General features: G+C 46.7%; 48 protein-coding genes and 2 rRNA genes (1 of these 50 running past the window's edge). 31 read left to right on the forward strand and 19 right to left on the reverse strand.

The window, feature by feature from the left end; translation table 11 throughout:
* The first annotated feature begins 309 nt into the window (after positions 1 to 309).
* The 5 genes from NI461_RS00005 (at position 310) to NI461_RS00025 (ending at position 8352) form a co-directional block, all read left to right on the forward strand.
* A 23S ribosomal RNA gene (locus NI461_RS00005) occupies positions 310 to 3202 on the forward strand.
* A 189-nt stretch (positions 3203 to 3391) separates the two neighbouring features.
* Positions 3392 to 3506, forward strand: a 5S ribosomal RNA gene (gene rrf, locus NI461_RS00010).
* A gap of 142 nt (positions 3507 to 3648) precedes the next feature.
* Positions 3649 to 4851, forward strand: coding sequence for an MFS transporter (locus NI461_RS00015; RefSeq protein ID WP_253156036.1), 1203 nt, complete (start codon positions 3649 to 3651; stop codon positions 4849 to 4851).
* Positions 4852 to 5014: 163 nt separating this feature from the next.
* Complete coding sequence (locus NI461_RS00020) at positions 5015 to 7405, forward strand: YgiQ family radical SAM protein (protein ID WP_151206607.1); 2391 nt, start codon at positions 5015 to 5017, stop codon at positions 7403 to 7405.
* 398 nt (positions 7406 to 7803) lie between these two features.
* A complete protein-coding gene (locus tag NI461_RS00025; protein ID WP_151205042.1) occupies positions 7804 to 8352 on the forward strand; it encodes a DUF2726 domain-containing protein in 549 nt (182 codons plus the stop codon).
* Positions 8353 to 8431: 79 nt separating this feature from the next.
* Here the strand turns inward: NI461_RS00025 and NI461_RS00030 are convergent, their stop codons facing one another.
* The 4 genes from NI461_RS00030 to mdtD form a co-directional block, all read right to left on the reverse strand.
* Entirely contained in the window at positions 8432 to 8785 is a 354-nt protein-coding gene (locus NI461_RS00030; protein ID WP_151205040.1) for a RidA family protein, read from the reverse strand.
* A gap of 510 nt (positions 8786 to 9295) precedes the next feature.
* A complete protein-coding gene (gene dinB / locus NI461_RS00035; protein WP_151206608.1) occupies positions 9296 to 10351 on the reverse strand; it encodes a DNA polymerase IV in 1056 nt (351 codons plus the stop codon).
* A 181-nt stretch (positions 10352 to 10532) separates the two neighbouring features.
* Positions 10533 to 11318 carry a glycoside hydrolase family 25 protein gene (locus NI461_RS00040; protein ID WP_253156038.1) on the reverse strand — a complete coding sequence of 262 codons (786 nt, stop codon included), beginning with the start codon at positions 11316 to 11318 and terminating at the stop codon, positions 10533 to 10535.
* Positions 11319 to 11368: 50 nt separating this feature from the next.
* Positions 11369 to 12760, reverse strand: a complete 1392-nt coding sequence (mdtD, locus tag NI461_RS00045) for a multidrug transporter subunit MdtD (RefSeq protein WP_151206609.1) — start codon at positions 12758 to 12760, stop codon at positions 11369 to 11371.
* A gap of 492 nt (positions 12761 to 13252) precedes the next feature.
* Between mdtD and NI461_RS00050 the strand changes: the two genes are divergently transcribed.
* On the forward strand, positions 13253 to 14218 hold the full coding sequence (locus NI461_RS00050; RefSeq protein WP_151205036.1) for a hypothetical protein: 966 nt from the start codon (positions 13253 to 13255) through the stop codon (positions 14216 to 14218).
* A gap of 71 nt (positions 14219 to 14289) precedes the next feature.
* Here NI461_RS00050 and NI461_RS00055 read toward each other — a convergent pair whose 3' ends face one another.
* Positions 14290 to 14910, reverse strand: a complete 621-nt coding sequence (locus NI461_RS00055) for a TIGR00730 family Rossman fold protein (RefSeq protein WP_151205035.1) — start codon at positions 14908 to 14910, stop codon at positions 14290 to 14292.
* 309 nt (positions 14911 to 15219) lie between these two features.
* Here NI461_RS00055 and NI461_RS00060 point away from each other — a divergent pair, with 309 nt between their 5' ends.
* The 6 genes from NI461_RS00060 (at position 15220) to NI461_RS00085 (ending at position 23709) form a co-directional block, all read left to right on the forward strand.
* On the forward strand, positions 15220 to 16797 hold the full coding sequence (locus NI461_RS00060; protein ID WP_151206610.1) for a TerC family protein: 1578 nt from the start codon (positions 15220 to 15222) through the stop codon (positions 16795 to 16797).
* 74 nt (positions 16798 to 16871) lie between these two features.
* Positions 16872 to 17339, forward strand: coding sequence for a YchJ family protein (locus tag NI461_RS00065; RefSeq protein ID WP_151206611.1), 468 nt, complete (start codon positions 16872 to 16874; stop codon positions 17337 to 17339).
* A gap of 61 nt (positions 17340 to 17400) precedes the next feature.
* Positions 17401 to 18045: a trimeric intracellular cation channel family protein gene (locus NI461_RS00070; RefSeq protein WP_151205032.1), complete on the forward strand. Its 645-nt coding sequence runs from the start codon at positions 17401 to 17403 to the stop codon at positions 18043 to 18045.
* A gap of 131 nt (positions 18046 to 18176) precedes the next feature.
* Positions 18177 to 19496 carry an MFS transporter gene (locus tag NI461_RS00075; RefSeq protein WP_151206612.1) on the forward strand — a complete coding sequence of 440 codons (1320 nt, stop codon included), beginning with the start codon at positions 18177 to 18179 and terminating at the stop codon, positions 19494 to 19496.
* Between the two features lie 166 nt (positions 19497 to 19662).
* Positions 19663 to 21882, forward strand: a complete 2220-nt coding sequence (gene parC / locus NI461_RS00080) for a DNA topoisomerase IV subunit A (protein ID WP_253156040.1) — start codon at positions 19663 to 19665, stop codon at positions 21880 to 21882.
* Between the two features lie 150 nt (positions 21883 to 22032).
* On the forward strand, positions 22033 to 23709 hold the full coding sequence (locus NI461_RS00085) for an AMP-binding protein (RefSeq protein ID WP_151204153.1): 1677 nt from the start codon (positions 22033 to 22035) through the stop codon (positions 23707 to 23709).
* Between the two features lie 60 nt (positions 23710 to 23769).
* Here the strand turns inward: NI461_RS00085 and NI461_RS00090 are convergent, their stop codons facing one another.
* Positions 23770 to 24150: a hypothetical protein gene (locus NI461_RS00090; RefSeq protein WP_151204154.1), complete on the reverse strand. Its 381-nt coding sequence runs from the start codon at positions 24148 to 24150 to the stop codon at positions 23770 to 23772.
* A 99-nt stretch (positions 24151 to 24249) separates the two neighbouring features.
* Here NI461_RS00090 and NI461_RS00095 point away from each other — a divergent pair, with 99 nt between their 5' ends.
* The gene (locus NI461_RS00095; protein ID WP_151206614.1) at positions 24250 to 24648 is read left to right on the forward strand and encodes an MAPEG family protein; all 399 of its coding nucleotides are present in this window, start codon (positions 24250 to 24252) and stop codon (positions 24646 to 24648) included.
* A gap of 120 nt (positions 24649 to 24768) precedes the next feature.
* The gene (gene ppa, locus NI461_RS00100; protein ID WP_151204156.1) at positions 24769 to 25305 is read left to right on the forward strand and encodes an inorganic diphosphatase; all 537 of its coding nucleotides are present in this window, start codon (positions 24769 to 24771) and stop codon (positions 25303 to 25305) included.
* A 97-nt stretch (positions 25306 to 25402) separates the two neighbouring features.
* Here ppa and NI461_RS00105 read toward each other — a convergent pair whose 3' ends face one another.
* Positions 25403 to 26761 (reverse strand): OprD family outer membrane porin, encoded by a 1359-nt coding sequence (locus NI461_RS00105; protein ID WP_151206615.1) that lies wholly within the window; start codon positions 26759 to 26761, stop codon positions 25403 to 25405.
* Between the two features lie 578 nt (positions 26762 to 27339).
* Between NI461_RS00105 and NI461_RS00110 the strand changes: the two genes are divergently transcribed.
* Positions 27340 to 28068 carry a TorF family putative porin gene (locus tag NI461_RS00110; protein WP_151206616.1) on the forward strand — a complete coding sequence of 243 codons (729 nt, stop codon included), beginning with the start codon at positions 27340 to 27342 and terminating at the stop codon, positions 28066 to 28068.
* A 52-nt stretch (positions 28069 to 28120) separates the two neighbouring features.
* Here the strand turns inward: NI461_RS00110 and NI461_RS00115 are convergent, their stop codons facing one another.
* Positions 28121 to 29611 carry a YifB family Mg chelatase-like AAA ATPase gene (locus tag NI461_RS00115; RefSeq protein ID WP_151206617.1) on the reverse strand — a complete coding sequence of 497 codons (1491 nt, stop codon included), beginning with the start codon at positions 29609 to 29611 and terminating at the stop codon, positions 28121 to 28123.
* 65 nt (positions 29612 to 29676) lie between these two features.
* The gene (locus NI461_RS00120) at positions 29677 to 29904 is read right to left on the reverse strand and encodes an accessory factor UbiK family protein (protein WP_151206618.1); all 228 of its coding nucleotides are present in this window, start codon (positions 29902 to 29904) and stop codon (positions 29677 to 29679) included.
* A gap of 398 nt (positions 29905 to 30302) precedes the next feature.
* On the opposite strand from NI461_RS00120, the gene glnK reads away from it, so the two are divergent.
* From glnK to NI461_RS00155, 7 genes are all read left to right on the forward strand, one after another.
* The gene (gene glnK / locus NI461_RS00125) at positions 30303 to 30641 is read left to right on the forward strand and encodes a P-II family nitrogen regulator (protein ID WP_151204174.1); all 339 of its coding nucleotides are present in this window, start codon (positions 30303 to 30305) and stop codon (positions 30639 to 30641) included.
* Positions 30642 to 30700: 59 nt separating this feature from the next.
* A complete protein-coding gene (locus NI461_RS00130) occupies positions 30701 to 32095 on the forward strand; it encodes an ammonium transporter (RefSeq protein WP_151206619.1) in 1395 nt (464 codons plus the stop codon).
* A gap of 140 nt (positions 32096 to 32235) precedes the next feature.
* Positions 32236 to 32706: a transcriptional regulator NrdR gene (nrdR, locus tag NI461_RS00135; protein ID WP_151206620.1), complete on the forward strand. Its 471-nt coding sequence runs from the start codon at positions 32236 to 32238 to the stop codon at positions 32704 to 32706.
* Positions 32703 to 33791, forward strand: coding sequence for a bifunctional diaminohydroxyphosphoribosylaminopyrimidine deaminase/5-amino-6-(5-phosphoribosylamino)uracil reductase RibD (gene ribD, locus NI461_RS00140; RefSeq protein ID WP_151206621.1), 1089 nt, complete (start codon positions 32703 to 32705; stop codon positions 33789 to 33791). The genes nrdR and ribD overlap by 4 nt, the downstream gene beginning before the upstream one ends.
* Entirely contained in the window at positions 33788 to 35080 is a 1293-nt protein-coding gene (locus tag NI461_RS00145) for a DNA adenine methylase (RefSeq protein WP_151205585.1), read from the forward strand. The genes ribD and NI461_RS00145 overlap by 4 nt, the downstream gene beginning before the upstream one ends.
* 22 nt (positions 35081 to 35102) lie before the next feature.
* Positions 35103 to 35762 carry a riboflavin synthase gene (locus tag NI461_RS00150; protein ID WP_151206622.1) on the forward strand — a complete coding sequence of 220 codons (660 nt, stop codon included), beginning with the start codon at positions 35103 to 35105 and terminating at the stop codon, positions 35760 to 35762.
* Between the two features lie 109 nt (positions 35763 to 35871).
* On the forward strand, positions 35872 to 36423 hold the full coding sequence (locus tag NI461_RS00155; RefSeq protein WP_151206623.1) for a VTT domain-containing protein: 552 nt from the start codon (positions 35872 to 35874) through the stop codon (positions 36421 to 36423).
* 244 nt (positions 36424 to 36667) lie between these two features.
* On the opposite strand, the gene NI461_RS00160 is transcribed toward NI461_RS00155, so the two are convergent.
* The 3 genes from NI461_RS00160 to NI461_RS00170 are packed head-to-tail and all read right to left on the reverse strand — an operon-like array spanning position 36668 to position 39157.
* The gene (locus NI461_RS00160; RefSeq protein WP_151206624.1) at positions 36668 to 37282 is read right to left on the reverse strand and encodes a hypothetical protein; all 615 of its coding nucleotides are present in this window, start codon (positions 37280 to 37282) and stop codon (positions 36668 to 36670) included.
* A 26-nt stretch (positions 37283 to 37308) separates the two neighbouring features.
* Complete coding sequence (locus tag NI461_RS00165) at positions 37309 to 37716, reverse strand: DNA polymerase III subunit chi (protein WP_151206625.1); 408 nt, start codon at positions 37714 to 37716, stop codon at positions 37309 to 37311.
* Positions 37709 to 39157, reverse strand: a complete 1449-nt coding sequence (locus NI461_RS00170) for a leucyl aminopeptidase (RefSeq protein WP_151206626.1) — start codon at positions 39155 to 39157, stop codon at positions 37709 to 37711. The genes NI461_RS00165 and NI461_RS00170 overlap by 8 nt, the downstream gene beginning before the upstream one ends.
* A gap of 156 nt (positions 39158 to 39313) precedes the next feature.
* On the opposite strand from NI461_RS00170, the gene lptF reads away from it, so the two are divergent.
* From lptF to NI461_RS00190, 4 genes are all read left to right on the forward strand, one after another.
* Complete coding sequence (gene lptF / locus NI461_RS00175; RefSeq protein ID WP_253156041.1) at positions 39314 to 40414, forward strand: LPS export ABC transporter permease LptF; 1101 nt, start codon at positions 39314 to 39316, stop codon at positions 40412 to 40414.
* A 2-nt stretch (positions 40415 to 40416) separates the two neighbouring features.
* Entirely contained in the window at positions 40417 to 41487 is a 1071-nt protein-coding gene (gene lptG, locus NI461_RS00180; protein ID WP_151204057.1) for an LPS export ABC transporter permease LptG, read from the forward strand.
* A 123-nt stretch (positions 41488 to 41610) separates the two neighbouring features.
* The gene (gene gpmI / locus NI461_RS00185) at positions 41611 to 43158 is read left to right on the forward strand and encodes a 2,3-bisphosphoglycerate-independent phosphoglycerate mutase (RefSeq protein WP_151206628.1); all 1548 of its coding nucleotides are present in this window, start codon (positions 41611 to 41613) and stop codon (positions 43156 to 43158) included.
* Between the two features lie 26 nt (positions 43159 to 43184).
* Entirely contained in the window at positions 43185 to 44360 is a 1176-nt protein-coding gene (locus tag NI461_RS00190; RefSeq protein ID WP_151204055.1) for a S41 family peptidase, read from the forward strand.
* Here NI461_RS00190 and NI461_RS00195 read toward each other — a convergent pair whose 3' ends face one another.
* From NI461_RS00195 to NI461_RS00205, 3 genes are read right to left on the reverse strand one after another with little or no spacing between them, the layout of a single operon-like run.
* A complete protein-coding gene (locus tag NI461_RS00195) occupies positions 44361 to 45776 on the reverse strand; it encodes a sigma-54 dependent transcriptional regulator (RefSeq protein ID WP_262934050.1) in 1416 nt (471 codons plus the stop codon).
* Between the two features lie 21 nt (positions 45777 to 45797).
* Positions 45798 to 47360, reverse strand: a complete 1563-nt coding sequence (locus NI461_RS00200; RefSeq protein ID WP_174660383.1) for an ATP-binding protein — start codon at positions 47358 to 47360, stop codon at positions 45798 to 45800.
* Between the two features lie 18 nt (positions 47361 to 47378).
* Positions 47379 to 48014, reverse strand: a complete 636-nt coding sequence (locus NI461_RS00205; RefSeq protein ID WP_151204052.1) for a response regulator — start codon at positions 48012 to 48014, stop codon at positions 47379 to 47381.
* A 220-nt stretch (positions 48015 to 48234) separates the two neighbouring features.
* On the opposite strand from NI461_RS00205, the gene NI461_RS00210 reads away from it, so the two are divergent.
* Positions 48235 to 49284, forward strand: coding sequence for a serine hydrolase (locus tag NI461_RS00210; RefSeq protein ID WP_151204051.1), 1050 nt, complete (start codon positions 48235 to 48237; stop codon positions 49282 to 49284).
* 109 nt (positions 49285 to 49393) lie between these two features.
* Here the strand turns inward: NI461_RS00210 and thrC are convergent, their stop codons facing one another.
* The 4 genes from thrC to xerD all read right to left on the reverse strand — a co-directional run bounded on the left by thrC (position 49394) and on the right by xerD (position 53850).
* Positions 49394 to 50533, reverse strand: coding sequence for a threonine synthase (thrC, locus tag NI461_RS00215; RefSeq protein ID WP_151204050.1), 1140 nt, complete (start codon positions 50531 to 50533; stop codon positions 49394 to 49396).
* 57 nt (positions 50534 to 50590) lie between these two features.
* Positions 50591 to 51895 (reverse strand): homoserine dehydrogenase, encoded by a 1305-nt coding sequence (locus NI461_RS00220; protein WP_151204049.1) that lies wholly within the window; start codon positions 51893 to 51895, stop codon positions 50591 to 50593.
* 124 nt (positions 51896 to 52019) lie between these two features.
* On the reverse strand, positions 52020 to 52832 hold the full coding sequence (locus tag NI461_RS00225) for a DsbC family protein (protein ID WP_253156042.1): 813 nt from the start codon (positions 52830 to 52832) through the stop codon (positions 52020 to 52022).
* Positions 52833 to 52932: 100 nt separating this feature from the next.
* Positions 52933 to 53850 carry a site-specific tyrosine recombinase XerD gene (xerD, locus tag NI461_RS00230; RefSeq protein ID WP_253156043.1) on the reverse strand — a complete coding sequence of 306 codons (918 nt, stop codon included), beginning with the start codon at positions 53848 to 53850 and terminating at the stop codon, positions 52933 to 52935.
* 174 nt (positions 53851 to 54024) lie between these two features.
* Between xerD and NI461_RS00235 the strand changes: the two genes are divergently transcribed.
* The 4 genes from NI461_RS00235 to murD all read left to right on the forward strand — a co-directional run.
* Positions 54025 to 54285 (forward strand): FeoA family protein, encoded by a 261-nt coding sequence (locus NI461_RS00235; RefSeq protein ID WP_151204046.1) that lies wholly within the window; start codon positions 54025 to 54027, stop codon positions 54283 to 54285.
* Complete coding sequence (locus NI461_RS00240) at positions 54282 to 56138, forward strand: ferrous iron transporter B (protein WP_253156044.1); 1857 nt, start codon at positions 54282 to 54284, stop codon at positions 56136 to 56138. Before NI461_RS00235 ends, NI461_RS00240 begins: the two co-directional genes overlap by 4 nt.
* Before the next feature lie 57 nt (positions 56139 to 56195).
* On the forward strand, positions 56196 to 56444 hold the full coding sequence (locus NI461_RS00245; RefSeq protein WP_174660378.1) for a DUF6587 family protein: 249 nt from the start codon (positions 56196 to 56198) through the stop codon (positions 56442 to 56444).
* A gap of 162 nt (positions 56445 to 56606) precedes the next feature.
* On the forward strand, positions 56607 to 57671 hold the 5' portion of the coding sequence (gene murD / locus NI461_RS00250) for a UDP-N-acetylmuramoyl-L-alanine--D-glutamate ligase (RefSeq protein ID WP_253156052.1). Its footprint extends 288 nt past the window's final position; only the first 1065 of its 1353 coding nucleotides appear in the window; the start codon lies at positions 56607 to 56609; its stop codon lies off the right edge, out of view.

Consider the following 57671-nt stretch of genomic DNA (forward strand, 5'->3'; position numbering starts at 1 on the left):
TCTGTGATTTATCACAGTTTCTAGACCTGACGAAGGCTAGAAAAATCATTAACAGCATATATTTGAGTTGAAATAATTTGTTCATACTCATAGATAGAACGGAAGTTAACAGTAATTTATTACCTGTTAATGACTGTACTTGAAATGAGAACTAGCGAAATTAACTGAATCAAGCGTTTTGGTATATGAATCTAATTGAAGCTGTACAGTGCTTAAGTGCACAAACGCCAACTGTGTGATTGACTGAGAAATTGGTTAATCATGTTGCTCATCCTACTTGTAGGGATGGACGACTGTTTGGGGTTGTATAGTCAAGTAATTAAGTGCATGTGGTGGATGCCTTGGCAGTCAGAGGCGATGAAAGACGTGATAGCCTGCGAAAAGCTCCGGGGAGGCGGCAAATATCCTGTGATCCGGAGATGTCTGAATGGGGAAACCCACTTACCATAAGGTAGGTATCAATAACTGAATACATAGGTTATTGAAGCGAACGCGGGGAAGTGAAACATCTCAGTACCCGTAGGAAAAGAAATCAATTGAGATTCCCTCAGTAGCGGCGAGCGAAAGGGGAAGAGCCCATTAAGTTATCTAAGTTTTAGTGGAATGCTCTGGGAAGTGCAACCATAGTGGGTGATAGTCCTGTACACGAAAGGGCTTAGATAATGATGTCGAGTAGGGCGAGGCACGTGAAACCTTGTCTGAATATGGGGGGACCATCCTCCAAGGCTAAATACTCCTGACTGACCGATAGTGAACCAGTACCGTGAGGGAAAGGCGAAAAGAACCCCTGTGAGGGGAGTGAAATAGATCCTGAAACCGCATGCATACAAGCAGTGGGAGCCGACTTGTTCGGTGACTGCGTACCTTTTGTATAATGGGTCAGCGACTTATATTCAGTAGCAAGGTTAACCGAATAGGGGAGCCGTAGAGAAATCGAGTCTTAATAGGGCGTTTTAGTTGCTGGGTATAGACCCGAAACCGGGTGATCTATCCATGAGCAGGTTGAAGGTTGGGTAACACTAACTGGAGGACCGAACCCACCGTCGTTGAAAAGCCGGGGGATGACTTGTGGATAGGGGTGAAAGGCTAATCAAACTCGGTGATAGCTGGTTCTCCCCGAAAGCTATTTAGGTAGCGCCTCGGACGAATACCATTGGGGGTAGAGCACTGTTTCGGCTAGGGGGTCATCCCGACTTACCAAACCGATGCAAACTCCGAATACCAATGAGTACTATCCGGGAGACAGACTGCGGGTGCTAACGTCCGTAGTCAAGAGGAAAACAATCCAGACCGCCAGCTAAGGTCCCTAAATCTATATTAAGTGGGAAACGATGTGGGAAGGCATAGACAGCTAGGAGGTTGGCTTAGAAGCAGCCACCCTTTAAAGAAAGCGTAATAGCTCACTAGTCGAGTCGGCCTGCGCGGAAGATGTAACGGGGCTAAAATATAGTACCGAAGCTGCGGATTTACGCTTATGCGTAAGTGGTAGGGGAGCGTTCTGTAAGCCGATGAAGGTGGATTGAGAAGTCTGCTGGAGGTATCAGAAGTGCGAATGCTGACGTGAGTAACGATAAAACGGGTGAAAAACCCGTTCGCTGAAAGACCAAGGGTTCCAGTCCAACGTTAATCGGGGCTGGGTGAGTCGACCCCTAAGGCGAGGCCGAGAGGCGTAGTCGATGGGAAATTGGTTAATATTCCAATACTTCTGTGTAATGCGATGAGAGGACGGAGTAAGTTAAGTCAGCCTGGCGTTGGTTGTCCAGGTGAAAGGTTGTAGGCATGCATCTTAGGCAAATCCGGGGTGCTCTATGCTGAGAACTGATAGCAAGCCAGTTTACTGGTGAAGTGGCTGATACTATGCTTCCAGGAAAAGTCTCTAAGCTTCAGTTACACAGGAATCGTACCCGAAACCGACACAGGTGGTCAGGTCGAGTAGACCAAAGCGCTTGAGAGAACTCTGCTGAAGGAACTAGGCAAAATGGTACCGTAACTTCGGGAGAAGGTACGCTGCCGGTGGTGATAGGACTTGCTCCTTGAGCTGCTGGCAGCCTCAGAAACCAGGCCGCTGCAACTGTTTATTAAAAACATAGCACTCTGCAAACACGAAAGTGGACGTATAGGGTGTGATGCCTGCCCGGTGCTGGAAGGTTAATTGATGGGGTTAGCGTAAGCGAAGCTCTTGATCGAAGCCCCAGTAAACGGCGGCCGTAACTATAACGGTCCTAAGGTAGCGAAATTCCTTGTCGGGTAAGTTCCGACCTGCACGAATGGCATAATGATGGCGGCGCTGTCTCCAGCAGAGGCTCAGTGAAATCGAATTCGCCGTGAAGATGCGGTGTACCCGCGGCTAGACGGAAAGACCCCGTGAACCTTTACTGCAGCTTGACATTGAACTTTGATCTTACCTGTGTAGGATAGGTGGGAGGCTTTGAAGTGGCGACGCCAGTTGCCATGGAGCCATCCTTGAAATACCACCCTGGTAATATTGAGGTTCTAACTCTGTCCCGTGATCCGGGACGAGGACCATGTCTGGTGGGTAGTTTGACTGGGGCGGTCTCCTCCTAAAGAGTAACGGAGGAGTACGAAGGTGCGCTCAGCGTGGTCGGAAATCACGCGTAGAGTATAAAGGCAAAAGCGCGCTTAACTGCGAGACCAACAAGTCGAGCAGGTACGAAAGTAGGTCTTAGTGATCCGGTGGTTCTGTATGGAAGGGCCATCGCTCAACGGATAAAAGGTACTCTGGGGATAACAGGCTGATACCGCCCAAGAGTTCATATCGACGGCGGTGTTTGGCACCTCGATGTCGGCTCATCTCATCCTGGGGCTGAAGCAGGTCCCAAGGGTATGGCTGTTCGCCATTTAAAGAGGTACGCGAGCTGGGTTTAGAACGTCGTGAGACAGTTCGGTCCCTATCTACCGTGGGCGTTGGAAATTTGAGAGGATCTGCTCCTAGTACGAGAGGACCAGAGTGGACGAACCTCTGGTGTACCGGTTGTCACGCCAGTGGCATCGCCGGGTAGCTATGTTCGGAAGGGATAACCGCTGAAAGCATCTAAGCGGGAAGCCTACCTCAAGATAAGATTTCCCCGAGACTTTATGTCTCCTAAAGAGCCGTTGAAGACTACGACGTTGATAGGCTGGATGTGGAAGTGTAGCGATACATGAAGCTGACCAGTACTAATTGCTCGTGAGGCTTGACTATACAACACCCAAACAGTTGTTGTATAAAGCGCAATTGATTCGATATTCAGCAAAACAGCTTGATTCAGAAGCTCGTTAGTACGACAATATTCAACTCAGATATCCCTGTTAATGTATTCTATTTGGTACCAAGTAAGGCAAACACTGCAAAGCAGTCAGATAAGACCCGAACAAGTCCATAAACAGTTGTGCTGGCGACCATAGCAAGAGTGAACCACCTGATCCCTTCCTGAACTCAGAAGTGAAACCTCTTTGCGCTGATGGTAGTGTGGGGTTACCCATGTGAGAGTAAGTCATCGCCAGCTCATTATTCAAAAATCCCCCTGCTAAAAAGCAGGGGGATTTCTTTTTTATAAAATGAAAAAAATAAGAAGGAAAATATCAACAATCTTCATCGTCATGATTACAGCGAGGATGACGTATACTAGACTCATCGACGGAGCGGATATGTCCCTAAATTCATCTTCAAGCCATATCGAATACGGCTCAACTACCTTTAAAGCTGTCTTATTTTCTTTATTTCTGGCTGGTTTTGCTATATTTTCATCCTTATATGCGATCCAGCCGATGATGCCGATACTGGCAGACTATTTTCAGGCTTCTCCTGCGCAGAGCAGTTTTCCCCTGTCATTTTCAACCATTGCACTGGCCATCGGTCTATTATTCACTGGCTTCATCTCAGACCGTTTTGGCCGTAAACCAGTAATGGTCTGGTCGTTATTTTCTGTTTCACTATTACTGCTACTTAGTGCTGTGTTACCGATCTGGCCGGTATTTTTAAGTACACGTATCATGATTGGACTAGCAGTCAGTGGTGTTGCAGCAGTGGCAATGACCTATATTGGTGAAGAAATTGCTGAAAAAGATATTGGCTTTGCCATGGGCCTTTATATTTCTGGAACTGCAATTGGCGGAATGAGTGGTCGCATGATTGCCGGAGTACTGGTAGATTTTATTTCATGGCAGTCGGCCATTCTGATCATTGGTGTGCTTAATCTGCTGATTGCTTTTATTTTCCTTGGTCTGTTGCCGAATTCCCGCCACTTCAAAGCGTATCCGATACAGTTGCGCCGGTTTAAAACGGCTTTTCAGTATAGCTGGCGTGATCCGAAACTCAGTATCTTGTTTCTACAGGGTTTTATTTTGATGGGCTGCTTTGTTTCCATCTTTAATTATCTCAGCTATCGTTTGCTAGAAAGCCCATTTCACCTGTCTCAAGCCTGGATTGGATTGATATCCATCACTTATCTGACCGGTATTTACAGTTCACCGAAGGCATCTTCTTGGAGTCGGAAATTTGGTCGTTTACAGGTTTTGCTGGGAATGATAATAGTGATGTTGCTCGGCCTGGTGCTAATGCTATGGAATAGCGTGATGGCAGTATTTATGGGGCTGCTGATTTTTACTTTTGCATTTTTTGCTGCACATTCAACAGCCAGTAGCTGGGTCTCGGTTCTCTCCCTGCAATATCGTGCCGTAGGCTCATCTTTATATCTGTTTTGTTATTATCTGGGTTCAAGTTTTTTGGGCAGCTCTAGTGGATGGGTGTGGGAGCAGTTTGGCTGGAATGGTTTGAGTATTTTTGTTGGCTTATTTTTGTTGCTCGGACTAGGACTGACTCTTCGTTTAAAAGAATTTTCAACCAAGTAGCCGATTTAAGCTCATCGCGATGACCTATTCCTGCAAATATAATAGGATCGCCTTTTGTATAAATTATAATCAAGCAACCCGAAATGAATTCATGCTAAAATAGTCGGCTTTCATCTTTGATCTATTTTCTGATCTTCCATCTGCCAGCCGAGAATTGCTAGCCATGTCTACTGCTTATACCGCTCAGACCGCGCCTAAAGCGTTGTTTGATTACGACAAATATTGGGCGTCATGTTTTGAACCCGCGCCTTTTTTGCCGATGTCACGCGAGGAAATGGACCAACTCGGTTGGGACAGTTGTGACTTTATTTTTGTCTGCGGTGATGCGTATATTGATCATCCGTCATTTGTGACCGGGATTATTGGACGGGTACTGGAAGCACAAGGTTTTCGCGTGGGGATTATTGCCCAGCCGGATTGGACCAATGTAGAAGCCTTCCGTGTACTGGGCAAGCCAAATATTGCCTGGGGGGTGTCTGCCGGTAATATGGACTCGATGATCAACCGTTATACGGCGGATCGTAAAATCCGTTCGGATGATGCCTATTCTCCAGATAACCAGCCGAATAAACGCCCGGACCGTGCTGCAACCGTCTATTGTCAGCGTTGTCGTGAAGCTTTCCCAGATGTGCCAGTATTGTTAGGTGGGATTGAAGGTTCGCTGCGTCGTATCGCGCATTACGATTACTGGTCAGATAAAGTCCGTCGTTCAATTTTGATGGACTCTAAAGCAGACTTACTGATGTATGGTAACGGTGAACGTTCGATTATTGAGATCATGCATCGTCTGGCCAAAGGTGAAAAAATTCATCAGATTACGGATGTTCGTGGTACTGCATTTATTATCAATAAACATAACCGTGCGGCAAAAGCCCAATTTGTAGAAATCGCATCGAATGATGTCGATACCATTGGTCGTGTCGACCCGATCATCAACCCATATGTGATGAGCGAAGATATTGATGGCTGTGAAATTGAAAAAGAAAAAGGCAACAGCTTAACTCAATATCAGAATTTCCAGAAAGAAGTGGTAGCCAACCCGATTGTGCGTGAAGGGGATCAGCTTGATCCAGATACGCAAATTGTGCAGCTACAACCGGCATCTAAAGCGATTAAACACAAATTACCGCCACGTGAATTAGCAGTGATTCGTTTGCCTTCTTTTGAAGAAGTGGCCAATGACCCGGTGCTGTATGCACATGCCAACCGTATTCTGCATTTGGAAACCAATCCAGGGAACGCGCGTGCGCTGGTACAAAAACATGGCGAGCGTGATGTGTGGATCAATCCACCACCGATTCCACTGACCACCGAAGAGATGGATTATGTGTTTGACCTGCCTTATGCACGTCTGCCACATCCATGTTATGGAGAGGCACGCTTCCCGGCTTTTGATATGATCAAGTTTTCGGTCAATATCATGCGTGGCTGTTTTGGTGGCTGTACTTTCTGTTCAATTACCGAGCATGAAGGTCGTATTATTCAGAACCGTTCTGAAGAATCAATTTTGCGTGAAGTGGAGAAGATTCGTGATACGGCGCCGGGCTTTACTGGCATTATTTCGGACTTGGGTGGCCCAACCGCCAACATGTACCGTTTGGCCTGTAAAGATCCTGAGATTGAGAAGAATTGTCGTAAGCCGTCATGTGTATTCCCGGGCGTGTGTCAAAACCTGCATACTGACCATGCACCATTAACGCAGCTGTACCGTAAAGCACGTGCCTTGCCGGGCATTAAAAAGATTCTGATCGGTTCTGGTCTGCGTTATGACCTTGCGGTACTGAATCCGGAATATGTCAGAGAGCTGGTCACGCATCATGTCGGTGGGTATCTGAAGATTGCACCAGAGCATACCGAGAAAGGTCCATTATCCAAGATGATGAAACCGGGCATCGGCACCTATGACCGTTTTAAACAGATGTTTGAGCGCTTCAGTAAAGAAGCAGGTAAGGAGCAGTATCTGATTCCTTATTTCATCGCGGCGCATCCCGGTACAACCGATTATGACATGATGAACCTGGCAATTTGGTTGAAAAAGAACGGTTTCCGTGCTGATCAGGTACAGACCTTCTATCCATCACCGATGGCCACAGCCACCACGATGTATTACACCGGTAAAAACCCACTGGCAAAAGTGGCTCGTTATACCGAAGATATCGACGTGGTGAAAGGGGAAAAGCGTCGTCGCCTGCATAAAGCTTTCTTGCGTTATCATGATCCAAACAACTGGCCTTTACTGCGTGATGCACTGAAAGAAATGGGACGGGCCGACCTGATCGGGAATTCAAAACAGCATCTGATTCCAGCCTACCAGCCACAAAATGCGGAAGGACAATATCAGTCAGCACGCAAGAAAAACTCGACGGTTGCAGGGGATTCACAAAAACGGAGCAATTCGAATGGTCATCGCAACCAGAATTCTAACGCGCGTCCAAAGAAAGGCCAGCTATTGACCCAGCATACCGGCCTGCCACCACGTGAAACCGGTGATTCCAAAAAACCTTTCGGAACTGCAAAACCGAAAGCCAACCCTAAGTCAAAATCGCGTACTTAAACCATCTCTATAAAAAAGACACTTCGGTGTCTTTTTTTATTCAATAGGTCAATGATAGAGTTTTTGAGTACTTACTGTAAGAAAAGCGCTTTTATATATTGATCCGGGTGCTAGAAAAAATGCTATAGAAATAACACTTTGTCGGAATTGTCTGACAATGGGATGAATGAGTATTGTACAGTCGGGTATAAGTGCTTTAAAGTTCACAATCAGTGATTTACACCTGTCCGGACAGGAGGTCTGAGCAGTGGTGTACTGGATTATATTTCCCCTTGAATTTGATAACAGTTGTATGTTTATTGCATTCGTATGTGTTTAAGACTGCTCAACATAAAATCTGGGGTATATATTGAACAACAATAAAACAAGAAAGATTATAAAAATGCAGGGACAGAGTCATGACTACCTACCTTATGATTGGGAGTTTCTTGCTCTTGTGTGTCGTACTCGCGGCATGGAAGAGTGTAAGGGACAGACCTCAACCCCAAGATAGTGCTCTCAAACAGCGAGCTATCTTTAATTTAAACGAGCAATTGACCTTGACCCGGCTCAAAGAAGTTTTGCCGGAATATACGATATTGGCTCATGTATCTTATGATTCGCTTTTGACCACCAAATTTAACCGTACACGGCATAAATACCGTAATCTGATTGCAGATTTTGTGATTCTGGATCAGCAATATCAGGTGATGGCCGTAGTGGCTCTGGATGATCCATTGCTGCTCAAACGTCCGCAGAATTCGCATTTTCAGGATGCCTTGCTGAATATGGCCGGTTATCGGGTGATTCGCTATGAAGATGTGCCTGAATATTATCAGCTGCGGCATGACTTCCTGAAAGAGCAGGAGCAGGCTGAAAAAAATCCGAAATATACTGCCATCAATGATATAAAAAAATATCATCTCTATTCAGATTTGGAACGACGCAAGATAAAGGCCGTGGGTTAGCATGAATAGCGCCAGAAATAGAAAAAGCATGCAGGGTGCATGCTTTTTTGAGGCCATCCAGATTTAACTGTTCTATATTTTAGGGTTTAACAGCCACCACCGTCAGCTCCACCAACACTTGTGGATCATACAGCTTGGCTTCTACGCAGGTACGAGGCAAGGCCTGAATATCTGCAACCCAGGCATCCCAGACTTCATTAAAGGCTGCATAATCTTGTTCAATATCTTTAAGGTAAATAGTCACGGACATGATTTGGCTTTTATCAGTACCCGCCTCTGCCAGGAACTGGTCAATGAGATCTAGAGTCTGCTGGGTTTGACCTCGAATATCTAAACTCAGGTCTGTGGCCAATTGACCAGCCAGATGAACCAGATTGCCGGCAATGGCAATCTCAGAAAAGCGTTGGGAGACATGCAAACGTTGAACAGACATGAGTGAATCCTGTGTTTTGGGTATCAAGGCTGCTACCAGACGGGTGAGTAGACAACCTGCCGTTAGATAGATCGCTACATCATGCCATGAACCGTCTGCCCAAATCACTAAGGATGCGCAATAAATAGGATAAAACCGCCGCCAGTATTGTGGAAAAACGGGTCTTGAAACATGTGGGTGGTCAACAGTGCTGTAGGCAAGAAAATCCTAGCAGTCGGCTACAGACCAATGAAATTGGAGAGTGCTGCTTTACACGCAGGTTGTTCTTGAACAATAGAGGGGGAGGATTTATCGAGGCATTCCATACGCTATATCAGAGTTGCCCTGTAATCTTCGGATTTGATCGTCACGCTAATCACAGGACATTATGCTGAAAGTAAAGGTGATTTTCAGCATCTCGGCATATACATGGATAATGCATTGCGCAGATAGATTACTCTAAAAAAACAAAATGTGAAAATAAAGTTGCGGTATTTTTAAACCAGTGTCTAAAACTTGTACAAAACCGGCTTAAAGCAGGCTGAGTTGGCTCTCCATTTCATGGGCGGCAAGCTGATAGACACCGAGTCCGATCAGCCGGAACTGGAGCTGGGGATCAAGATGCATCTCTTGCAGCAATAAAGTTAAGGCCTGCTCCAGTTCTTGCGGACTACGCAGCAGCTGCCTGAAGCTCTTGCTGTGTTGCATGATCTGAAAGTTCTTCATTTTTAATTTAACAGTGACGCCACGAGCAGTGAGCCGCTTTTTGTCCAGACTATACCAGAGCTGGGCAATTAAGGGCTGCCAATAAGGCTGGCATTCGGATAAATACAGATCCTCATCAAAAGTTATTTCTTTGGAAATTTGTTGACGTTCCCGTTCTGCTTCTACCGGCCGCTCATCAATCCCTTGGGCATATAAAAACAGGCGTTGTCCATATTTACCAAAATGCTGAATTAGCACCGTCTCTTCAACCTGCTGCAAATCGCCCAGAGTATTCAGATGTAAGTTTTTCAGCTTTTCCTGAGTGACCTTGCCGACCCCCGGAATTTTCTTGAGTGGAAGATCCCAAATAAAACGTTGTACTTGTGAGGGTTTAATCACACAAATGCCATTGGGTTTGTGCCAGTCGGAGGCAATTTTGGCTAGAAACTTATTGGGCGCCACACCAGCAGACGCAGTCAGTCCTATGTTTTGAAAAATATCTGCCCGAATACGCATGGCAACTTCAGTTGCACTCGGTATCTGTTGCAGGTTTTCGGTCACATCCAGATAGGCTTCATCTAGAGAGAGGGGTTCAATAATTTTGCTGTAGGACTGTAAAATCTGATGAATTTCTGCAGATACCTGACGATATTTGGCAAAATCTGGCTCAATCACAATCGCCTGAGGACAAAGCTTACGGGCCTGAGTCATGGACATGGCAGAGCGCAGGCCAAACTCCCGGGCAGGATAGGAGGCAGCCACCACCACCGCCCGGGGATGATGTGCAGCGATTACTACAGGCAAGTGGTGTAATTCTGGACGTTCACGCAGCTCGACCGAGGCATAAAAAGCATCCATATCGATATGAATAATTTTGCGCATATCCAAGATCTTAAGTGGCTTTGTGCGGCTTGGAAAGAACAAGTATGGCTAAATAAGGTGCGGCTCCACTCAATAGGGCGCTCTGTGGCCATCCAAGCTTTTCCAGAATCTTAGGCCAGATGAATAATTTTCGGATGTATAACCGTGAGCAAGATTAAACTCTAAACCGGGCAGAGTAAAGCTATTGCTGGATGAAAGGTGCGGACTGCTTCTGAGGAGGAATACCATTTTGTTCTAAAAATTGATTCCATTCCCGTTTTGAACCATAAAAGACATTCAGGTCCATCGAGGTGTGAATACCGGGAATTTTACCTTGGCTACTATGCTGCCAGAAAGTCCAGTGGGGTTGATCCTTTAGGTCGGGCAAACCTTGATATTCGCGTACCCAGAGCGGAACCTCTGCAAAAGAGCCTGCCAGCACAAGATTATAAAATGACTTAGACACATAAAAGATTGGCTGCTTGCCATAATGGTTTTTTAACCTGTCATGCATGATCTGGATTTGGTTGAGCAGCTGCTCTTTGGAATAGTGCTGAATACACGTGCTGTCATATTCCAGATCAATCGCAGGTGGTAGTGCATCGCTTTTATAGGGCACTGTGTCGATAAAATTCTGTGCTTGAATTGCGCCATCCCGGCAGAGCCGGTAAAAATGATAAGCCCCCACCAAAAAGCCTTGTTCACGTGCTGTGAGCCAGTTGTGCTGAAACCGACTATCTTTAAAATCACCGCCTTCGGTCGATTTTAGATAGACAAATTGATACTTCTGTTTCGGAATCTGGTTCCAGTCAATTTCTTTTTGATGATGAGATACATCAAAACCATGAACCGGATAGTCCGCCGCATGCGCAGAGGGCTGTTTAAGGAAGAAAACATAGAGTCCCGTGCCTAGCACGCAAGTCAGCAGCAGCCCAGTTGCTATTACGGAGTGTTTTTTCCAGAACGCGGAAGGGGGAGCTGCTTTCATGCTGAATTATGCCCTGTCTGGAGCTGCCAATATTGAACTCATATTGTGCCCTAGACCAAGGTGTTTTTGGGGATATGCCAAAAAATATACGCGGCAATAATATTGATGGCACCCAGACAGATGAGAGACACATGGAAAGCACTGTCTAGCTGCTCGGGGCCAAAATAGGCACTCAGCATATTCACCAGTGTCCCTGCCAGTGCGACCCCGATACTCATCGACAGCATCATGATCATTGACAGGAAACTGTTACCGCTGCTTGCATCTTGCTGGCTTAAATCCTTTAAGGTCAGGGTGTTCATCGAGACAAATTGCAGAGAGTTCAGAATCCCAAAAATAAAGAAATGAATGGCCCTGAGCCAGATTGGGGTCTCTGCCGTCGTCAGGGCAAAGCTGGCAATACACAGACCCACCATCAGGGTATTGACCAGCAGAACCCGGCGATAACCCAAGCGCTGGATGATTTTGCGGATAATCGGTTTGGAGGCCAAAGACCCCAGTACCACCGGAATCATCAGCAAGCCTGTAATGAAGGGTTCAAAGCCAAAAGCCACCTGCAGCATTAGAGGCAGTAAAAAAGGAATTGCATTACCCCCTAGGCGGGCAAAGAAATTGCCCAGGATGCCAATTGAATAGATCCGGTTTTTAAACAGGTTGCTGCGAAACAGGGCATTTTGATGCGTATGCGAATGATAGGCATACATGAGGCTGCTCAGTAAACTGCCCCCGATCAGCCCCAAACTCCACCAGAGCGGATATTGCGGGCTAGCAAAATTCTCAATCCCCAGGCATAGGCCAATCATGGCGATGAGCAGTAAGAGAAAACCAAAAAAATCAAAAGGCTGTACTGCAGCTTCAGTTACATTGGGCATGGCTTTAAAGGTAATCAGCACCCCTATTAAACCAATAGGGAGGTTGATCAGAAAAATCCAGTGCCAGGAGAGATATTCAACCATCCAGCCGCCTAAGGTGGGGCCGATCAAGGGGCCAATGAGCCCGGCCAGACTCATTAGACTCATGGCTGATAAAAACTGGGTTCGCGGAATAATCTTCAGCATCGCCAGTCGTCCGACGGGAAGTAGTAGGGCACCACCGATGCCCTGAAACACTCGGTAGACCAGCAACTCGTTCAGGTTATCTGACCAGGCACAGCCCAGTGAGGCCAAAGAGAAGATAATAATCGCTATAAAATATGTATTTCTGACTCCAAAACGGTCAGCCAGCCAGCCACTCAGCGGGATACAGGCAGCAACGGACAGGACATAGGCCACCACCACACTGTGCATCCGTAGCGGATCTTCCTGCAGGTTGGCTGCAATGGCAGGCAACGCAGTATTGATAATGGTGGTGTCCAGACCCTGCATAAAAAAACCGATAGAGACCAGCAAGACCAAAAGTCTGAATTCGGGTTGCAGGGCTTGATGAGTCGGCGTGGCATTCATTCGATTGATTCTGGGCAATTAAGTCTAAATATGTAATTGAATTATAGTGTAAAGCAAAGTGCAGGGCGGTGGGAAAGTAGACAATATTTCTTACACGATGTGGTCACAAAACAATAAATAAACAGTGTGCGCAGCGGAATGACCGGTAGAGAGCTGATTGTTGATGTTTCCAATAAAGCTGAAGTATAAAATCGAGTGACAGTGGGCTGTATGCGGCATGGCCAGGTGTTTATGGAAAAGCCCTGTAAAACCGGAACGGATGAAGTTATTATACAGATGAGTCCTTATTGAACATCATAGCTATCTCAATCACCTTAAAATAAGAATTAAATTTCCAGTATAAATAGGCGCTAAAACAACCGGTTCTTTTTTACTGAAAGAATCAAATGCTTTCACTAAACTGTCATAAAGATGACATAGTATTGTCACAATTTTATGGTGGGTTAGCGATAGGTTCGTGAATGTCCACAGATGATATAGGCTTCTTTTTTTATGACTATTGAAATTTTAATGGTAATTGGCTTTTGTTTAGCTGCCTATTCAATTGTCGGGAATGACGTACCCCAAACCTTGGGTACTTTTATTTCGTCAAACTCCCACCGTCCCTGGTGGCTGCTGTGGATTTATATCAGCACTATTTTGGTCGTGGTATTGATCTACGGCTGGTATAGCTCTGGTGTCGGGGATGCCTCTTATGGGCGTCTGGAAACGATTCCTTTCCCTGAGGGTGGTATTACCTGGCTCTATGTCGTGCCGCCTCTGCTCCTGATTCTCCTGACCAAATATGGTATTCCGGTCAGTACCACATTCCTGGTCCTGACAATTTTCTCCCCAAGCAGTCTGGGTTCAATGCTGACCAAGTCCATGATGGGCTATGCGGTGGCTTTTTTTGCCGCAATCATCATCTACCGCTTTGTGGTGAACAAGCTGTCGGTTTATTTTAGTGAAACCCGTGATCAGCAGCATTCCCGTTTGTGGGTGGCCTTACAATGGCTGTCAACGGCATTCCTGTGGAGCCAGTGGCTGATTCAGGATCTGGCCAATATCTTTGTGTATGTACCGCGTCAGGTACCGTTTGAATTCCTGCTATTTGCCATTTCTGTCTTTGTTCTGCTGCTGGGTGTCATCCTGTATCAGCGTGGTGGCGCCATCCAGAATATTGTCGATACCAAAACCGGCGTGACCGATGTGCGTGCTGCCACCATCATTGACTTTATGTATGCGCTTATTCTGCTGGTGTTTAAAGAGTGGAGCAATATCCCAATGAGTACTACCTGGGTATTCCTGGGACTGCTGGCCGGTCGTGAATTTGCCATGTCGATGCTAATTAATGAAGTCAACAAGCACCGTACTTCCCGCAATGTGAGCAAAGATGCCATGAAACTGATGTTAGGTCTGGCAATCAGTATATTTCTGGCGACGACCTTGCCGTGGTTCTATAATCTGATTTCGGGTTAAGCGGTTTGAAAATTGTAAAAATATAGGCATCAAAAAGCGGGCATCAGGCCCGCTTTTTGATGCGGGAAGACTTAGCCAACAAAGCGTTTTGGCGTATCCAGATTCAGCAAGCTGTTATAAATCTGGTCAGCGTGTTCACACACAATCAGTTTGGCACGGTGTTGGGGTGGCAAGAAGCCTTCCTGTACTGCAAGATCAAGCTGGGCAATCAGCGGATCATAAAAACCATTCACGTTATACAACATCATCGGTTTCTGGTGCTGGTTGAGCTGGCCCCAGGTGGCAATTTCCAGAATTTCTTCAAACGTGCCCAGACCGCCGGGTAAGGCCACAAAAGCACAAGCACGTTCTGCCATAAGGGCTTTGCGCTGGTGCATGCTGGTCACAATATGCAGTTCGGTCAGCTGATGATGGGCAATCTCATAATCCAGCATGAATTCGGGAATGACTCCCACTGCCTCTCCGCCATGCTGAATCATGGTGTCAGCCACTTGGCCCATTAGACCAATACTGGCACCGCCATATACCAGGCCAAAACCGTGTTCGGCCAGCCCTTGGGTGAGCTGAATGGCTTTTTCCTGATAAATAGGTTTATTTCCGGCACGAGAACCACAATAAAGGGCGACCAAAGGACGCGTTGTTTTGGGGGAGTTATCTTTAAAATAATCGGTCATTTCTTTTACACTTTGCATTTATTTTCTTCACCTTATCATTTTTTTCTCTGGCGGCTGCAACTTAATAAAAAAATATGACAATTCCATCAGTCGCTCGTTGATCTGGGCGTGATTCGCTCCGAATCTGTGTAGCTTGCATGAAAACTGATGAAATTCAGATTGATCTTGCTATACTGAAAATCTGTTTCACAACAATAGAACTTACATGGGTAGTCGAAGTTGGCGCTTTAAGCAGATTCATCGCCATAACACAACACAGAATAATCAAGCTGAACCGCAGTCTGGCATCAGCACACAGGGACTCACTGATCTTCAGGAGGTTCACCCATGATTTTTGAATGGATGTCAGACCCGTCTGCGTGGGTAGGCTTGCTCACCCTGGTTGTTCTTGAGATTGTTCTCGGGATTGATAACCTCGTTTTTATTGCCATTCTGGCGGAAAAATTGCCGCCAGAGCAACGAAATACCGCCCGCATCGTCGGCTTGATGCTGGCCTTGTTAATGCGTCTGGTGCTGCTGGCTTCAATTGCCTGGGTGGTGACTTTAACCGAACCGCTGTTCCATATTCTGGAACATCCATTTTCAGGGCGTGACCTGATCTTGCTATTTGGTGGGGTGTTCCTGCTGTTTAAAGGCACCATGGAGTTACATGAGCGGATTGAATCCAAACCGCATGTGAAAGAAGAAAATCCGGTACATGCAGTCTTCTGGATGGTCATCGTACAGATTGTGGTGCTGGATGCCGTGTTCTCACTCGACAGTGTCATTACCGCAGTCGGCATGGTTGATCATCTGTCTATTATGATGATTGCAGTGATTATCGCGGTGGGCATTATGTTGTGGGCTTCCAAAGCCCTGATGGATTTCGTCAATAAACATCCAACCGTGGTCATTCTGTGTCTGGGTTTCCTGATGATGATCGGCTTTTCGCTGGTGGTCGAAGGTTTTGGTTTCCATATTCCAAAAGGCTATCTGTATGCGGCGATTGGCTTCTCGGTTATCGTGGAATTTGTCAACCAGACCATGCGACGTAACCAGGAAAAAATGGTGACAACGACTGACCTGCGTTATCGTACGGCTTCAGCCGTGATGCGGATGCTGGGCGGAAAACCGGCCAAAGATACAGACCATCCTGAGCCTGAAGATGTGCTGGCGACCCGTGCATTTGCCGATGAGGTGTTTGATAGCGAAAACAGCGTCTATCACAGCGTGATGGTGCAGGGCGTATTGGGATTATCCGAGCGTCCGGTCAAGTCGGTCATGACTCCACGTCCTGAACTGGAATGGATCGATCTGAATGAAAGCGAGGACAGCATCAAGAACCAGCTGCTGAACATGAGCCATTCGCGTCTGATCGTGGCACATGGCGAGCTGGACAATATCGCTGGTGTGGTGCTGACCCATAAAGTCTTGAATGAATATATTGAAACTGGCCTGCTTGACTTTAAAAAGCATCTGCGAGAGCCAGTCATCGTGCATGAAAATGTGCAGGTTTTAATGGTAATGGATCAACTGCGTCAGGCACCCTTACAAATGGCACTGGTCCTGAATGAGTATGGTTCTATTGAAGGGATCGCCACGCCAATTGATGTGCTGGAAGCAATTGCTGGTGAATTCCCGGATGAAGATGCACTGGAAGCCTCGGCAGAAAGTCTGGAAGATGGCAGCCTGTTACTTGAAGGTTCAATTGATATTCGTCATGTTTCGCTGCTTCTGGACCGTGACCTGGTGAATGAGCTGGAAGAATATTCGACTTTATCTGGTTATATCCTGTTCCATATGGGGCGTTTGCCAGAAAATGGCGAGAAATTTACAGCCGATGGTCATATCTTTGAGGTGGTGACCATGGATGGCCATAAAATCGAGAAGGTGCATATTATTCCTCAGGTACCAAGTTCAGATTAAATGGCTTCGGCAGCAAATCTGGAATTGAAACTTTGATAAAATAGCTCGCTTCAACGGGCTATTTTTTATGAGAAATGAACATGTCAGGATGTCCTTGCGGATTGGGTGAATATGAAAGCTGTTGTGAGCCGTTGCATAAAGGACAGCAAGCGGCTATCACGGCAGAACAGCTGATGCGTTCCCGCTATAGTGCTTTTGCCAGACAGCAGATTGACTATATTCAGTCTACGACTGCTTTAGGGCAACAGCAGGCTTTGGATATTCCCGCCATTCATGACTGGAGTGTCTCGAATCAGTGGCTACAGCTGGACATTGTACAGGCCAATGAAAAACTGGATAAAAGCCATGCGCTGGTCGAATTTAAGGCCCATTTCCATGATGGCAAACAGGTCCAGGTTCATCATGAAGTTTCACATTTTGTTAAACAGGCGGGACGCTGGTATTTTCTAGATCCGACGTTAGAGCAGAGGCTGACCATGAAGCAGCCCTGTATTTGTGGTTCAGGGAAAAAACTTAAACAATGTTGTGAGCAATTTCTATAACTTTTCGAGTGATTTAGCTTAGAATATCTGCCATCTCAAAGCCTCAGGTGGAAGCAGGGCGATGTTGTTGCTCATAATCTATATTATTGCCATTACCGCAGAAGCGATGACCGGGGCATTGTCCGCTGGTCAGCGCAGTATGGATTGGTTTGGGGTGATGCTGATTGCCTGTGTTACGGCACTTGGCGGTGGTTCAGTCCGTGATGTGCTGTTGGGGCATTACCCCCTGACCTGGGTGAAACATCCTGAATATCTGGTGCTGACCTGTTGTGCGGCCTTTGTGACCATCCTGATTGCCAAATGGATGCGTCATCTGCGTAATATTTTCCTGATCTTAGATGCTCTGGGACTGATTGGCTTTACCATTATTGGCTGTCAAATTGCTTTGGAAATGGGACATGGCTTTGTGGTCAGCGCCGTGGCCGGTGTATTGACTGGAGTTTCAGGCGGTATTTTACGCGATATTTTATGTAATGATGTGCCGCTGGTGTTCCGTCGCGAACTGTATGCCAGTATTTCCTTTGTATCGGTCATTTTCTACTGGCTTTGTACCCATATCGGTATGTCGCTGGAAGTTACCGTCATTTCAACCCTGATTTTTGGTTTTAGCCTGCGCCTGATTGCCATTTATTTTGGACTGGAAATGCCAAAATTCATTTATAAAGATAATGATGAGCAATCTGCTTCTTCCAAAGACGCTTCTTGATTTTGTCGGTTTTTCTTGATGTAGCGAGCCGGATCGGCTCGCTTCTGCTTTAATGCAGAGTATAAAAATAAACTCGCTCCTACTTTTGTTGGGAAAACAGTGGTTTCCGTTCACCTGCACAGAGATTGATTATGGACTTAGTTTCCCGCTTGCAACGCCTACCAATCGGTAAATTTCACTATACCTTACTCGTGGTGATTGGACTGGGGTGGATGTTTGATGCTATGGACACCGGACTAATCTCCTTTATTCTGGCCAAAATGGCAGAAGACTGGCAGATGAGCGCGGATGAAAAAAGCTGGGTGGTTTCTATCGGTTTTGTGGGAATGGCGATTGGGGCGATCTGCTCAGGAGGCCTGGCAGATCGCTGGGGCCGTAAAACCGTGTTTGCCGGGACTCTGGTGGTTTACAGTCTGGCAACTGCGGCCTGTGCCTTTGCTCCTAATTTGACCTGGTTACTGGTCTGCCGTTTTGTGGTGGGATTGGGACTGGGTGGGCAGCTTCCAGTGGCCGTGACCTTGGTCAGTGAATATATTCCGGCGCATGTGCGTGGCCGGTTTATTGTCTTGCTGGAAAGTTTCTGGGGGCTGGGCTGGTTGTGTGCCGCACTGATTGCCTATTTCGTAATTCCAACTTTTGACTGGCATACCGCATTTCTGGTTGGTGGAATTCCGGCCCTGTATGCGATTGTGATCTGGAAAATGGTACCGGAGTCCATTCCGTTTTTGATCAATCGGGGCCGTCTGGATGAAGCACATGCACTGGTGAGAAAGATTGAAGCGCAATGTGGGGTCGAGGTTATTGAAATCTTTGAGGTCAAACCGGTGGCAGAAAAACAGAATATTTCCTTTAGCCAATTGTGGTCAGGGATATTTGCCCGCCGGACCCTGATGCTCTGGCTGATCTGGTTCGGGATTATTTTTTCCTATTACGGTATTTTTACCTGGTTACCGAGTCTGCTGGTCAAAGAAGGCTATAGTATCGTGCAGTCTTTTGAATATGTGCTGATCATGATTCTGGCCCAGTTACCCGGCTATCTGGTGGCTGCCTGGCTGGTAGAGAAACTGGGGCGCAAACTGACGCTGGCCGGCTTTATCGGCATGTGTGCACTTTCAGCTTATTTCTTTGGCCAGTCCGGCAGTGTCACTGAAATTGTGGTCTGGGGCTGTTTGATGTCATTCTTTAACCTGGGTGCCTGGGGAGTGCTCTATACCTATACACCAGAGCAGTATCCTACCAATATCCGTGCTTTCGGTTCAGGCTGGGCCGGGGCAATTGGCCGTCTTGGCGGTATTGTGGCGCCCTTTGCAGTAACCCATTTAATGATCATGCCAAGCGGTTTCAGTTATGTATTTACCATGTTTACCGGGGTGTTGATTCTGGTGGCTTTGGTGATTTTAATCCTCGGTGAAGAAACCAAAGGCCGTACACTGGAATCCATGGGATTGTAGCAGCGCGAATTTCTGGTTGCTCAGACCCTGCAAAATGGATATTTTTAGCCCATAAGACACGATTTGTCGCGCTGTGTAGGCTGATGCCCTTGTGCAGCTTACAGCCGCGATTTAGCATAAGAAACATTAATTGATACAAAAACGAATTTTAGGACTATAGGTTGTTATGACAAGCCTTGCGCATCATGCGACAGAAAACCGTTCCGTAGCAGAGTTTACTGAACAGGCATATCTTAACTATGCCATGTACGTGATCATGGACCGTGCATTACCCCATATTAGTGATGGTTTAAAACCGGTTCAGCGCCGTATTGTCTATGCCATGAGCGAGCTGGGACTGAAATGGACCAGCAAGCCGAAAAAGTCTGCACGTACCGTGGGCGATGTATTGGGGAAATATCATCCGCATGGTGATTTAGCCTGTTATGAAGCCATGGTATTGATGGCTCAGCCTTTTAGTTATCGCTATCCGTTCATTGAAGGACAGGGTAATTGGGGTTCAGCGGATGATCCGAAGTCTTTCGCTGCGATGCGTTATACTGAAGCCAAGCTGTCACAATACAGCGAGCTGCTGTTATCCGAGCTGGGGCAGGGCACTTGTGACTGGCAGGACAACTTTGATGGTTCAATGAAAGAGCCGGTCAATCTGCCTGCACGTGTACCAAATATTTTGCTTAACGGCACCACCGGGATTGCAGTCGGGATGGCCACCGATATTCCGCCGCATAACCTGCGTGAAGTGGTAAAAGGTACCATCGCTTTAATTCGTAATCCGAATCTGACCGATGTCAAAATTGCAGAGTATATTCCTGCCCCTGACCTGCCGACCAAAGCGGAAATTATCACCCCGCCAGCAGAACTGCTTAAAATCCAGACCACCGGTCGTGGCAGTTACCGGATGCGCGCCGTGTATACGATTGATAAAAATGAAATCGTAATTACCGAGCTGCCTTATCAGGTGTCCGGCTCTAAAATCATTACCCAGATTGCTGACCAGATGCAGGCAAAAAAACTGCCGCTGGTGACCGATGTGCGTGATGAATCGGATCATGAAAACCCGACGCGTCTGGTGATTGTGCTACGTTCCAATCGTATTGATGCTGAATCGGTGATGAGCCATTTATTTGCCACCACTGATCTGGAATCCAGTTATCGCGTCAATATGAACATGATCGGTGCCGATGGCCGTCCACAGGTAAAATCGATTCGCCGTATTTTACTGGAATGGATTGAAATCCGTAAAACGACAGTCACCCGCCGTTTACAATATCATCTGAACAAGATTGAAAAACGTCTGCATATCCTGGGTGGCTTGATCATTGCTTATTTGAATATTGATGAAGTGATTCAGATTATTCGTGAAGAGGATCAGCCTAAACCGGTACTGATGGCGCGTTTCCAGATAGATGAGATTCAGGCTGAAGCCATTCTTGAGCTTAAACTGCGCCATCTGGCCAAACTTGAAGAAATGGAGCTACGCCGTGAACAGGAAGAACTGGAAGCCAAAGCTGCAGTTATTCGTGAACAGCTGGCCAATCCGGAGTCTTTAAAGACCCTGATCATTTCTGAACTGAAAGAGGATGCCAAAAAATTCGGGGATGATCGCCGTTCGCCGATCGTACAGCGGGCTGAAGCTGCTGCCATTGATGAGTCGGAGATGTTGCCTGCCGATCCAGTGACGGTGGTGTTGTCAGAGGCTGGCTGGATTCGCTGTGCCAAAGGTCATGAAGTCGATGCCGAGAAGCTGAACTATCGCGCCGGAGACCAGTATCTTAGCCATGCACAAGGCAAATCCAATCAGCGGGTCTATCTGCTGGATGAAACGGGACGCAGCTATGCCTTGCCAATCAACAGTCTGCCCTCAGCACGCGGACTGGGTGAGCCTCTCAGTTCAAAACTTTCTCCGGCAAGTGGAGTGGGTTTCAAGCAGGTCTTGGTGGCGGAAGATGAAACTGAAATTCTGGCAATCAGCAGCAAGGGGTATGGCTTTAAAACCCAGGCCAAACAGCTGGATACCAATGCCAAAGCTGGCAAAGCTTTCCTGAATTTGTCAGAAGGCGCGCAGATCATGAACCTACAGTCAGTTGACAATGCGGCCTATCTTGCACTGCTCAGTTCTGCCGGCCGTTTACTGCTGGTAGAGTTGTCAGAATTACCTGTACTGAACAAGGGTAAAGGTAATAAACTGATACAACTCGAGGATAAGGATCAGGTTTTATCCATGGCAATATTGAATCTGGATGAAATGCTTCAAGTCTTTGCAGGACAGCAGCAATTAAAATTAAAAGGGGACGATTTGCAAAAGTATATAGGCAAGCGGGGAGCAAAAGGACACCTTTTACCGCGTGGATATCAAAAAGCAAATAAACTGTTGATTCAAAGATAATACTAGCATCCATCTTATAAAATACGTTATATATGAGCAACGATTCGACAAGATGGATGCAAGGCCGCACACATACAAGTCTAAAAACGACAGGCGGAATTGAAAAAAACAGTTGAAATTCTAAGGATTATGATTGGAGAGATTGGGATTATGGAAAAAATTTGGTTCGCTGAATACCAAAAAACAGGGATTCCGGAAACTGTAGAATTACCAGCAGAAAATACTTCATTGATAGATATTTTTGAACGTAACTTTCAGAAATTTGGTTCACGTGATGCCTTTATCTTTATGGATAAAGTGATGACTTTCAATGAACTGGAAGAAGCTAGCCGTAAATTTGCAACTTATCTACAAAGCTTGGGGCTGGCAAAAGGTACACGTGTGGCAGTCATGATGCCAAACGTTCTGCAATATCCAGTCGTGGCACTCGGGGTATTCCGCGCTGGTTTGGTACTGGTGAATGTGAATCCGCTTTACACTTCACGTGAACTTGAACATCAGTTAAATGACTCAGGTTCTGAAGTACTGGTAATTATTGAAAATTTTGCATCTATTTATCAGGCCATTATTGGTAAGACTCCAGTCAAGCATGTGGTTGTTGCTTCTGTGGGTGACATGCTGGGTACCTTAAAAGGTACGCTGGTCAACTTTGTGTTACGTTCGGTACGTAAGCAGATTCCAGCCTGGAATATTCCTGGGCATGTGAAGTTCAACACAGCAATCAACAAGGTCAGTCCGAACAATTATAAACGTCCTGAATTGACTCTCAATGATACCGCAGTGCTGCAATATACCGGGGGTACCACAGGGGTGTCTAAAGGGGCAGAACTGACCCATCGCAACCTGGTGGCCAACATGTTGCAGTGTGATGGAATTTTCCAGAGTAAATTTGGTGCGCAGGATGGTCAGCCAGATGACCGTATTTTCTGTGCGTTGCCACTCTATCATATCTTTGCCTTCATGGTTTGTGCGCTATACGGCATGTATAAAGGTCAGGCGAATGTCCTGATTCCAAACCCGCGTGACCTGCCGGCAGTGATGAAAGAATTGCGTAAATACCAGCCAACTTTCTTCCCGGCAGTTAATACCCTGTTTAATGCGCTGGTGAATAATGAAGAATTCAAGCAGCTGGATCATAGCCGTCTGAAGATGGCTATGGGCGGTGGTATGGCAGTTCTGCCATCAACCGCAGAAGCATGGAAAAAAGTAACCGGTACCAATATCATTGAAGGATATGGCCTGTCGGAGACGTCTCCGGTTGCAACTGCAAACCCGCCAGCCTCTGAAGAATTTAGCGGCACGATTGGTATTCCATTACCATCGACTGACGTAGCCATGCTGGATGATGCCGGCAATGAAGTGCCAATCGGGGAGCAGGGTGAGATTTCGATCCGTGGTCCTCAGGTGATGAAAGGTTACTGGAACCGTCCAGATGAAACAGCCAAAGTTATGGTGAATGGCTATTTCCGCACTGGTGATATAGGTGTGATGGATTCACGTGGTTATGTGAAGATTGTTGACCGTAAAAAAGACATGATTCTGGTATCCGGTTTTAACGTCTATCCTTCAGAAATTGAGGAAGTGGTTGCCAAACATCCAAAAGTTCTGGAAGTGGCTGCTATTGGTGTGCCTGATGAAAAATCGGGTGAAGTGCCAAAACTGTTTGTGGTGAAAAAAGATCCGTCTTTAACGACTGAAGAAATCTTGGCGTATGCTAAAGAGAATCTGACCGGTTATAAGCGTCCACGTTATGTCGAGTTTATGGATGAATTACCGAAATCCAACGTCGGCAAAATCCTGCGCAAAGATCTACGTAAAACTGCTTAACTCAGCCAAGGCTTAAGTTATCCAAGAAAAAAGCGCCTCAGGGCGCTTTTTTCTGATGGATTATTTTTTCATTAACCAGCGATCAAAATAGGGCCGGCCTACACCGACAATTCCCAGAAAAATAAACATGGCCCCAAACTGACGGGTAAAGCCTTTCTGGTGAAATTCACCATAGCTGAGAATATTATCCAGCAAACAATAGACCAGCAGGGCGATGATCCAATGCCAGAGCGGCAAGCGCTTGATTCCGACCGCGTAAAAGCCAACCCATAACACAACAAAAGTGAACAGGGTAGACCAGACATTCATATTGGCACAAATGACCGTCAGTAAAAAAGCCACAATCGGCAGGACAATTTTTAAGACACGATCCACTTGACGTTGATGTTGACGTTGTTTCTCGAGAACCTCAAACATTTCATTTTGATCAGGTGCAACCATCGTGAAGCCTTCAATATTTATAAAAACACCCTATTTAACAAAATTTATTCACTAAATGCCATGTTATGATAGCGATAAAAGCCTGTAAGAGAAAAAACGATGTACAGCATTAGTGGGATTATCTATCTCATTTTGGCCGCCTGCCTTTTACCTTATGTTTTTACCTTTATCGCCAAAAAATCTGCTGGTTTTAGTGCCAAAGACAATCAGAATCCAAGAGCATTTTTAGATAAAGCGACAGGACTGGCCAGTCGGGCCCATGCTGCCCAGCAAAACAGCTTTGAAAGTTTACCTTTATTTATTGCTGCAATTTTATTAGCTGAATATATGGTCATCTCACAAAAACTGGTGATGACTTTCGGCATTGCCTATCTGGTGTTTCGTGTGTTGTACGGAATCTGCTATTTGGCCAACTGGGCGACTTTAAGGTCTATCGTCTGGCTGCTGTCAATCTTGTGCCCGATTACTTTATTGCTATTAATTATCAAGATCGTCTAACTAAATCCGGAATGGGTCAACATATTTGCAGTTCCCTCGGCTAAAACCAAAAAAAATCTGCAAAAACCGTTATAATTGTGGCGATTTTTTCAAAGATATAACTTGTTAAAGAGTGACGCTATGAGCTACAGCAATATCCCAGCAGGTAAAGATGCGCCAAACGACATCTATGTGATTATCGAAATTCCTGCCAATGCAGCACCGATCAAATATGAAATCGATAAAGATTCTGACGCGTTATTTGTTGACCGTTTTATGGGTACAGCAATGTTCTACCCAGCAAACTACGGTTATGTACCGAATACATTATCCCTGGATGGCGACCCATTAGACGTGCTGGTTGTTACTCCACATCCGGTTGAGCCAGGCTCTGTGATTCGTTGCCGTCCAGTCGGTAAATTGAATATGGAAGATGATGGCGGTATTGATGCGAAACTGGTTGCAGTTCCACATGACAAATTGACTCCAATTTATAAAGATGTTCAAGAATATACCGATCTTCCTCCGCTATTGATTAGCCAGATCGAGCATTTCTTCCAGCACTATAAAGATTTAGAGCCAGGAAAATGGGTAAAACTGAGCGGTTGGGAAGGTGCGGATGTTGCAAAACAAGAAGTACTGGACTCAATTGCAGCTTATGCAGAAGCCAATAAATAATAGATTTTCTTGTTAGTTTAGGTCTTTAAATCTTAAAGCTTAAATTAAAAAACCTGCACAATGTGCAGGTTTTTTTATGGCTTGAGATTCGAGCAACTTAGAATAGTTTCACAGGAATGTCTAACCAGATACGCCATTCGTTGGTATCACCGATGTAAGTGGTCTCATAGGCATCGCTTGCACGATAGTAAGAATGACGAAGACGTAAGTTTGCATCTTTGGCAAAACCAGACTGAACAGTGTATTTCACCTGGTTAAAGAATTCGCGTTCGTGAGCATTACTGTTAGTCAGAGTGCGTGCAATAACTACTGAGTTTGTATCATCTGGAATTGCATGCTCAGCTTTATTGGCTTTAATATCCCAGCCATAAACAAAAGCAGAGGTCCAAGACAGGCCAGGTACATTTACAGCACCAAAATCAAAAGTGTACTGTAGTTGAACTGATTTTTCATCATTCCCAATGAAGTCTGACAGGTAGGAGTTAGGCAGGTAAATACTCTGTTTGCCATCGCCTACACCTGTCCCTAAACCATAGTCATAGCCAGTATTACCAAAGTTTTGTTGGTAAGCCACCATAACATTATGTGGACCGGTATTGTAGGTAGTAGAAACTGCCCAAATCGAGTTTTTATATTTATCTTCTGCTGAGCCTATATATGAATAAAGCTTGTCATTGGCTTCACGATCCCACTGCGTATGATAGCCACTGACTTCATAAGTTAAGGAGCTTTTATCCGCTAAGGCCTGGGTGTAATTGGCATTTATATAATGGCGGTCCAGGCGATCTTTAATATCTGTACCGTAGTAAGACGCATTTAAATTGTCATTGAATTGGTACTTCGCCCCCCATACCACAGCACGATCCAGCTCTGCACCATCAGAATTGATCTGGTCTGAAAGCTGGTTTTCTGTAAACTTACCTGCAGTTAAGCTTAAATTTTCAATTTCATTACTTTCTACCAATACACCCGTGTAGTACTCAGGCACTAAACGCGCAGTATTGCTTGCAAGTACAGGTAAGTCCAGAACTTGAGTCCCATAAGTTGCTGTAGTATTCGATACGCGAGCTTTTAAATATGCGCCGCCACGAGCCCAGTGGTCGTAAGCATCTTGAGTACCATCCGGATTAGCTTGAGGGTGGGTAGGGAGCATATCATTTCCAGTATGTCCGTTTTCACCCAGTTTAAAAGAGGCATCTCCGATAATGCCCACACCGAAACCGACAGTTCCTTGCGTGAAGCCCGAGTCCAGTTTAACAATTGCAGTTTGCGCAAATGAACTGGTATCTGCCACCCTATTTTTTTTATCGCGGGTTAAATAACCCGTACGGAACAGGACAGAACCTTCTGCATCTTCAACAAAACCTTTAGATTCGCTTTGCTCACTGGCAAATGCGGTTGAGACTAGGGCAGATTGAATTAAAACTGCCAATGCTAATTTTTTTTTCTGTTGCATTTGGGGAGAGAGCCTTATACAAAGTGAATGGAAATTTTAGGAATTGTATAAGATTAGCTAAAAAAGTGTCATTTTTATTTAATATTTTCTACTAAAGTTTATAACTTTAAGCTTTAGTGAAAATTATATAAGAGCCGTTGAAACCACATAAATTTTTAGATAAAACTTAATAAAAACATTAACTTAAGTTGTAATTTGGCGAGCTGTTGATAAGAGAAACGATTTAATGAGGCCGTGTTTTGACTGAAAAGTTATTACATGTCAGGTTTTACTTGCTTGAATAGTAAACAATTGATAAAGATTTAACTCTGCAGCCATGTTCGCCTATTCTTCAGTAAAAATACTATTGAAAGCCAAATAGACTTTAAAAAAACGATTTAAAAATCTTCGCAGAATAAGAGCATGTGTGGATTTACTGGCTTCTTATCCGTTTTGAAACTGCATTTATTATTAAAAAAATTAAAAACTGATTTGATTCGACTGTGCTTTTTACCCTGCTGATTGGCATAGCTCTTGCATCGCCTAACTGGAGTCCACTACATCAGCATAAGTACGTCTTGAGGCGTTTGGGGGTAAGAATGAAATTCATGTTAAAAACATTAGTGGTTGGATTAGGCAGTGCTGTTTCTGGCTGGAGTCTGGCGGAAGAACCGTCAGCTGAACATAGGGTTTCCGGTAATATCAGTATACTTTCCAGCTATAACCTGCGCGGTATCACCAATACACCTGAAAATAAAAATGCAACTCTTCAGGCTGGGCTGAACTATCAGCATGCCTCAGGTGTGTATGCAGGCTGGTGGGGTTCTACGCTGGATTATGGCGATAACTTGCCGAATGCTTTTGAAAATAATCTTTATCTTGGGATCAATCGTGCAATGAAGCAAGACTGGGGCTATACACTTGGTCTGACCTATTATTACTACTATGATATTGATACCAGCGCTGCCAATGGTGTTGAAAGTTTATTGGGTTTGACTTATCAAGACTTCGGTCTGACTGTGCAAACCTTGCTTGAGGACGTGACCTGGGGCAATGCAGGTGATACCTATGTTAAAGCGACTTATCGCCATCCATTAGCGCAGGATTTCAATCTGGATACCGCATTGGGGCTGTATGCTTACGAAAAATCAGGTGATCTTGAAGGTACGACTGAACATTTTGGCTTTCGTCATTTTGACATCGGTTTGAGTAAAAAGTTTGACAAGACAGGGCTGAGCGCCAGTATGAATTATATACTGGGCGGTTATGACCGCTTTGATGAAAAACAGAAGAATAAAGTGGTATTTACTCTGGGCTACAGTTTTTAAAGCACAGAAAGCCAGAGGTGTATCAAGGCGACAATCGGTCGCCTTTTTTGATTCAGAGCTGATGCTGGCCGCGATACGATAACGCTTCTGACAGGTGCTGACCTTGAATGGTTTCACTTTGATTTAAATCAGCAATAGTGCGAGCAACCCGTAAGACCCGATGATAGCCGCGTGCTGACAGATTTAATTTCTTCTGGGCCAGTTCGAGCATCTTTTGGGTAGTTTGATCCAAAGTCGCATACTGCTCCAGTTGCTGAGGAGTTAAACTCATATTCAGGGCACTTTGTCGCTGAATCTGTAATTCATAGGCGGCAATAACCCGCTGTCTTACCGATTCGGAATTTTCCGCGGCTTGTGTATTTTGTAATTCGTGTGCCTGTAAAGGAGGCACATCAATATGCAGATCAATACGGTCTAGCAGCGGGCCTGAAATCCGGTTCTGATAACGCTTGATACTGTCCGGTGAACATTGGCAGCGACTGTCCTGATGAAAAGCATAGCCACATGGGCAGGGATTCATCGCTGCAATGAGCTGAAAATTGGCTGGAAAAGTGATTTGCCGGGAAGCCCGTGAAATCACGATTTCTTTGGATTCCAGCGGTTGGCGTAATACTTCTAAGACTTTGCGGTCAAATTCAGGTAATTCATCCAGAAATAGTATACCTAAATGTGCCAGGGTAATTTCCCCCGGTTTAGGATGTGAACCTCCGCCAACCAAGGCAATCGCAGAAGCAGTATGATGAGGAGCACGAAATGGCCGTTGTCCAAACGGATGGCTGGTATTGGCAATCGAGTAGATACTGGCCACTTCAAGATTTTCCTGGCTATTGAGTGGTGGCAAAATACTGGCTAACCGTGATGCCAGCAAAGTCTTACCAGTACCGGGCGGCCCACGGAACAGAAGGGAATGGCCACCCGCTGCAGCAATTTCCAGCGCCCGACGCGGTCTTAACTGGCCTTTCACATCCGCCAGATCAAATTTATAAGCAACATGCTGATCGGAAGGGGGAGGGGTAAATGGAGGAAGCGGTTGGGTTTGTGCCAGATGTTCACAGACGTCTTTCAGATGATGAGCAGCAAACACCTGAATATCGGGCAGCTGACAGGCTTCCTGAGCATTACTGCCTGGTAAAATCAGTTGATGCTGTGCCTGCTGACAGGCAATCGCGATACTTAAAATGCCCGTGACAGAACGTAATTGTCCATCCAGTGCCAGTTCGCCAATAAACTCCAGATGATCGGTACAGTTTTCCGGAAGCTGGCCCGAAGCCACTAAAATCCCTAGTGCAATCGGTAGGTCCAGACGTGAACCATCCTTGGGCAGATCCGCAGGGGCAAGATTAATGGTCAGGCGTTTGGTCGGGAACTGAAAACCACTATTGAGAATGGCTGAACGTACCCGATCCTTACTTTCTCTGACAGCGGCTTCAGGTAGGCCTACAATGGTGAGAGAAGGCATGCCGGAACTGACATGAACTTCGACTTCAATTAAAGGGGCATGTAGGCCGAATAAGCCCCGCGTATAAATTTTGGCAAAAGACATATTGTTGTTCCAATTGGGTGCATTATTTTTATAAGTTTGGCGTCTTTTGTGCACTGATGTGGTGCTTATTTTTTGTTGGAAATTTTCTCTTCAAGGGCATCAACCTGTTTTAACAGGTCATTTAAACGCTGATTGGCATGCTGCAAAGCAGTGCGCTGGCGCTCGATCTCTTCTTTAGAGACCAGATCCATCTTGGTCACGGTTTCATTTAATAAGGCACGCAGGTTGTGTTCCAAGTCTTTTTTAGGCTGTTCGACTTGTTGCAAAATCGCTTGTAACAGGGTTTCAATCATGGTCCGATTCATCCTCATGGAAATGAGGCAACAGTGTATCACTGCCAGAATAGAGACCCTAGTATTTCAGATAAAATATAGGCAGATTCGATCAGTACTCTTGTAGCAGCGGTTATTCTACCGTTGTGAGTCACCTATTGAAAATGACTGAACGGCCTGGGTAGGCCTCATATCAACTAAAAAATATATGTCTTCACCCATATAGATGAAGTGTCAGCAGCTCCTCCTAATCTACATAAAAAATATTTCATTTTTGCAGAATCCAACTGGTTATAAGTATAAAATGGGGTATAAAGAAACATCATGTTAATTTTTCTAATTTCCCCCGACCTTAGAAATCTTGGCATGAAATTTGAACATAAAACCTTACTGGTGAAATAAGCCGAAGGAAAACAAACATGAAACTCGTAACTGCAATCGTAAAACCTTTCAAACTGGATGACGTGCGTGAAGCGTTATCTGAAATTGGTGTGCAAGGTATCACTGTCACTGAAGTTAAAGGCTTCGGTCGTCAAAAAGGCCACACTGAACTGTATCGTGGTGCTGAATACGTTGTAGATTTCCTGCCAAAAGTCAAAATTGAAATCGCGATCAGCGATGAAATGGTGGAGGCAGTAATTGAATCTATTACGCGTGTAGCCAGTACAGGCAAGATCGGTGACGGTAAAATTTTCGTTACTAATCTGGAGCAGGTGATCCGTATCCGTACCGGTGAAACAGGTGCAGATGCTGTCTAATTTGGCACGAAGTTTGCTGAGTATCGAATAACTCACAAAAAACTTGGTCGGGGATAAAAATGAAATATATGCTACTTGCGTTCAGCTTGTCGGGCGCACTTTTGGGCGGTTCTGTTGCTTGGGCTGAGCAGCCTGCAACAGTACCGGTCTCCACATCAGATAATTTATTGCGCCATGACCCCCATCCTACTACCTCTACACAAGCGCCCACCGCGCTTGCTGCCACTACTCCAACAGAAACAGAAAAAGAATCTACATTAGACACAGGTGATACCGCCTGGATTCTGGTATCTACCGCTTTGGTCCTGTTCATGACCATTCCCGGTCTGGCCCTCTTTTATGGTGGGATGGTACGTAAGAAAAACGTGCTCTCTACGATGGCGCATAGCTTTATTGCCGCCGCCGTGGTGAGCCTGAGCTGGGTTTTTCTGGGTTATAGCTTGGCTTTTAGTGAAGGCAATGGCTTTATGGGGGGGCTGGATAAATTCATGCTGGCCGGTATTCGCCCCGACACGCTTATCGGCACACTTCCTGAAATCCTGTTTGTGATTTTTCAAATGACCTTTGCCATTATTACGGTGGCGATTATTAGTGGCTCGATTGCAGAGCGTATGAAATTTGGTGCCTTCATTGCTTTTATTGCCCTGTGGAGTGTGGTGGTGTATGCACCGATTACCCATTGGGTATGGGGTGGGGGCTGGCTAGGCAATGATGGGGCGCTGGATTTTGCGGGCGGTACTGTCGTGCATATTAATGCCGGTATTGCCGGTCTGGTGGCGGCTTATATGTTGGGCAAACGTATGGGACTGGGCCGTGAATCGATGGCACCGCATAATCTGACCCTGACAGTAATGGGGGCCAGCCTGCTCTGGGTTGGCTGGTTCGGTTTCAACGGCGGATCGGCGCTCGGAGCAAATGGTGCTGCCGGCTATGCGCTGGTGGTCACCCAGGTCGCCGCGGCAGCTGCAGCCATCTCGTGGTTAATCACAGAAAAAATAGTGCGTGGTAAGGGGTCTGTACTGGGTGCAGTCTCAGGTGCAGTTGCCGGTCTGGTGGTGATTACGCCAGCAGCAGGTTTTGTGACGGTCAGCGGTGCACTGGCTATGGGCCTAATAGGGGGAATGGTGTGCTTCTGGGGCATTACCGGATTGAAACGTGCCCTGAAAGCCGATGACTCTCTAGATGCTTTTGGGCTGCATGGTGTAGGGGGGATTGTTGGTGCGATCCTGACCGCCTTCTTCGCCAGTGAATTTATTATGGGGGACCAGGCACCTGATCATATAATAAGCCAGCTCTGGATTCAGATTGAAGGGGTACTGGCCACCATCGCTTATTCTGCCCTTATGACTTTTGTGATCCTGAAACTGCTCGATTTACTCATGGGTATTCGTATCGGCTCTGAGGATGAACGCATAGGACTGGATTTGAGCCAACACGGCGAACGTGTCGAATAATAATCAATACCCTATAATCAATATATAGTGCAAAACAGCTCATATGGGCTGTTTTTTTTCTATATATTGCGTAAGACTCTACAAAGTTTGCAAATTTTGCTACACTCGGGACTCAACAGGATTTGTTCAATTAAACCGCTATGCATTGCCCATTTTGCAATACTGCCGACAGTAAAGTGATTGATTCACGCTTGGCCGCTGAAGGCTGTCAGATTCGCCGCCGCCGCGAATGTATCAGTTGTAATGAACGTTTCACGACTTTTGAAAGTTATGAAGTGGTGATGCCGCGTGTCATCAAATCGGATGGTAAAAATGAACCCTTTGATGAAGCCAAATTGCGCCGTTCTCTGATGCATGCCTTGCAGAAACGTCCGGTGACACAGGAACAGATTGAAACCGTACTCAGTGATATCCAGCTGCAGATCCGTCGCTTGGGAGAACGTGATGTGAAGTCGCGAACGATTGGTGAAATTGTCATGCAGTCGTTATTCGCGCTGGATCATGTCGCTTATGTCCGTTTTGCCTCGGTTTATCAGGATTTTCAGGATGTCGAAGCTTTTCGCCGTCAGATTGAACAGATGCAACTACGCGAAAATCAAGACCAGACATGACTGAATTCAAGCGGGAACAGAGCTGGATGCATCGTGCTATTGAACTGGCGCGGCAGGGCCAGTATTCCACCAAGCCGAATCCGAATGTTGGCTGTGTGATTGTGAAAGATGGGGTGATTGTCGGTCAGGGTTTTCATCCTCAAGCCGGACAGCCACATGCAGAGGTTTTTGCACTGCGCGAGGCCGGAGAGCAGGCACGTGGGGCAACCGCTTATGTGACTCTGGAGCCTTGTGCACATTATGGCCGTACGCCACCCTGTGCCAAAGGGCTGGTTGAGGCCGGTGTGGCCAAGGTGGTGGTGGCCTGTCCTGACCCGAATCCCCTGGTGGCAGGTAAGGGTGTACAGATCTTGCAAGATGCCGGCATTGAAGTGGAAGTGGGGATCGCTCAGAAAGAAGCCCACGCCTTAAATGAAGGTTTTTTGAAAGCGATGGCCAGCGGGATGCCTTATGTGCGCCTTAAAGTTGCCTCGAGTTTAGATGGCCGTACTGCTATGGCTTCCGGTGAATCGAAATGGATTACCGGAACCGAGGCGCGTCAGGACGTGCAGCATTGGCGCGCCATTTCTGGTGCGGTCCTGACCGGCATTGAGACTGTACTTACAGATGACTGCCAGTTAAATGTCCGTCAGCTCAATGGTGTTGATGACATGAGCACGGTGGTTCAGCCAAAACGGATTATTTTAGACCGCCAAGGCCGTCTGCCATTGACAGCGAAAATTCTAGCGCAGCCTGACAGCGTGATGGTCATGGGGCCATTCCGTCAAGAGCTGGCTGATCTGGGTGTGTTACAATTAGCAGTGCAGCCTTTAACACAATTATTGGCTCAGCTGGCTGGGCAGTACCAGATTTATGATGTGCTGGTGGAAGCAGGGGCGACCTTATCTACGGCATTTTTACAAGAACAATTGGTTGATGAATTGATCAGTTACGTTGCACCCACCCTATTGGGCCGTTCTGCACGTACTATGTTTAATGCAGAATTCAGCCGTATGGCCGAACAACTCCGATTTAAGCTGCGCGATGTAACTCGCTTCGGTGAGGATGTGCGCTTCAGGTTAATTCCTTTTCAAGAGACACTATGAGTTCAGAGTCTACGGTTTATCATAAACGTCGCCATGCGGCGCGTACCACCGATGAGTATCTTTTCCATCAGCTGGTTCCTTATCTGGGCAACAAACGCCGTCTGCTGCATTTAATTCTGGAAGCGCTTGAGAGTACAGGCACCTTAAACCGTACTGATGGCCGTGCTCCTATTTTTGCCGACTTCTTTGCCGGCTCTGGTGTGGTCTCACGTTTGGCTCGTCAAAACGGTTACCGGGTGATTGCCAATGACTGGGAACCCTACAGTCATGCGCTGAATCATGCGGTGCTGGCCTGTACTGAGGCACCAGCGTTTAAAGAATTGGGGGGCTATCAGAAAGCCATTGATTATCTAAACCGTCTGCCCGAAGTCAAAGGCTGGGTGACGCATAACCTGTGTCCACGTAATGATGAAATTTATGATCCGTCGCGTGACCGTTTGTTTTTTAAACGCCGTAACGGGATGCGGATTGATGCAATCCGCCAGCAGATTGCCACCTGGCAGGCACAAGGTGCAATTGATGATGTCGAAATGAGTGCTTTGCTGGCACCACTATTATATTCAGCCAGTTTTGTCAGCAATACTTCCGGCGTATTTAAAAGTTTCCATCATGGCTGGGGCGGCAAGACCCAGACCGCACTGGAACGGATTGAATCTTTACTCTGGCTGACGCCAAGCCGCTTCTGTGAAGACAAGAAACATCAAGGGCCGACCGCTGAAATGTGGTGTGTGGATGCCCAACATCTGGCCAATCAGATGAGCAGTTTTGAGGTCGATGTGGCGTATCTGGATCCGCCGTATAACCAGCATGCCTATAGCAGTAATTATCATGTACTGAATGCGCTGACTTTATGGGATCAGGTCGATCTGCCGACACCAGATACCAAGGGCTTCAAGAGTGGTATTGACCGCGCCTGGCGTAAAGAACGTCCGAGCCAGTACAACTCTTCCAAGTATGCCAAAGAGGCGTATGAGACCTTGCTGGCCACGATTAATGCACGTTTTATTCTGACCAGTTATTCCACCGACGGGAATATCAGTGCGACCGATTTATTGCAGGCCAACCTGAAACGCGGTCGTGTGACTCTGCTAACCCAGGATGTGCCACGTTATCGGGTCAGCAAGCAGCGCCAGTCAGAACGTGCACGCGTACTCGAATTTATTGTGATTACCGATACGCATGCCAAATCAGGCCCACCCATCCGTCAGCTGCTGAGCCAGTTGCATCATTATGCAGAGCTGGGCGGTGTAGATACAACCGGGGTCAGTACCCAGTTGGCCTTGTGGTAAGCGCATAAAAAAGGAAATAAAGATGTTTACAGGTATTATTGAAAGTCTGGGCAAAGTTGAAAGTCTGCAAAGTGTCGGAGGGGATGTGCGTTTACGTATTCAGACCGATCTGGATATGTCGGATGTACATCTCGGTGACTCGATTGCCACCAATGGTATTTGCCTGACCGTGATTGACTGGGGCGAGAACTGGTATGCAGCGGATGTGTCGCGTGAAAGCCTGAACCGGACCACACTGGGACAATGGAAAGTCGGACAGCCTGTGAATGTTGAAAAAGCCATGCTGCCCACCACCCGTTTTGGTGGGCATATTGTATCTGGGCATGTCGATGCCGTGGGTGAAATTACCATCGTTCGTGAAGATGCTCGCTCGGTATATTATGAAGTGACGGCACCGGCTGAAATTGCCAAATATCTGGCAGAGAAGGGCTCAGTCACCGTTGATGGCATCAGTCTGACCATTAACCATTTACGTGGCAGTGTCATCAGCCTGAACCTGATTCCGCATACAGCTGAGCGGACCAATATCGGTAGCTGGAAAGTCGGGACAAAAGTAAATCTGGAAGTTGATGTGCTGGCCCGTTATATCGAGCGTTTGCTGCTGGGAGATAAGGCCGCAGAAACCACCCAGCAATCAAAAATCAGTATGGAGTTTCTGGCTGAAAATGGCTTTTTAAAATAAGTCCAACTCCAGAATTCCCGGCAGTCTAGTTGAAAAATTAGACTGTTTTTTTGTTTTTGGAGATAATACCGCGTATAACTTGCGATTTTAGCCCCAATGGACAGATCGAATGCTCGATTTTTTACTTCATCTTGAACAATCCTTGCCCTTATTGCTAGACCAGTATGGGGTATGGATCTATGCGATTCTGTTCCTGGTGATTTTCGCAGAAACCGGCTCAGTATTTTTCTTTTTCCTGCCTGGCGATAGCCTGCTAATTGCCATCGGGGCACTGTGCTCGACGACAGACCTGATCACCTTACATTCTGTCGGTTTATTACTGTTCATTGCTTCTACTCTGGGATATACCGTCAATTACTACACGGGCAGAGCGCTAGGGCTGAAGTATTTCAATGAGCATTCACGCTTTTTCAAGCCGGAATATATAGTCAAAACCAATCATTATTTTATGAAGCATGGCGGCAAGACTATCCTGATTGCACGTTTTATTCCCTTTGTGCGTTCCTTCGGACCTTTTGCCGCCGGTTCCGGGCATATGAACCTGATGACCTTTAGTTTGTATAATGTGGTTGGTGGAGTACTCTGGATTAGCAGCCTGTTGGGGGTGGGCTATATTCTTGGTAATACCGCCTTTATGCTGGCTGACCTTTTTAAATTTTGACGTTTTAGAGCTGAACTGAGCTTGATTATTTTTTATTCGGCCTGTACGGCTTGGAGCAGATCGCGCGTCCAAAGCCCTTGTCTTGTTGAATTTTTAAGGCTTCGATCGACCATGCATAGATAAAAACTTTTAGATTTACCTTGAATTTATTGATGAACCCTGGATGTTTGGTTCTTTCAGACCAATCACAGCGCTATAAGAAAAAAATCAAATCAGATAGCGGCCAGTGTGAGTATGGCTCAGCCTATTGTGATAGATTAGAATTTTGAAGAATATAGTCAATTTCTTCTTTGGCGGCAGCACGCAGCTTATCGCGTAGTGCATTCACTGTTTGTTCAATGGCACTTTCGGCCTCGAGTTCCAGACGTAAACGTACACTGTCGAGTTCAGACCGAATCTGGGAATCTTCAATACGGTATTGACCTGCAGAAAAATCCAGCACCTGTTCAGGGTTTTTTTGATAACGCGCGGTGTAGTGCTGTATCTCAGTATCAAGCTGCTGACGCATTTCGATTAATTTTCGGTTTTGTTCAGCAAATTTGAGTTCTTCATCCCGGCGTAGCTGTTCAGCATAGGCCTGTACTTCAGCACGTTTTTTGTTTAGGGCTTTTTCCAGTGCCTGCTGTCTTCGAATACGAGCCTCTTCAATCAGTTCAGCCTTGCGCTGTGCATAGGCGGCTTCAATCCGGCGCTCCGATTCTAGTTGGAATTTTTGATCATGTAGCAGCCATTCTTCCAGAACGGTTTCAGGCTTGAGTACATCACAGATCCGCGAGAGGTCATCGATAAAGGTCTGACGCACAGCCTCAGGCGTATTTAACCAGCGCTGTTTAAAATCTGGACCTACATTTAATGCCACTTGCATCTCCTTGTTTATCGTCTTGCTTAAAGTTTATAGGTCTGAGGTTGAATACCAAAACGGCGATATTGTTTGAACTTTTCACGCCCCAGCTGCTTGGCCGGCTCATTGTTTTCAATAATCTCAATAATGTGACTAAATTTCGCATCCGGTTCAAGTGCTTCCGGACTAAAATTAAAAATAATCCAGCCCGGCTGTTTGGGGAGCTGTGCTGAAATACAGACCACAGCCTCAGGCTGCTCAATACCATGCGGAATAAAGCTGACTGGATCAAAGCTCCAGAGCAGCTCATCAAGTTCCTGCTGCAGGGCAGGATCGGCACAATACAGCCAGATGCGTTCGGGTTGACGCAAAATCTTGCGGCATAAACGACAAGTGCTGTCCACTTGTCGTTCAGGGCTTTTTTCAAATAAGTAGAAGCTGACCTTAGCCATTCACTTGAACACGATTAGCCAGGAATTGCATTAATAGTGGCACTGGACGGCCTGTCGCGCCTTTATTGGGACCAGAGTTCCAGGCAGTCCCGGCAATGTCGAGATGCGCCCAGCGATAATCACGGGTAAAGCGTTGCAGGAAGCAGGCAGCGGTGACTGAACCGGCTTTAGGGCCGCCAATATTGGCAATATCGGCAAATGGTGAATCGAGCTGTTCCTGATAGTCATCCAGCACCGGCATGCGCCATACGCGGTCAAATGCGTTCTGGCCAGCAGTTTCCAGCTCGACAGCCAGCTCGTTATCCGGAGTGAACATGCCTGTAAGCACGGAACCCAGCGCCACTACACAGGCACCGGTTAAAGTTGCAATATCAATTACCAGCGCAGGATTAAACTGTTTGACATAGGTCAGGGTGTCGCACAGAACCAGACGGCCTTCTGCATCGGTATTTAAAATTTCAACGGTTTGGCCGCTCATGGTGGTGACAATGTCGCCTGGACGGGTCGCTTTGCCGGATGGCATATTTTCAGCCGCAGCAATTGTGCCGACCACATGAATCGGTAAACGGGCTTCACACAGGGCACGCATGGTTCCCAGTACCGAAGCAGCACCGCACATGTCGTATTTCATCTCGTCCATGCCTGCGCCCGGTTTAAGTGAAATGCCGCCAGTATCAAAGGTAATGCCTTTGCCGACCAGCACAACAGGCGCTTCGCTACGTTCGGCCTGATATTCCATACTGATAATACGGCCCGGACGCTCCGAACCTTTACTGACTGCCAAAAAGGCACCCATCCCGAGATCCGCCATTTGCTGCTCATCCAGTACGGTGACTTTCAACAAGTCTGGATATTCCGCTGCCAGGGCCTGTGCCTGTTCTGCCAGATATTCCGGGAAGCAGATATTTCCTGGGCGGTTGCCCAGATCACGTGCCAGATTCTGGCCGCTCTGTACCGCCTGAATCAGCTGCAGCTGTGCTGAATCTAAGGCGCTTTGTGCGGTGATCAGGTCAATCTGTTCCAGAATAAACTCATTTTTCTTCGATTTGTATTCGTCATAGCCATAGTTGGCCTGAGTCAGGGCCAGTGCAAAAAGATAGTGCAATTCTTGTGGAAGTTGTGTCAAATCAACAGAAATCTGTTTGAATTTTTTCTGTGTGGATTGAATAATGGTTTGTGCAAGCTTCGCCAGTTTAGCAGGCTGTAATTCAGCAGTTTTGCCCAGTCCAATCAGCGCAGCAGAGTGACACTGGCTGAGCTGATTGATCAGGCTCAGACTCTCGGCAAGGCCTGCCTTGAATTGAGCGGCTTCAATTAATGTGTCGAATTGACTGATCGGGTAATGTGACGTTATTTCCTGAACTTGTTCTGCGTCGACTAAAATCAACAAAGACTGACTTGATCCATTCTCTGGGAATGACGTATTAATTGTAAGTTTCATATCCTGCTTTCACGCCTGCGTAGGTTTGCGAATCATTCAATCATTGAACCATTTATCTCAACAGATTTTCAATGGGAATGACAGCTCAGGTTTTATATTTTTGCTATTCGGGTAAACTAGCACCCATTTTATGGACTTCAATTTGGAAGAATTAATTTGATTATTCGGCGTTATCTGGTCAAGCAAGTAGTATCGACCTCTTTGGTGGTAATTGCCTTATTGACCCTCATCATGATGGGGGGACGACTGATCAAGTATTTTGGTGTAGCTGCTCAGGGCCGTCTGGATGCAGGCATCCTGTTTAGCATCATTGGCTATCGCTTACCAGAATTCTTAACCCTGATTCTTCCCTTGGGGTTCTTTATCGGCCTAATTCTGGTCTTTGGGCGTCTTTACGTCGATCATGAAATGGCAGTATTGAATGGCAGTGGTATCAGCCGGCATCAGTTGGCGCGTTTACTGATTCCGCTCACACTGGTCTATCTGATGGCACAGGGCTTTTTAATGTTATGGGCTTCGCCTTGGGGAATTCGCCAGTTTGAGGCCTTAACCACCAGTCAGGCGGTACGTACCGGCTTTGATCTGGTGCGACCCAAAGAGTTTATCTCTTCTGGGCCTTATACCATCTATGCTGGGGATTTATCGGAAGACCGGAAACACTTAAAGGATATTTTCTTCTATCAGCGTGCGGAAAAAGAAGGCAAGCCGGATGTCATGATTCTGGCCCAGGAAGCAACCCGAATAGAAATCCCCAATGATTCTGCGAATGTGGTCGATCTGGTGCAGGGGCGCCGTTATGAAATCTACCCGGGGACTCCGCAATATACACATGCGGAATTTGCCAGCTATCGTCTGCGGATTGAAAATGATAAAGAGGCAGAGCTGGCCAGTGATGAAGTCGAGGCTTTACCAACATCGCAGTTGTGGCAGAAGCGTGATGATCCGGTCGTGGTCAGCGAACTCGGCTGGCGGATTTTTGTTCCATTTGCGATGGTGATTGCATTGATTCTGGCAGTAGGCCTGTCTGAGGTCAGTCCGCGTCAGGGGCGTTATCTCAAACTCTTTCCGGCACTGATGATTTTTGCCAGTTTGATTGTGGCCCTGATGGCGGTCAAAACCCGGATCAGTAAAAATGAAATGGGCATCGCGGCTTATCCTCTGATTCTACTGGCCTATGCTGTGGGTGGGGCACTGTTCTCGCGTAAGCAGAAGCTGGCTCCCAAAATTAAGAAACAGATTCAGCGAGTGAGGTCTTAACAATGTTCGCACGTCGTATAGTGGCCAAACATGTGACCTATACCACCGCTATGGCCATGCTAGGAGCCACCGCAGTACTTTCCGGTCTACAGGTTCTGTTTACCTATCTGGGTGAGCTGGGTTCCTTAAAAGAAGGGTATGGAGCCAAGGAGGCTCTGTATTATGTCTTATGGGGTGCACCGAATTATCTTTATGAAATTCTGCCAATTTCAGCCCTGATTGGAGCGGTACTGGGCCTGGGGACATTAGCATCCAATAGTGAACTGATTGTGATGCGCGCCGCCGGCGTCAGCCTGTGGCGAATCGTGGGCTGGGTCATGCGTTCAGCACTTTTGCTGGTGATTCTGTCTTTTGCTTTAAGTGAGTGGGTGATTCCGTATACCAACGAACAGGCCAAAATGGTCAAAAATTCCCAGAAAGCAGCACAGCTGGGAGAAGTCCGCGGCTACTGGACCCGCGAAGGCCAGCGTTTTATCTATATTAATTATGCCAACTCGCAAGGCCAGCTCAGCAATGTGCAGATGCTGGATTTCGATGAAAACTATCGTTTACGCGGAACCCTGCATGCCAGCACCGGCCGTTTTATACAAGATGGCGCCTGGGAGCTGAAAAATACCGAGCAGATGGACATTCTCGCGAATGGCAATGCGACACTGGTTAACAATGCTGAACAGTCATTGGCCTTGGCATTACAGCCGAAATATGTGCATATGGTGACAATTGACCCTGAAGATCTGGCACCCAGCCAGCTGGTAAGCTTTATGAGTTATATGCATGAATATAGTCAGGTGCCCAAGACGTATCAGCTGGCATTCTGGCAAAAACTGGGTTCACCGTTTGCCCTGATTGCCTTGGTGGTGATTGCCTGTTCCTTTATCTTCGGGCCGCTACGCCAGCAATCCATGGGTTTTCGTCTGGTGATTGCCTTGTTTGCCGGTCTCGGCTTTTTCTATCTACAGGACTTTCTGGGTTATGCCAGTCTGGTCTATGCACCATCTCCGGCATGGTTTGTTTTTATTCCCATTCTGATCATGTTTGGAATCGGCGGCTATCTCCTGCATCGGGCACGCTAAGACGCAGGAAAATAGAGCGAATCAATTGTAACAAGCGGCTTGAACCATCTCCAGTCATGGCCTCTTTTTACAAAATTCTGTAAACTAGGGCGATTAATTCGTAGGCTAAAAGAGTATTTCATTATGGCGGATGCAACTGCTGGCAAAATCCCTCACGTTTTGGTGATTATGGATGGTGTGGGTCATCGCGAAGCGGTCGAAGACAATGCGTTTTTAGCAGCTAAACGACCAAATCTAACTGCTATACAGGACAAGCATCCGCATGGTTTGATCTCTGGTTCTGGTGAAGATGTAGGTCTGCCGGATGGCCAGATGGGGAACTCTGAAGTCGGTCATATGAATCTGGGTGCTGGCCGGGTGCTGTATCAGGACTTTACCCGTATTACCAAAGATATCCGGACAGGCGCTTTCTTTGAGCATGAAGTACTGGTCGATGCCGTGGAAAAGGCCAAAGCAAGCCAGGGTGCGGTGCATATTCTCGGCCTGTTGTCTGAAGGCGGGGTACATTCTCACGAAGATCATATCGTCGCGATGGCTGAGCTGGCACTGAAACGTGGTGCCCAAGTCTATTTGCATGCCTTTCTGGATGGCCGTGATACGCCACCAAAGAGCGCACAGCCTTCTTTGCAAAAACTCGATACACTGTTTGCTCAATATCCGGGCCAGGGCCGTATCGTCAGCCTGATCGGTCGTTATTTTGCCATGGATCGTGACAACCGCTGGGATCGAGTCGAGCAGGCTTATCGTTTGCTGACCGAAGGTGAAGCGGTGCGTACTGCTACGACTGCCGTTGAGGGTCTAGAACTTGCCTATGCCGCAGAGGAATCGGATGAGTTCGTCAAGGCTACACGTATTGGTGACATCGTGAAAATTCAGGATGGTGACAGCGTGGTGTTTATGAACTTCCGTGCGGACCGTGCCCGTGAATTAACGCGTGCCTTTGTCGAAAAAGATTTTGCCGGTTTTGAGCGTCAAGTGCTGCCAAGCCTGTCAAAATTCGTGATGCTGACCCGTTATCAGGCCACCATTGATGCACCGGTTGCCTATATGCCGGAAGCGCTGGTGAACTCAATCGGTGAGTATTTATCAAATCTGGGAAAAACCCAGTTGCGTATTGCTGAAACTGAAAAATATGCCCATGTGACGTTCTTCTTTAGCGGTGGCCGTGAAGATGAATATCCAGGTGAAAAACGTATCCTGATTCCATCACCCAACGTAGCGACTTATGACCTAAAACCAGAAATGAGCGCTTATGAAGTGACTGATGAACTGGTCGCAGCCATTCACTCCGGTGAATATGATTTACTGGTGGTGAACTATGCAAATGGTGACATGGTAGGCCATACGGGTGTATTTGATGCAGCCGTTAAAGCGGTTGAAGCCGTAGATACTTGTCTGGGGCGTGTGTATGCCGCTGTTATGGCGAAAAATGGCCATATGATCATCACGGCAGACCATGGTAATGTAGAGCAAATGCAGGATTATCACAGTGGTCAGGTACATACCCAGCATACCACTGAGCTGGTTCCGTTTATCTATGTCGGTCCAAGCTCTGCAACGATTATTGAAGGCGGCGTACTGGCAGATGTGGCGCCGACCTTACTCAACCTGATGCAGCTTCCGGTTCCGGCTGAAATGCAGGGGCGTAACCTGATTGAGCTGCATGCATAATTTTTAGTCTATATACAGGGATAAGAATGATTAAAACACAGGGCAAGTCTGTAATTCTCGCATGCTTCTTAATGTGTTGGAGTCATTCCGTCTGGAGTGCCGGCCCGCAAGAGCCGCCGGCATTTGACGATATGGAAATGGGCCATCAGACTTATGCGGAAACTCCGGTAGCCTCCATTCAAGAATTTGTACAAATCTATGGCATTGTCAAAGATAATTATATTGAAGACAAAAATGATGATGCCCTGTTTCAGCAAGCTATTCAGGGTCTGGTCAGTGGTCTGGACCGCTATTCACGTTATTTATCTCCCGAAGATTATCAACAGTTGCGCCAGTACACCGAAGGTGATTTAGCCAGTATCGATTTTGATCTGGAATTTAATTCCCAGCTCAAGCAATGGGTAGTACACGGTCTTAGGCCAGATGCAGATTCTGCCAAACAGGGCCTGCGTAATGGTGTCACCGTTTACAAGATTGATGATCAGGCCTTAAGCAGCCTGAATCGTGAACAGGTACGGCAATTGCTGAGTGGTGCAATTGGATCTACCTTGAGCATCCAGCTATCGGCACAAAGTCCGGTCATCAGGCTGGTCCGGAATATCAAGGTAGATACAGAAATCAAATCCAGTCTGCATCATAATCAGGTGCTGGTCTTGCAAGTGAAGGTATTCCAGCAGGATACCGCGAATGAAATCCAGCGGATTATTGAAAGCTATCCGGCAAGCCGTCTAAAAGCCGTCCTGTTTGATCTGCGCAATAATCCAGGTGGCCTGCTTTCAGCCGCAGTAGAATCAGCAGACCTGTTTCTTAATCAAGGCATTATTGTCTCGACCAAAAGCCGTTCGGAAGGAAATCAGCAGTTTCAGGCCTTACCAAGCTTTGAATTTCAGAATCTGAAAGTTGGTATTCTGATTAATAACCGCTCTGCTTCTGCTGCAGAAGTTTTTACCGCAGCCCTAAAAGAACACGGCCGTGCCTGGGTGGTGGGTGAGAAAAGCTATGGCAAAGGGGTGGTACAAAAGCTATTTCCACTCAGTAATGGCGCAGCCTTGCAAATGACCGTCTCCCAATACTTCAGCCCGAGCGGCCGGATGATTGAAGGGCTGGGTATCCAGCCGCATCTGACTTATCCGCTTGGCCCAGAAGTACGTGAGGAGAGCTATCTGGATCATGTCGCAGACCTGCTGCTCCTGCAAAAATAATTATTCCTCTTCCTCGATATCCAGTCCGAATTTTTTCAGGCGGTAACGCAGAGAGCGGAAGGACATGCCCAGTTTTTTCGCAGCCAAGGTGCGGTTCCAGTGGGTCATATTCAGTGCATTCAGCAGAACTTCTTTTTCGATTTTTTCTAAATATAATTCCAGACCTTCTTCAGGCAGCTTTCTGGGAATAATAATCTGATCTGAAGAAGCAAGTTCAGCATGGCTTGTCGACTCTTGCAGGACAGGCGCTGTATGGCGCAGAGGAGCGCTTTGCAGGTGTTGCAGATCAATCCTGTCCTCATCACTTAAGGTAATGGCCCGTTCGATAATATTGCGTAATTCACGCACATTCCCTGGATAATACTGGCCCAGTAAAAACTCTTTGCTGCGCCCAGAAAGTGGTTTCACCGGAATATCCCATTCCTGGCAAATTTTCTGGATAAAGTGCTCAGCCAAAATCAGAATATCCTGACCGCGTTCACGTAGCGGCGGCAGGACCAGATCCATGACATGAATCCGGAAATACAGGTCCTGACGGAATTTGCCTTGTTGTACCAGAGCATCCAGATCCTGATGGCTGGCGCTGATTACCCGAAAATCGACATCAATTTCAGTATCTGAACCTAAGGGGCGAATACGTTTTTCCTGAACGGCGCGTAGCAGTTTGACCTGCATGCTCAAAGGTAATTCAGCAATTTCATCCAGAAACAGACTGCCACCATGCGCAGACTGGATCAGTCCTTGCTTGTCCTGGGTGGCACCGGTAAAGCTGCCTTTTTTGTGTCCGAACAGCTCACTTTCCATCAGTTCAGTTGGAATCGCACCACAGTTAATGGCGATAAAAGGCCCTTCACTGCGATTACTGAGGCGATGCACCAGATTTGCAATTACTTCCTTGCCGGTACCGGATTCTCCTGTAATAAAAACCGGCGCCTGAGAACGAGCAATTTTCTTTAAAGTGACACGTAGCTGCTGAATGGGCAGAGACTGGCCAATCAGTAGCTTATATTCTAGTGAATCATTGGCATTATGTTGATCATAATCCACTGGTTTATTAAGTGCTTTTTGTAGTAACTGTTCCAGATGTTTCTGGTTAATCGGCTTGCTGACAAAGTCAAATGCACCTGCTTTGAGGGCCGCAATGGCGATTTCCATATTGCCATAGGCGGTCAGTACAGCCACAGGCAGATCAGGGCAGCGCTGATGAATCCAGTGCAATAATTCCAGGCCATTGCCATCCGGTAGATTCAGATCAGTCAGACAGGCATCATACTGGTGATCAGTAAGGCGCTGTTTAGCATCCTCCAGCCGGTGAGCAATATGTGTACGTATTCCCATGCGCATCAAGGACATCTGCATGAGGGTACAGAGATCCTCTTCGTCATCCACCAATAAGACCAGTGGTTGTTGTTCCACAATTTTCCCCTTTCAATATATTCACGGTATCATTCGTTGGCAGCTAATGCGAAAGCATGCGCCTTGTTCTTGTTGTATATAATTTAATTGTGCCTGATTTGCTTCACAAAAACTATGTGATAAATACAGTCCCAGTCCGGTACCGTTAATTGCGGTGCTATAAAAAGGCTTGAATAACTTCGCCTGATCCGGTACATCGACACCGGTGCCAAAGTCCCGGATATCAATCCATACTTTATGCTGATAAGGATGAATATTCAATTGAATATGGTCGGCATCGGCAGCATTGTGCCGGATGGCATTACGGATCAGGTTAATCAGAATCTGACGGAATTGGGCTTCATCAAACTGAATATAAAGAGACGTATCGCTATTCAACTGAATCTGATCAGCCACATCGGCTAAATCTTCCTGAATAAACAGTGGAATGAATTCATTCAGATGAATCATGACAGGATGCGTTTCCCTGTTTTTCACCATGCTCAAGGTGTCCTGAATAATCCGGTCAATCCGATTGGCCTGCCGGCTGATCATCTGGTTCAGGAGATGCTGCTGTTCTTTTTCTGAATCCTGATAGAGGTCATTGGCCTGTACAATGGCAGCCAGAGGGTTCCGGATTTCATGCGCGATGCTGGCCGAGAGTTGCCCCAGCGCAGCAAGCTTTAATTGCTGCACCTTTTGATTTAACTTTTGCGCATCCTGTAAAACCAGCAGGATCAAGGTCTGATGCGGAACGATCAGTTTTTGTACCTGTACATGAATGTTATAGCGACTTTGCTGGGACTCGAACTGGAACTGTTCCCCATTTTCCAGATTCTCAAAGTGAACCAACTCAAACAGGTCATATTGTGAATGATAGAGTGAAAATCGTTCTTGGCTATAGGTAGGCTCTATGCCGAGCAGATGACAGGCAGCTGGATTGCTCAGCACCACATGATAATTTTCATCCAGAACTAGATAACCGGTTTCAATCTGCTCGAGAATATAGCGGTTAATATTCTGTAACTGGTACAATTCAAGAGATTGGGAAAAGCTCAGATTCTCCAGAATTTGAAAGCGACGGACCGCAATCTGGCCACTGCCATAGACCACAAAAAACAGGAAAGCGAGTAATGCACTATTCCCGATATTGGTTAAGGAAGAAAAGGCAAAAATGCTGCCAATAAAATGCTGATAAATCACACTAATTACAGCAATAAGTGTGATAAATAAGGCCTTATGGGCATCCAGTAGCAGTGAAGCTGAAAAGATGGCAATGACAAACAATAGCCCGATATGCAGATTCGGACCATTGGTGGCCAGGGTTAACAGGCTGAGTACACTAACATCAGTAAAAAAGATCAGAATAAACTGGGCTTGAATCCAGCGCCGGACAAATTTGAGCGTGAACAGCTGAACCGCGTTCACCGCCACCCAAATCCCCAGCGCATAATAATAGAGCTGTGGATACTGATAGTCGGCTGTCAGGTTCGGATAGGTCAGCAGAAAAATCAGCAGCAGACCGGTACTGATAATCAGACGATAAGCACCATACCAGATCCCCAGATGATATTGATTGAGCTGTGAATAGTGAGAAGGTTCCATATGGACCGACTTTTAAAACTAGGGCTTGATCAGGCCATAGCGCATGGCTAAGTGGGTCAGTTTAACATCACTGTCAATATTGAGCTTTTCAAAAATACGGTAACGGTAAGTATTGACAGTTTTAACGCTGACAAAGAGTTTATCGGCAATTTCCTGCGCGCTAATACAATTGACCACCATCATCGCCACCTGCATTTCCCGTTCAGAGAGCGCATCAAAAGGCGATTGCTGAGTATCTGACAGATATGAGCTGGCCAGCTGCTCGGCAATATCGGCACTAAAATATTTACCGCCCTGCATTACCTTGTTGATGGCACGAACCATTTCCAGTACAGGAGCACCTTTGGTGATGTAGCCTTTGGCCCCAGCTTTAAGTAACAGGGAAGGATAAGGTTCTTCTGCCAGACCACTGACTGCCAGTACTTTGGTGTCAGGTGCAGTTTGCAGCAAACGACGTGTGGTTTCTACCCCACCAATCCCGGGCATATTCACATCCAGCAGAACGACATTAGGATGATGTTGACGGACCAGCGTAATTGCTTCTTCACCTGATTCAGCTTGTCCAATGACCTGGACATCCGCATGGTCTTCCAGCATTCTGCAAATCCCAGTACGTACTAATTCATGATCGTCCACAACCAACACTGTGATCACCTAGTCTCTCCCTCTGTTAAAAAACTCATTTTTTTGTTACATAAAGCAAAATAAGCTTGCAATGAAACTACAAAATTAGCAATCCTATTTGCAAGATTAAATCTGAAACTTATCACATAGTGTCCAGAACAAAAAATGTTCTGCATTGTGTTCAAATGTAAGGCATATTAGAGGTAATACGCAAATCAATCTTACCTCTGGTTAGTTGAGTGAAGAAATAGTGAAGAAAATAAACAAGTCTTTGATGCAGGTATTGGGACTTTCTACGTTGCTCAGCATAAGTTCGATAAGCTTTGCTGAAATCATTATGCGTTCCGGTACGGCAGAGGGCGGAGCCAGTAGTATCAGCTGGTCTTCAGATGAAGTAAACCAGCTGCTGAATGACGACTTTAGTGTGGCTGCAGAAGAGCCTAGCCCGGCAGGCTCAGCGACCATCACCACTACCTTGCGTCAGGGTGGGAGTGTTCAGCCGGCTGTAAAAAGTCCTCGGATTCTGGATACCAATCATAATATTAGCCAGCCTAGCGTGAATGCGCGTGCGGCCTTGGTCATGGATGCTCAAACCGGGGAGGTGCTTTATAGTAAAAACACCAATACGGCTCTTCCAATTGCTTCGATTACCAAGCTGATGACTGCTGTGGTCATTTCAGATGCGCGTTTGAATATGTCTGAACAAATTACCTTGCAGCAAGCTGACTTTTCCTGTTCAGGCTGTAAAAGCTCCAGCTCGTCTTTAAGAGCGGGGGACAGCATGAACCGCGCCGAAGCTTTGCTATTTGCCTTGATGAAGTCAGAGAATCCGGCTGCGGCAGCCTTGGCACGTACCTATCCGGGTGGTCGTAGTGCATTTGTTGCGGCAATGAACAGCAAGGCCAAAGAGCTGGGCATGTACTCAACCCGCTTTTTAGAATCCACCGGCTTGCATCCTGGAAATATTGCCTCTGCGCGTGACCTCGGCATTCTGGTGAATACCGCTTCACAATATGGACTGATCCGTCAGTTCTCGACTACACCAAGCTATGATTTCAATCTGGGTTATCGCGTTTTGAAGTCAAACAATACCAATGCGCTGGTGCGTAATGGTGGCTGGAATATCAATATTTCTAAAACCGGCTTCATTAATGAAGCAGGACGCTGTGTGGTAATGCATACCACTTTGAACAACCGTCCGGTTGCAGTGGTCCTGTTGGGTGCAAACAGCTCCCAGGCACGTACCAATGATGCTACCCGTCTGATGACCTGGGTAAGCAGTTTACCAAAACGGATCTAAAGCTTGGCTATTTCTGAAGCTCGAACCTGTGATAAGTTAAACCTCAGATTAAACGGTCCAGCAATAAAAAACCCTGCCTGTGCAGGGTTTTTTTATTTATTTTATTTAATTACATATTAGACAGAATCGAATCACGAACCTGGTCTAATGTAGCATCAATCGACAGCATCACCGCATCAGCACACTGCTTGATTGCGGTATCTGGGTCTTTCAGGCCATTACCAGTCACTGTGCAGACAATCACAGAACCTTCAGCAATTTTACCTGCCTTGATGTCACGGATTGCACCACCAATAGACGCAGCAGAAGCAGGCTCTACAAATACGCCTTCATACATAGAAAGTAAACGCTGTGCTTCAAGAATTTCTGCATCTTCCAGTTCGTCGAACCAGCCCTGAGAATCACGTACGACTGCTTTGGCATGGTTCCAGCTTTGTGGATTACCGATACGGATTGCTGTTGCAACCGTTTCAGGATCAGCAACAGGTGCACCACGCAGGAATGGAGCTGCCCCAGAAGCCTGGTAGCCTACCATAGTCGGCAAGCCTGCCGGTTTTGGACCTGTGAACTGATCCGTTTCAGCATCATAAATCACTTGCTCAAACTGATCTGCAGGCTGGTTGGCAACGGCTTCGGTATAGCCCATCCAGTGCGCGGTAATATTACCCGCATTACCGACTGGCAGGCAGTGGTAGTCAGGTGCACGGCCCAGTTCATCGACAATTTCATAAGCAATCGTTTTCTGGCCCTGTAAACGGTACGGGTTAATCGAGTTAACGATGGTTACTGGGGCTTTATCGGCAATTTCTTTGACCAGACGCATACCGTCATCGAAGTTACCGCGGATTTGCATGGTAATCGCACCATACATCATGGCTTGCGCCATTTTACCCATGGCAATTTTGCCTTCCGGGATTAATACAAAGGCTTTCATGCCAGCACGGGCTGCATAAGCAGCAGCGGCAGCAGAGGTATTCCCTGTAGAAGCACAAATAATGGCTTTTGAACCTTCTTCAGCAGCTTTTGTGACTGCCATGGTCATACCACGGTCTTTAAATGAACCAGTCGGGTTTAAGCCCTCGTACTTCACATAAATTTCAACATTTTTGCCAATAATGCGTGGAATATTCTCAAGCTTAATCAGTGGCGTATTACCTTCACCCAAAGAAATGGCTTTAGTAGTTGCAGACACTGGTAAGCGGTCGCGATAGCGGTCAACTAAACCAGTATAACGATTGGCATTCGACATGATGATGTTCCAATTGTGTGTAGAGCTTGGCGAGAGGAGAGGCTCCTCCCAACCCGATTAGTTATCCAACGATTCTAAACGAATTCGTACGATTTCGCCATGAATAGCAGGAAGCGCTTGAATTTGTTTTAAGGCGTCATCCATTTTTGCTTCCTTGACTGGATCAGTCAGGATCACGATTGGAATCAGGTCTTTTAAGCGTGACTGTTGCAAGATGGCATCAATACTGATTCCAGCACGACTTAAAATCGTGGTGACATCAGCCAGTACACCCATCTGGTCTTCGGCATTGATCCGGATGTAATAGCCAGTAGTCATTTCTTCACGGCTTAAAATCGGCAGATCGGTCAGATTTTCAAAAGCCAGTTGCGGAATGGTACCCGCACCATCTTCGGTATAGGAAATATCCCGTACAATATCAACAACGTCTGCGATCACCGCAGATGCAGTTGGGCCTGCGCCCGCACCAGCACCATAATAGAGCGTTGGGCCTACTGCATTGGCATGTACCAGTACCGCATTCTTCACGCCATTGACATTGGCCAGCAGTTCTTCTTTTGGAATCAGGGTTGGATGCACACGCAGCTCAACCCCGGCTTCTGTACGACGTGCAATCCCGAGGTGTTTGATACGAAAGCCCAGGTCTTCAGCATACTTGACGTCTTGCGCCGTGATTTTGCTGATTCCTTCAGTAAAAACCTTGTCAAACTGGAGCGGAATACCAAATGCACATGAAGCAAGAATTGTCAGTTTATGTGCGGCATCAATCCCTTCTACGTCAAAGGTCGGATCAGCTTCAGCATAACCGAGTTCTTGCGCCTCTTTAAGTACGTCGGCAAAGGCACGACCTTTTTCCCGCATTTCACTTAAAATGAAGTTGCCTGTCCCGTTAATAATACCTGCTAACCAGTCAATTTTATTGGCAGCCAGACCTTCACGAATCACTTTGATAATCGGAATGCCACCAGCAACCGCAGCTTCATAGGCAATTTGTACGGCATTGTCTTCAGCTGCTTTAAAGAGTTCATTCCCATGTTCAGCCAAGAGGGCTTTGTTGGCTGTGACAATATGCTTGCCATGTTTCATGGCCTCCATGATGACCTCATAGGCAGGGTGGATACCGCCCATGACTTCCACCACCACATCGACATCAGGTTGACGGACAATGTCCAGCAAATCAGCACTCTGCTTGACTGATTCAGGCAAGTCCAGGTCAGTACGTGGGCGACGCGTACCGACATGGGTAATTTGAATTTCACGACCGGTGCGACGTTTAATCTCAGCAGCATTTTCTTTTAATAGTTTAAGGGCACCACCACCCACAGTACCAAGACCGAGGATTGCCAGACGAACTGGTTTCACGTCACACTCCAAATATAAACAGTTTTTACGACTCTAGATCATAGCTAAAAAAAACGCCTGACTCTAGGGTCATTCCAGAATATATTTATCTATAAAATAAAGTAAAATAACTCATGATAATTAGTTATTTAAGCCGCTTTAATAACTCGGATGTACTCATATAGCCCCCGAGATAAACCCCTTCAGCACTGTATACGCCCGGTGTACCATTGACGCCCATATTCAGACCCATCTGATATTGGTCTTTCACAGGGTTCTGACAGGATGCCGATGGAATCTGTCCGCCTGCAATGGCTTGATCAAAAGCGGCATGACGGTCTTTGCTACACCAGATGGCTTCCATGGCTGGCATATGCTGCTCTCCACGTGGCCAGGCAATATAACGCACCTCAATGCCTTTGCTGTTCATTTCATCCATCTGCTCATGGAATTTATGACAATACGGGCAGCTGACATCGGTAAATACATAAATCACGTGCTTGGTTTTGGTCTTGGCAGGATAGACCAGCAGATCTTTGGTTTCCAGTTCGGCCAGGATTTTTTGATTGACGCCGGCTTGCAGGTTTTCACTGACATTGTAGAGCTGCTTGCTTCCAAGACGGATGACATCGCCCTGAATCAGGTATTTGCCGTCATTTGTTACATATACTGGCGCCATCCCTTCTAAACTGACCCAGGACAGATTAGGAACTTCAGTGGCTTTAATATCTGTGATCTTGGCACTGATACCTGCGGTTTTAAAATGCTTTTCAAGCGTTGAAAGCAGACGCTGCTGTGCATTACGCTCACTCAGGGTAGAGGCTTCGCCCGTCGCTGGTGCACTTGCGGTCAGATTGTCCTGCTTTTTTTGTTCATTGTCGGAATTGGAACATGCACTGAGTCCTAAACCGCTAGCAAGTACACATGCGATAAAAAGTTTGGTATGGGCAAATGTCATAAATAACCCTTTTTTTTCTTGGTCTAAAAACAGAGCAGTAGCATAACAAAAAAAGACCAGAACACGTCAAACTTCTTGGTTTTTCTGTTTACAGCTGTGTCTAGGCCCGTGGATGGTGAGTGGCATGTAATTGCTGCATACGGATCTGCGCGACATGGGTATAAATCTGGGTGGTCGACAAGTCGCTATGCCCCAGCAGCATTTGCACCACCCGCAAGTCTGCACCATGATTGAGTAAATGGGTGGCAAAGGCATGGCGCAACGTATGCGGCGATAGCTCAGCCTGAATTCCGGCCTGCAAAGCATAGCGCTTAATTGCATACCAGAAGTTTTGCCTGCTCATGATCCCGCCATGCTGGGTCAGAAACAGGTAATCGGTAGCCGTCTTATAGAGTTGTGGACGGGCATCTTGCAGATAGGTTTCGACCCATTCACAGGCCACTTGTCCCATCGGCACTAGACGCTCTTTATTGCCTTTGCCGACAATACGTAAATAGCCCTGTTTCAGGTTAATCAGCTCGAGACGCAGGTTAATCAGTTCGGTGACCCGTAAACCGCAAGCATACAAAACCTCAAACATGGCCCGATCGCGCAGACCTAAAGCAGTATTGGTATCGGGTGCATGAATTAAGGCTTCAACATCGGCTTCGGATAGATCTTGGGGCAAGGCTCGACCTAATTTAGGGGTTTTATGGCCAGCAACCGGATTATCATTTCTGAGTTTCTGTTCACGTAGAAATTTATAAAAAGAACGCAAGGCAGATAAGCAGCGCGCAATCGAACGCGGACTTTTTTGCTGTTTGGTGAGTGCCACCAAAACCTCGGAAATATCGTCATGTGTCCATTCTGGTAAAGGTTTGGCGAGACAGTCGGCACACTGTAGCAGATCGGACAGATAGGCATTACGCGTATGTGGACTGACGGTCTGCGCAATCAGATAATCCCGGAAACTTTGTAAAAAGCTATATTGATCAGGAATCTGCACAGGCGCAGGAATACGGGGTTTTTTATTCAGCATGATGGCGAGGGTCGTAGTTTAAACTTTGATAATTCTGACGCTTATGCTGCACTGTAGTTTAATTTTACTGGTGTGTCGATGTCATCGCATAATAAATCGAAAAGTAATGAATCTTATTTGTTAATTATTCTCATTTGTTTGTATACTGTGCGAAAGGGTTTAGGAATTTTCACGGTGCGTTTGTCAGACTTAAAAGCAAAACAGACCGCCATCATTCGAAAAGTCAATCGAACGATGGACAGTCAGCAAGCCTCTCATGATGTGGTTGCAAACCGCTTGGAGACTTTAGGCTTTATACCGGGCACACAGGTTCAAGTGATTACCAAAGGTATTTTCGGAGGAGACCCGATCCTGATTCAGGTCGGCTTTACACGTTTTGCTTTACGTAAATCGGAAGCAGCTAAAATTGAAATTGAGCAGGGAGTTTCAGCATGAGTGATACTTTGCGTGTTGCGCTTGTTGGAAATCCGAACTGCGGTAAAACTTCATTATTCAATCACTTAACTGGGTCACGTCAAAAAGTCGGCAACTATGCCGGGGTAACAGTTGAGCGTAAGGTTGGAAATTTTCAGCTAGCTTCAGGTCAGGCGGTACGTGTCTTAGATTTACCTGGTACCTATAGTCTGGATGCCACCAGTCCGGATGAAGAAATTACCCGTAACGTGGTACAGGGGAAAATTGCTGAAGAAGCGCATCAGGCTGCCTTTTTATGTGTGGTAGATGCAACTAACCTGAAACTGCATCTGGGACTGGTTCTGGAAATGATCGCGCTTGGCCGGCCAATGTTGGTCGTGCTGAACATGATGGACGAAGCACGCCGTCGTGGGATGCAGATCAATACCCAGAAATTGTCTGAACGTCTGGGGGTGCCGGTGGTTGAAACGGTTGCCGTACGTAATTCAGGAATTGAAAACCTGAAAAATGCGCTGGAGCAGGGTAAGTTTTCCGCACCCCAGACAGAACTAAGTGGTTTAAGTGGTGAGAGCCATCAACAGGTTGCGACCATTTTGAAAGATGTGGTCAACTATGTGGATCAGGAAGATAAGCGCACCGACTTTCTGGACAAGATTTTCCTGCATCCAGTTCTGGGCCTGCTCAGCCTGGCCCTCATGATGTTTGTAGTGTTTCAGGCGGTTTTTGCCTGGGCTGCACCTTTCATGGATGGAATTGAAGCATTCTTCGGCTGGCTGGGCGAATTTCTGGGCGCCTATATTGCTCATCCGCTACTGAATAGCCTGGTGGTGGATGGGATTATTGCGGGTGCCGGCGGGGTCATCGTGTTCCTGCCACAGATTCTGATTCTGTTTTTCTTTATTTTGGTGCTAGAAGAATCCGGGTATCTGCCACGCGCAGCTTTTCTGCTGGATAAACTCATGTTTAAGGCCGGTCTTTCCGGCCGTGCTTTTATTCCCTTGTTATCTAGCTTTGCCTGCGCCGTCCCGGGGATTATGGCTTCACGCACCATTAGTGATCCGCGTGACCGTCTCACCACCATCTTTGTTGCACCATTGATGACCTGTTCGGCACGTTTGCCGGTATATGCACTGCTGATTGCGGCGTTTATTCCTGAACAAACGGTAGGGGGCTTTATGAACCTGCAAGGGCTGGTGCTATTTGCCCTGTATATGGCGGGGATTCTGAGCGCACTGGCGGTATCCTTTGTACTGAAATTTTTCTATAAAGATAAATCTCAGCACATGCTGTTGATGGAGCTGCCCAGCTACCGTTTTCCTGACCTGAAAAACGTCTGGATCGGTTTAGTAGACCGCGGCAAAATCTTCTTGAAACGCGTGGGCGGTATCATCTTTGCGCTGTCCGTGGTGCTCTGGTTCCTGTGTACTTTCCCGCAACCACCAGCAGATGCAACCCTACCTGCGATTGATTATTCCTTTGCCGGAATGCTGGGTCATGTGCTGCAACCGATTTTTGCGCCACTGGGCTTTAACTGGCAGATCTGTATTGCCCTGATTCCGGCCATGGCAGCGCGTGAAGTTGTCGTTGCCGCCTTGGGGACAGTCTATGCCTTGTCGGCAGTGGATGAAGATGCGATGTCTGAGGGACTGGTCTCGCTGATCAGTAGCGGTGGAGACTTGGGCTGGTCATTGGCAACCGGTTTATCCTTACTGGTCTGGTTTATCTATGCACCACACTGTCTGGCTACCCTGGCGACGGTTAAACGTGAAACCGGTTCCTGGAAAACGGTCAGTATCATGACTATTTACCTGTTTGGTCTGGCATATTTCATGTCATTCCTGACCTACCAAATCGCTTCACATTATTTTGGCTAAATCGGATCGGGCATATGCTCGAAATGCTTGAGCTTATGATGCGAAGGGGAGACTGAAATGATTGAGATTTTAATTGTAGCGGTACTGGTGCTCTGGAGCACGCTGGTGGTGTTTAAGAAAGTATTTCCGAATACGTCGCGCTCGTTTTTTCAGAAACTGTCGGATGCCTGTGCAACCAAAGGCTGGGAACGTCTGGCCAAGTGGCTGCAACCTGCAATGGCCAGTGGTTGTGGCAACTGTGCCTGCCCGGTATCTGAACAAGCTAAGCACAACAAGCCTGATGCCCAGGCGGTCAAATGGAAATAAAGCCGCTATTGTTGTAGATTTCAAAAAACCGTCATGCGCATGACGGTTTTTTTACGCACTGACACAAAAAATACCGTAGAAAGTCAAAACAGAAAAAGCATTCAAAACAGCAAAGTGCTACCATTTCGTCAGTTTTAAAATAGACCAGAAAATGGGGTAAAAATGTTAATACAACGTGGTGGACTTAAAGTCGTTGCAGGACTCGGAATTTCAGGTGTTGCAGCCGTCAACTTCTTACATGGCCAAGGCTACCGCGTTGCAGTAACAGATTCGAGAACGACTCCGCCTGGGCATGACCAGATTCCGGCTGAGGTACAGACCAGCTTTGGTCATTTTGACCAGGAACTTTTACTGTCGGCTGAAGAAATCATTATCAGTCCGGGACTTGATCCAAAACTTGCGGAAATCCAGGCTGCAATTGCACAGGGTATTCCGGTGGTGAGTGAAATCCAGATTTTACGCCGTGCAACTAACAAGCCTATAGTAGCAATTACCGGCTCCAATGCAAAAAGTACCGTTACCACGCTGATTGGCCTCATGGCAGTTGATGCCGGTAAAAAGGTGGCTGTAGGAGGCAATCTTGGCCGTCCGGCATTGGACCTGATCCAAGATGATCCTGAGCTGTATATCCTTGAATTGTCCAGCTTCCAGCTTGAAACTACCTCCAATTTAAATGCTGAAGTGGCGGTGGTTTTAAATATGAGTGAAGATCATCTGGACCGTCATGGTGACATGATGGGCTATCACGCTGCCAAGCACCGTATTTTTCAGGGGGCAAAAAAAGTGGTGTTTAACCGCGATGATGCTCTGACGCGTCCGCTGGTTCCGGATACCACCCCCATGCAAAGTTTTGGCCTGAATGCACCCGATATGAATCAGTACGGTATTCTCAAAGAGACAGATGGCACCATCTGGCTGGCGCGTGGCCGTGAACGTTTGCTGAAAAGCTCCCAGATGTATCTGCAGGGGACACATAACATTGCCAATGCCTTGGCGTGTCTGGTTTTGGGAGAGGCGATCGGTCTGCCGCTGGAGAGCATGCTTGAAACGCTTCAAACCTTTAAAGGCTTAGAGCATCGCTGTGAGTTCGTCAAAGAGGTGCATGGGGTACGTTATTATAATGACTCTAAGGGCACCAATATTGGCGCCACGCAGGCTGCCCTAGACGGACTGGGGGCGGCGATTGAAGTTCAGGGCGGTAAAGTAGCCATCATTTTAGGGGGGCAA

The organism is Acinetobacter sp. S4400-12 (genome assembly GCF_024129495.1).
GTDB lineage: Bacteria > Pseudomonadota > Gammaproteobacteria > Pseudomonadales > Moraxellaceae > Acinetobacter > Acinetobacter lwoffii_C.

Bases quoted from the DNA above. Each gene is read 5' to 3' on its own strand.
- NI461_RS00055 (WP_151205035.1), bottom strand. From the start codon at position 14,910: ATGCAAAGTGTAAAAGAAATGACCGATTATTTTAAAGATAACTCCCCC.
- NI461_RS00025 (WP_151205042.1), top strand. From the start codon at position 7,804: ATGACTACCTACCTTATGATTGGGAGTTTCTTGCTCTTGTGTGTCGTA.
- NI461_RS00130 (WP_151206619.1), top strand. From the start codon at position 30,701: ATGAAATATATGCTACTTGCGTTCAGCTTGTCGGGCGCACTTTTGGGC.
- NI461_RS00110 (WP_151206616.1), top strand. From the start codon at position 27,340: ATGAAATTCATGTTAAAAACATTAGTGGTTGGATTAGGCAGTGCTGTT.
- NI461_RS00050 (WP_151205036.1), top strand. From the start codon at position 13,253: ATGACTATTGAAATTTTAATGGTAATTGGCTTTTGTTTAGCTGCCTAT.
- NI461_RS00150 (WP_151206622.1), top strand. From the start codon at position 35,103: ATGTTTACAGGTATTATTGAAAGTCTGGGCAAAGTTGAAAGTCTGCAA.
- NI461_RS00030 (WP_151205040.1), bottom strand. From the start codon at position 8,785: ATGTCTGTTCAACGTTTGCATGTCTCCCAACGCTTTTCTGAGATTGCC.
- NI461_RS00200 (WP_174660383.1), bottom strand. From the start codon at position 47,360: ATGGAACCTTCTCACTATTCACAGCTCAATCAATATCATCTGGGGATC.
- NI461_RS00165 (WP_151206625.1), bottom strand. From the start codon at position 37,716: ATGGCTAAGGTCAGCTTCTACTTATTTGAAAAAAGCCCTGAACGACAA.
- parC (WP_253156040.1), top strand. From the start codon at position 19,663: ATGACAAGCCTTGCGCATCATGCGACAGAAAACCGTTCCGTAGCAGAG.
- NI461_RS00245 (WP_174660378.1), top strand. From the start codon at position 56,196: ATGATTGAGATTTTAATTGTAGCGGTACTGGTGCTCTGGAGCACGCTG.
- nrdR (WP_151206620.1), top strand. From the start codon at position 32,236: ATGCATTGCCCATTTTGCAATACTGCCGACAGTAAAGTGATTGATTCA.
- NI461_RS00020 (WP_151206607.1), top strand. From the start codon at position 5,015: ATGTCTACTGCTTATACCGCTCAGACCGCGCCTAAAGCGTTGTTTGAT.
- NI461_RS00170 (WP_151206626.1), bottom strand. From the start codon at position 39,157: ATGAAACTTACAATTAATACGTCATTCCCAGAGAATGGATCAAGTCAG.
- NI461_RS00115 (WP_151206617.1), bottom strand. From the start codon at position 29,611: ATGTCTTTTGCCAAAATTTATACGCGGGGCTTATTCGGCCTACATGCC.
- NI461_RS00070 (WP_151205032.1), top strand. From the start codon at position 17,401: ATGTTGTTGCTCATAATCTATATTATTGCCATTACCGCAGAAGCGATG.
- NI461_RS00240 (WP_253156044.1), top strand. From the start codon at position 54,282: ATGAGTGATACTTTGCGTGTTGCGCTTGTTGGAAATCCGAACTGCGGT.
- NI461_RS00090 (WP_151204154.1), bottom strand. From the start codon at position 24,150: ATGGTTGCACCTGATCAAAATGAAATGTTTGAGGTTCTCGAGAAACAA.
- NI461_RS00190 (WP_151204055.1), top strand. From the start codon at position 43,185: ATGATTAAAACACAGGGCAAGTCTGTAATTCTCGCATGCTTCTTAATG.
- mdtD (WP_151206609.1), bottom strand. From the start codon at position 12,760: ATGAATGCCACGCCGACTCATCAAGCCCTGCAACCCGAATTCAGACTT.
- NI461_RS00120 (WP_151206618.1), bottom strand. From the start codon at position 29,904: ATGATTGAAACCCTGTTACAAGCGATTTTGCAACAAGTCGAACAGCCT.
- NI461_RS00095 (WP_151206614.1), top strand. From the start codon at position 24,250: ATGTACAGCATTAGTGGGATTATCTATCTCATTTTGGCCGCCTGCCTT.
- NI461_RS00040 (WP_253156038.1), bottom strand. From the start codon at position 11,318: ATGAAAGCAGCTCCCCCTTCCGCGTTCTGGAAAAAACACTCCGTAATA.
- gpmI (WP_151206628.1), top strand. From the start codon at position 41,611: ATGGCGGATGCAACTGCTGGCAAAATCCCTCACGTTTTGGTGATTATG.
- NI461_RS00075 (WP_151206612.1), top strand. From the start codon at position 18,177: ATGGACTTAGTTTCCCGCTTGCAACGCCTACCAATCGGTAAATTTCAC.
- NI461_RS00060 (WP_151206610.1), top strand. From the start codon at position 15,220: ATGATTTTTGAATGGATGTCAGACCCGTCTGCGTGGGTAGGCTTGCTC.
- lptG (WP_151204057.1), top strand. From the start codon at position 40,417: ATGTTCGCACGTCGTATAGTGGCCAAACATGTGACCTATACCACCGCT.
- thrC (WP_151204050.1), bottom strand. From the start codon at position 50,533: ATGTCGAATGCCAATCGTTATACTGGTTTAGTTGACCGCTATCGCGAC.
- NI461_RS00085 (WP_151204153.1), top strand. From the start codon at position 22,033: ATGGAAAAAATTTGGTTCGCTGAATACCAAAAAACAGGGATTCCGGAA.
- glnK (WP_151204174.1), top strand. From the start codon at position 30,303: ATGAAACTCGTAACTGCAATCGTAAAACCTTTCAAACTGGATGACGTG.
- xerD (WP_253156043.1), bottom strand. From the start codon at position 53,850: ATGCTGAATAAAAAACCCCGTATTCCTGCGCCTGTGCAGATTCCTGAT.
- NI461_RS00225 (WP_253156042.1), bottom strand. From the start codon at position 52,832: ATGACATTTGCCCATACCAAACTTTTTATCGCATGTGTACTTGCTAGC.
- NI461_RS00145 (WP_151205585.1), top strand. From the start codon at position 33,788: ATGAGTTCAGAGTCTACGGTTTATCATAAACGTCGCCATGCGGCGCGT.
- ppa (WP_151204156.1), top strand. From the start codon at position 24,769: ATGAGCTACAGCAATATCCCAGCAGGTAAAGATGCGCCAAACGACATC.
- NI461_RS00065 (WP_151206611.1), top strand. From the start codon at position 16,872: ATGAACATGTCAGGATGTCCTTGCGGATTGGGTGAATATGAAAGCTGT.
- NI461_RS00105 (WP_151206615.1), bottom strand. From the start codon at position 26,761: ATGCAACAGAAAAAAAAATTAGCATTGGCAGTTTTAATTCAATCTGCC.
- ribD (WP_151206621.1), top strand. From the start codon at position 32,703: ATGACTGAATTCAAGCGGGAACAGAGCTGGATGCATCGTGCTATTGAA.
- NI461_RS00155 (WP_151206623.1), top strand. From the start codon at position 35,872: ATGCTCGATTTTTTACTTCATCTTGAACAATCCTTGCCCTTATTGCTA.
- NI461_RS00015 (WP_253156036.1), top strand. From the start codon at position 3,649: ATGTCCCTAAATTCATCTTCAAGCCATATCGAATACGGCTCAACTACC.
- dinB (WP_151206608.1), bottom strand. From the start codon at position 10,351: ATGCGCAAAATTATTCATATCGATATGGATGCTTTTTATGCCTCGGTC.